Genomic DNA, 57,671 nt, shown 5'->3' with positions numbered 1-57,671 from the left:
GCTGCATGCTTGGTGGTTGAATAGCTGCTGTCGCCGATCTGGCTCAGAAGCCCTGCGGCAGAAGCCGTGATCAGGAACGCGCCCGAACCGCGTTCGATCATGCCCGGCAATACAGCGCGGCACGCCAGAACATGCGCGAACACGTTCACTTCCCAGATTTTTTGCCACTGGGCGTCCGTACAGTTGATGACAGACCATGTCGGCGCGTCTGAGAAAATGATCCCCGCATTTGAACAATATAGGTCCACAGGGCCCGCAGATGCCTCCACGTCTTCGACCATCGCCTTTACGGCTGCCCCGTCGGTTACATCTAGCCTGTAGGCCTTGGCGACCGGGCCGATCTCACCCGCGACACGTTCTGCGCCCTCGGCGTCCATGTCTGCAATGGCCACGGCTTTGGCGCCTTCGGCAGCGAACAGCTTCGCCAGCGCCTCGCCGATACCGCTTGCACCGCCGGTGACCACAACAACCTTGTCTTTCACATCCATTACTCACTCCCCTCCTGGCGTTCGTCAGGGCTTTAGAAGGATGGTCTCCAACAAGGCCCTGAAGTCCTTTGGTAATGAAGTGGGGCGGCGCGTCTCTCTGTCCACATAAACATGGACAAAATGTCCCTGTGCCGCGGGTTCTAAGGCGTCCCCGGCGAAAAGGCCGATCTCGTAGCGCACGCTTGAGGTGCCGATGTGCGAGACCGCGATGCCCGCTCGCACGGGCTCTGGGAATTCGAGCGGTTTGAGGTAGCGGCAGTTGGTCTCCACCACCAGGCCAATCACTTGGCCTTTATGAATATCCAGAACGCCACCTTCGATCAGGAAGCGGTTCACTGCTGTGTCGAAAAAGCTGTAGTAGACCACGTTATTGACATGGCCATAGACGTCATTGTCCATCCAGCGGGTCTGGATGTCAGACACATGTGGATAGGCGCTGACAGCGCGCAGGGCTTCTTTATCGCTCACCAGGCTGCCTCATAGATTTTGAGAGCATCGTCCTGTGTGATCTCCCTCGGGTTGTTCACCAGAAGACGCTGCTGTTTCATGGCGTCCTCCGCCAGCATCGGCAGGTCATTATGGCTGATGCCAACATCCCTCAGGCGCTTTTCAATCCCCACATCATCGGCGATGCGCTCGAGCCAGTTGATCAGCGCTGCCGCACTGTCCCCAGCCCCCACAAGCTCGGCCAATTCAGCATAGAGGCCGCCTGCGACAGGCTCGTTGAACCTGAGCACATGCGGCAACACAAGCGCGTTGGACAGCCCGTGCGGGATATGGAAATGCCCTCCAAGCGGATAAGCCAGCGCATGCACGCCCGCAACAGGCGAATTGGCAAACGCCTGCCCCGCGAGCGTGGCGCCAACCAGCATGCCGCGGCGTGCTTCCATATTGTCGCCTTCCTTGCAGGCGACCTCGATATTGGCACCCAGCATCAGAAGCGCTTGCCGTGCAAGGCCGTCAGAAATTGGGTTCTTCTTGATCTTGGAAGTATAGGCCTCAATGGCGTGAACCATGGCGTCAATACCTGTCGCCGCAGTGATATGCGGCGGCAGGCCTTTCGTCAGCGTCGCATCCAGAATGGCCAGGTCCGCTAGCAGTGCCTTGTCGGATACCCCCATCTTGGTGCTTTCGCCCGTGGTGACGATGGCAATCTGCGTCACTTCAGACCCTGTCCCTGCCGTTGTCGGCACCTGTACCAGCGGCAGGCGTCCGCCCGACACCTGATCAAGACCATAGATATCGCCCAGTGCCTGAGCGCCTTTGCATAGGATCGCCACCAGTTTCGCCACGTCCATCGAGCTGCCACCGCCGAAGCCAACGATCAGGTCGGAGCCATGCGCCTTGGCCGCTTTGACGGCCTCGAGCACCACTTTCTCAGAAGGGTCGGCTTCCACACCGTCATAAAGCGACGGATGCAGTTCCGCCTCCTCAAGCGCATGCATGATCGGCCCCACCATGCCAAGACGCACCAAGCCCATGTCGGTGATGACCATTGGTTTCTGGCACCCGAACCGGGCCTTAAGGGTGGCGCCCAAATTGCGGGCGGCGCCGTCCTCGACCAAAATCGATGAAACGCTGTTGAAATTATAGGCGATCATATCCGCCACTCCTGACTACTATTTGATCTGTCTTTCCACGTTTTTGCGGAGCTTATCCGTATAAGGCGGCACAATACCAAGGAGATTACCGATCGACAGCTTCGGGTGCCTCAGCACAGATTTCTGGTGGCTGAACTCCAGGAAGCCGTCATACCCATGGTAATGGCCCATGCCGCTGTTGCCCACACCGCCAAACGGCAAGTTTTCATGCGCCCCATGCCACAGCACGTCATTTACTGTGACCCCGCCTGATGTCGTCCGTGTCAGCACCTCGGTTTCCTCGGCCTTGTCCTGGCCGAAATAATAAAGCGCCAGCGGACGTTCGTGCTCATTGACATAATCAATCACTTCAGATGTCTTCTGATATGTCCGCACCGGCAGGATTGGGCCGAAGATTTCTTCCTGCATCACTTTCATGTCCTCGGTCGGGTCCAGGATCAGGGCTGACGGCAGCTTGTTTGCCTGGTTTTGGCCCTTGAAGTCCTCATCCGCCGGATTGATGATACGCACGTCCGCGCCCTTGGCCTTGGCGTCCTCGATATAACCTTCCAGCCGCTCGCGGTGCCGCGCACTGATGATGGAGGTATATTGATCGTTCGCCAGCATGGTTGGATACATGCTGGAGACTTTCTTCGTATAAGTCTCCACAAACGCGTCACGGCGGTCAGCGTCAATATTCAGATAATCTGGCGCGAGGCAAATCTGCCCCGCATTCATATGCTTGAAGGTTGCGACGCGTTCAGCCACCATGTCGAGGTCCGCACTTTTGCCCACCACTACCGGGCTTTTGCCGCCGAGCTCCAGTGTCACGGGCGTCAGGTTCTCTGATGCGGCCCGCATGATCAGCTTGCCCACAACCGGTGCGCCCGTGAACATCAGATGGTCCCATGGCTGGCTGGCGAAGGCCTGGCTGGTTTGCACAGCCCCCGTCACAACAGCGACTTCCGTTTCATCGAAATTCTGGGCGAACACTTCCTTGAAAAATGCGGACGTGCGCGGTGTGTGCTCGCTTGGCTTGATGACCACCCGGTTGCCCGCCGCCAGCATTTGCGCAAGCGGCACAAACACCATGGTCAGCGGAAAGTTCCACGGGGTAATCAGCCCCACAACGCCTTTCGGCTGGGGTACGACCTGGGCTTTCGCGCCCAAAAGTCCCAGCGGGAACTGCAGCTTGCGCTTGGAAGGCTTCATCCACTTGTCTACATGCTTGATCGCGTCCCTGAGAGCGCCGGAGCTGGCGGCCACATCGGCAAACAGCGTGGTTTCTGCGGACCGGTTGCCGAAATCTTCCGAAATCAGCCGGATATAGTCGTCCTTATACTCCATCAGGCACTTAAGTGCGCGGCGGAGCCTGTCCTTCCTGACCTCAGCAGTTACAAAGCCTTCAGCCAGATAGCTGTGGCGCTGGGCCCTAAGTGTGACCGCGATATCTTCCGCCGGCGTTTCCTGAAGTGTCATGCCGTCCATCATCTTTCCCCCTTTGAAAAGCCGCCTTTCCCCAAAGGCAATCTGTTGCATTAGAGACTAGTTCGGCTTCAGAAGACTTCAAAGGCGAAAACGAAAAAAGCCCGCAAACGCGGGCTTTCAAATTCTAGGATTAAAAATCTGCTAAGCAGATCGCAGCAGATGGATTTGAGCACCCATATTTTTCGCTGTAGTCGCCTTCGCGACAGTTGTGGTCGCCTCTTCCTCTTTTGTGTCACGTACTTCCGTCAGGAAACGCTCCACTTCACGTTTGAGGCTGTCGGCTTCCTCCATCAGGCTTTCTGCATTCGTTTTCAGGTCACTGGACATGGTGCGTGTCTCATAGGCTGCCGTATCTACAATAGAGACACTGGCCCGCACTTGTTCGGTTCCTGCCGAAACTTGCTGGACATTATGAGCAATCTCACCTGTCGCCGCCGCCTGCTGCTGAACGGCCGCAACAACAGATTGGGTCACATCATTCATCTGGCCGATAATGTCGCCAATGCGCTCAATTGCGCCGGACGCATCATTTGATACCAGTTGGATCTTTTCGACATATGCCGCAATGTCTTCGGTGGCTTTGCTTGACTGCGCCGCAAGGCTTTTCACTTCAGACGCCACCACGGCAAACCCGCGACCGGCATCACCTGCGCGCGCGGCCTCGATGGTCGCATTGAGGGCAAGCAGGTTGGTCTGTTCCGCGATATCGCGGATCATCTTCACCACATTCCCGATCTGGTGTGCGGCATCCGAAAGCCCCGCCACCGTCTCTGTCGTGCGGCTCGCTTCCTCAACAGCACTCTGCGCTACCTTGGCGTTTTCATCGAGCTCATTGCTGACAGACCGGAAAGACACAGAAAGCTCTTCCGTGGCCCCCGCCACAGCCTGCACATTCTGGGACGCCTCATCAGTGGCACGCTGGGTTGCGTTCACTTCTGACGCTGTGCGCTCAGTATTGCTCACCAGCTTGCTGGCAGCACCCGCCATATTGCGCGACGCACCGGCAACTGATTCCACGATGCGCATCACACCGGCCTCAAAAGCGTCTGCCATTTGCAGACGTTGCTGCTGGCGCGCTTCACGGCGTTCTTCCCGCGCGCGTTCTTCGGCCTTCTGATGCTCCTCAAGGCGGCGAGCATCTTCAACCTCCTGCAGGCGGCGGGCCTCGGCCTCGCGCCGCTCAACCTCATGCTTTTCCTCAGCAAGGCGCTCAAGCTCAAATGTCTTGTCTTTGAACACACCGGCAGCTTCCGCCATGCGGCCCAGCTCGTCACCCCGGTCCCGACCCGGGATTTCAACCGTCTTGTCGCCAGCCGCAAGTTTGGCAATCGCGTCCGTGATGCGGCCAAGCGGGCGCGCAACCGAAAAGCCAATATACCAGGCCATGATGGCTGCGATGACCGCACCAACGACCAACCCGATAAAGCTTTGCTCAGTTGCTTTATCGACAGCCGCGATCATATCAGTCAGGGCATGCCCTTGCTCTTCCCGGGCCGTCAACTTGGCTTTTGCGGTAATGTTGGCAATGGCGGTCGCTGCAGCTTCCAACTGGGTCATTGTGTCTTGCAGCGATGTCGCTGCCGCATGCTTTGCCCGCAGGCTCTGGCGGATCACGTCGCTGTCCCGCCGGGCATAGATCAGCACCCGCATCTCGCGGCGCGGCGTGCCCTTAAGGGCCATCTGCGCTGTCCTGATAAGGCCGTCGAGTTCCTCGCCCGCTGAAATTGCCTCTTCAAAGTCTGCCAGCCGGCCAGACGCCACATAGGCGATGCTCGCCTGATTGTAGCGCGCCACCAGTGGGCCAAACTGAGGCGCAAGCGCCGCCGCCTCACCATCCTTTGATTTCAGGAATTCCACCAGCGCTGCGGCTGAGCTTTCCAGCTTGCCAATACCGATGGCCACCACCTGAAGGGCATCTTCTTCATTGCCCAAGCGGTTTTCAACAGCTGTGAAAACAGTGTCAAAATCGTGGGAAGCTGTTTCAAGGGCCTGGGCAGTCTCCGCCGCCCCCGTTTGCGCCAGTATCTCCGCCACCTTCACACGCGTAGCATCTGCCCGCGCCTGTGCTTCGGTCAAGCGCTGCTTGTCTTCATCGCGCCCGGAAAAGGCGAATGTCCGCAAGGCACTCGTTTGCGCGGCAATGTCGGAAGCATAGTCATTCACATGACGCACAATGTCCGTCTTATCGGCAATTGCCTGAGAAGCGCCATCAAGGCCACGAAGCCCCGACGACGATATGCGGTTTGCTGCTGCAAGTGTGACAATGACAGCCGCAAAGCCCAGAAGAATCCTAAAGCGGACAGAAATGCGCATGATATAACCCCTCACTAAGCGGTGCCACCATGCGTGCAGCCCCGCAGTAAATTTCGTGCGAGGAGCAACCTAATTTTTGACTGTGACAGAGATATTTCAGGTGCGTGACAGTTCAGTCAAAAGTCTGCTCAAGCCGTCACAAAAGTGAAATATCAGGGGTAAAGCTCTGCTAGGCGCCAATCGCCTGCAGCCTCATCACGGGTGTAGGTAACACGCTCGTGCAGGCGGAATTTCCGGTCGCGCCAGAATTCGAAATAGCGCGGCTTCAGGCGAAAGCCGGACCAATGATCTGGCCGCGGCACCTCGCCAGCGCCAAACTTGGCAGTATATTTCGCGATCGCACCTTCAAATTCGAAGCGGCCTTCCATTTCGCGAGACTGCTGGGATGCCCAGGCACCAATGCGGCTGGCACGCGGGCGTGACGCGAAATAGGCGTCCGCTTCCTCAAGGGTAACAGGCTCTACAGCCCCCTCAACGCGTATCTGGCGGCGCAGTGTTTTCCAGTGAAACAAAAGTGCCGCGTTCGGATTGGCTGCCAGTTCACCGCCTTTGCGGCTTTCAAGGTTGGTATAGAAAACAAGGCCATCAGCATCACACCCCTTCAGAAGCACCATGCGCACGCTTGGTATTCCGTCTGGTGTGGCTGTCGCAAGCGCCATGGCCGTTGGATCGTTTGGCTCACTCTCTGTTGCCTCGGCAATCCAGGCGTTGACCTGGTCAAAAGGTGTTTCAAAGGCCGCGCGCTTGTCAGACACTGTCATAAATCCTTGTCATAAAATCTTTTTCGTCACTTAGGTGGCGCATTCTGCTATATCAAAACTAAGCATCTATAAACGCAAGAATATTGCACGCCGTGCCCTGCCCCTTATATGATAGCAAGACACGTGATTCAGTATCTGTTTTTTGGGTTTGATACAATCCTATGAGCGACCTTTATGATATTTTGGGCCTAAACCGCGACGCCAGCCAGGATGACGTCAAGAAGGCCTATCGTTCCTTGGCAAAAAAATACCATCCGGACGCCAACAAGGATAATCCCAAGATCGTGGACCGCTTCAAGGAAGTTTCCGCGGCCTATTCGATCCTGGGGAACGAGCAGCAGCGCGCCCGCTATGACCGTGGCGAGATTGACGAAACCGGCGCCGAGAAACGCACCTACTCCAACCCGTTTGGTTTTGGAGGCGGCGGAAAGCGCCGTGCCTCCGCAAGCTTCGACGATTTCGATCTTGATGAAGCCCAGGACATCTTCACGGAATTTTTCCGTTCTTCAAGCAGGCGCAAAGGGCCTTCACGCGGGGATAGCCCGTTTGAGCAGTCTGGCCGGAAGCGCGGGCTGGACCTCAGCTACAAGATCACCATCGGATTTGACGAGTCGATCAACGGCAGCACACGCAGGCTGACGCTCAACGACGGTCGGAACGTGGACATCAAAATCCCACCCGGCATCAAGGACGGCCAGGTGATCCGGCTCTCAGGCCAGGGCGGCCCCGGCTTCGGCAAGGGCCCAAAGGGCGACGCCATGGTGGAAATCCGCGTGGCGCCACACCCCTATTTCACCCGCAAGGACCTGGATATCCATCTGGAACTGCCAATCTCACTTGATGAGGCGGTGTTGGGCGGCGACATTGAGGTGCCCACACCAAAAGGGCGCCTGACAGTCCGCATCCCCAAAAACAGCTCCACCGGCAAGCGCCTGAGGCTGAAGGGCAAGGGTGTCAAACGCGGTGATGAGGTGGGCAACATGTATGTCAACCTGAAGCTGATGCTGCCAACAGACCGCGACGCCGAGCTTGAAAAGCTGATGAAGCAATGGTCCGGCGGCAATGGCGCGGAACTGCGCAAAAAAGCGGGGCTAAGCTGACCGGATGAACCCGATCGAACGCCATAAACGGGCCTGGAAGCGCACCTTCATCTATTTCTTCGACAATGACGGCATGGCGGCTGCGGGCAATATGGCCTTCCTGACCATGCTTTCGCTGTTTCCGTTCATCATCTTCCTTGTGGCCGTTTCCGGCTTTATGGGCCAAACGGCAAGCGGCGTCGAGGCGGTAAACTATCTCCTCAACGATGTTTTGCCGCCAGAAGTATCAAAGGTGGTCAAAGGGCCAATCGATGGCATCGTCAAAAACACCGGTGCCGAAATCCTGACCGGATCGATCCTTCTGGCCATCTGGACAGCCGGCAACGGCGTTGAAGCAGCGCGCGAGATATTGATCAAGGCTTTCGGCAAGGAATATGCCCGTGCTGTCTGGATCAGGCGGCTTGAAAGCCTTGGTGTTGTTGTGTTCGGTGCCATCGCAATCGTCACCGCCATGTCGATCATGGTGCTGGGGCCCGCGGTCCTGAAGGCGGTCACCAGCCTGTTTCCCGACATCGTATCGGAAGGCATCAACACCGCCTGGGGGTACCTGAGCCTGCTGGTGAGCCCCTCCATTCTGACCCTGGGCATCTATATGATGTACCTTGCCCTGACCCCAAGGAAGATCAAGCACACTGCCCGCCTGCCCGGTACGCTCCTGAGCGTCGTGGTGTTGATCGCCACAGCCAAGGGGCTTTCGGTCTATCTCAAGTACGCCGGAAACTATGATGTCACCTACGGCAGCCTAGCGGGCGTGGTGGTGATGCAGCTATTCTGTTTCCTTGTCAGCCTTGGGTTTGTGCTGGGGGCGGAACTCAACGCAGCATATACGTTTGGGGATGCCAGCCGGGCAAAAGCCAAGGCGCGGGTAGAACGGCGTGCAAAGGAAGAAGCTGCAGAGGCTGCATCAAAACCAGATGAAAAGAAAGAAGGCGCGGAAGCGCCGGAATCCGAAGCCTAATCAGTTTCGGCCAAAACAATTGACCATCCGGGCGCTTCGTGTAGGATGCGCCGAATTCTCGGCCTAACAGATATAAAAAGGGGGCGAATATGACCAAATTGATGGAAGGAAAACGCGGGCTGATCATGGGCGTCGCAAACGACCGCTCGATGGCCTGGGGCATTGCCAAAGCTTGCGCAGAGCAAGGCGCAGAGGTTGCCTTTTCATACCAGGGCGAAGCGCTTGAAAAGCGCGTGCGTCCGCTCGCGGAATCCATCGGTTCCGATTTCCTGGTTCAGTGTGACGTCTCCGACGCCGCCTCGATCGACGCCATGGCCGAGAAATTGGCCGAAAAGTGGGACAGCATCGACTTTTTCGTGCACGCCATTGGCTATTCGGACAAGTCTGAGCTGCGCGGTCGCTATATTGACACCACGCTCGATAACTTCCTGATGACCATGAACATCTCTGCCTACAGCTTCGTGGCCGTGGGCCAGCGTCTGGAAAAGATGATGACGAACGGCGGCAGCATGCTGACGCTCAGCTACTATGGCTCTGAAAAGGTAGTGCCCCACTATAACGTGATGGGTGTCGCGAAAGCCGCGCTTGAGTGCTCCACCCGCTATATGGCGCGCGACCTGGGCGAAAAAGGCATCCGCGTGAACACCATCTCTGCGGGCCCGATGAAAACGCTTGCGGCGTCTGGCGTTGGTGACTTCCGCATGCTGCTGAAATACAATGAGCAAAACGCACCACTGCGCCGCAACATCACGCTTGATGACGTGGCGGGCGCGGGCCTTTATCTGCTGTCTGATCTGTCATCGGGCGTCACTGGCGAAACCCACCATGTGGACAGCGGTTTCTCCACCACCTGTATGCCGACAGATGATGAGGCGATGAAAATCCTCATCAACTCGATGGATTAGAATAAACCTTAAGAAAGCCTTGTAAGCTTATGTCTTATAATACATTTGGCAGACTTTTCCGTTTCACCACCTGGGGCGAAAGCCACGGTCCGGCGCTGGGCGCCACCGTTGATGGCGTGCCGCCCCTCTTGGAGATCACGGAAGAGGAAATCCAGGTGTTTCTGGACAAACGCAAGCCGGGCCAGAGCAAATACACCACACAGCGCCGTGAACCCGACGCTGTGAAAATCCTGTCTGGCGTGTTTGAGGGCAAGACCACGGGCACCCCCGTGCAGTTGATGATCGAGAACACCGATCAGCGCAGCAAGGATTATGGCGATATTGCCGAGCGCTTCCGCCCCGGCCACGCCGATTTCACCTATATGGAAAAATACGGCATCCGCGACTATCGCGGGGGCGGACGGTCCAGTGCACGCGAAACCGCAGCACGCGTGGCCGCAGGCGCCATCGCCCGCAAAGTATTGGGTGACGGCATCACCATCCGCGCCTCGATGGTGCAGATGGGATCGCACAAGATTGACCGCAGCCGGTTCGATTGGGCTGAGGTGGACCGCAACCCCTTCTTCTGCGCAGACGCTGAAACGGCTCAGGCCTGGGCGACAGAGCTTGACGCCATAAGGAAGGCCGGCAGCAGCATTGGTGCCGTGATCGAAGTGGTTGCCGAAGGCGTTCCCGCCGGTTGGGGTGCGCCCATCTACGCCAAGCTGGACGCTGACCTGGCGACCGCCCTGATGAGCATCAATGCCGCCAAGGGCGTGGAAATTGGCGCGGGCATGGAAGCAGCAACCCTTACGGGCGAAGAGAATGCCGATGAAATGGTGCCCGGCGCAAACGGTGGGCCCCAGTTCATGTCAAACAACGCGGGCGGTATTTTGGGCGGCATCTCGACCGGCCAGCCCATCGTGGCCCGCTTTGCCGTTAAGCCAACCAGCTCTATCCTCACGCCGCGCAAAAGCGTAAACACGCGTGGTGAAGCCGTTGACGTGGTTACCAAGGGCCGTCATGACCCTTGCGTGGGCATCCGCGCCGTGCCAATCGCTGAGGCCATGATGGCCATCGTGCTGGCCGACCATATGATGATGCACCGCGCGCAGTGTGGCTAACGGGTGGTTGGTGGGCTTAGCCTCTTAATCATCCTCATCATCACTTTCCCCACCATTCCTTATTTCTGGCCCCTCTTCCACCGGTGGCGTGGCTGGCATACCGTTTTCCATTTGGGCGGCATGGAAATGATGGCTGATGCGCCAAGCGTGGTAAGAAACCCGCTGCAGCCAGCGAACCGCATCCAGCCGCATCAGAAGCCCCACCTCGCCCATCTGCTTGCGCGTGGCGGCCATAACCGTGCTTTCGCGGTATTTATGCCGCTGCAGCCGCATGAAGCTGCGAACACGGTCAAAATAGATATCGGGGCGGCCGCCTTCTTCGTGTGCCAGATAGGTATCAAGGCTGTGGGCGAGAACGGCCCTCAGGCGCTCAAGCCGCCTGTCGGACGACAGGGCGTCGACCCGCTCAATCTGCATGCAGCGGTGATGCAGGCGCCTGAGGTGGTCAAGAATATGCAGCGTGTTGCTTTCGCGCGCGCTCACCAACCCGTCCCCCTGGCTGGGCGGGATATTTTCAACGAATTCTTCAGCCGCCGTGATGCCACGTTCGATCTCCACCAGCGGCCAAGTGCGGTCCACATGGCGCCGCGCCGGGTCTAGCTGGTCCCGCAAGAGCGCGAAAAGCGCGTCTGTCAGCTGCTGTGCCACGGCAAGCCCGGCAATGCTGGCGGCCCCCGGTTCGCTGTAGAGCGCTGTGTCCAGGCCGCGCTCGAACGGGGCCTTGCGCTCCGGCATCAGGCGAACGATAGCCCGGGCGAAATAGCGAATGAAAGGCAACACAATGATCACGCCGATCACATTCATCGCCGTGTGGAAGCCAACAACGGCGACTTGGGCGTTACCTGCCGCGCCGCCACCAAGCCAGGCGTCTACAATGGCCGTATAATAGCCCAGGGTGCAGAAAGCCATGGTGCCGGCAAACAGGTTATAAGCCACATGGGCAAATGCCGTCTGCCGCATGGAGACCGAGCCCCCGATGGTGGCCAGCATCGCCGTGAAGGTGGTGCCCACGTCCATCCCTATGACCATGGCCGCCGCCTGCGGGAAATTCACCGAGCCGACCGACAGCGCCACCAATGTGGCCGCGATACCGGCGCTCGAGGACTGGGTGATGATGGTGATGCCAATGCCGATCAGGACCAGCTGGAACCGGCCCCAGAGCGTGTCGGTGGGAAAATTCTCGGGCGTTACCAAACCTTCAAACGCGCCCATGCCGTTCTGCATCGTCTCGATCCCGATGAACAGCAGGCTGAAGCCCGCCAGTGCCCAGCCAATGTCCCGAACCTTGCCTTTGCCGAAAAGGCGCATCAAGACGCCGAGAAGCACAAGCGGCATCACCATCAGCCCCAATTGGAGCTTGAAACCGATAAGGGCGACAAGCCAGCCGGTGATGGTTGTGCCGATATTGGCGCCCAGAATGATCCCCAGCGCCTGGGTAAAGGTGATGATGCCCGCGCCAACAAAGCCTACCGCGGTGACTGTTGTGGCGCTGGATGACTGGATGATGGCCGTTGTGATCGCCCCTGTGGCCACGCCCGACAAAGGCGTGGTGGTATAGCGTGCCAGCGCCTGCCTAAGCGCCTTGCCCGCCAGTGCACGCAAACCGTCCGTCAGCACGATCATGCCGAACAGAAACAGGCCAACGCCTCCAAGGGCGACAAGAATATGCAGTATCATAAGCTCTCATGCCGTCAGGTTCGCCCAAGTGTCTCTGATAATGGTCAATTTTGGCAATAGTCAATTTCCTGAACCGGCCTGTATGCGGCGAATTCGGACTCCAATCACTACTGGCGCCCGCATCCCTGTTCAGGTAAGCTCCCGGCCAAATGGGGGAGACACTGATGATGAAATCGATAAAATATCTGCTGGCCTTAGTAGTGCTTGGACTGGCGCTTGTGATCTATATCTCCTGGACACCGGATATTCCGCACGAGGAGCTGGCGGAGAAATACGCCACTGGCGCCTCTGATTTCATCGACCTCCCCTCTGGCGCCCGCGCCCACTTCCGCATGCAGGGCAACGCGGAAGGCCGCGCTATCCTTTTGCTGCATGGCTCAAATTCGTCGCTTCACACCTGGGAAGGCTGGGTGGATGCGCTTGAGACAGACTATTTTGTCGTCACTGTTGACCTGCCCGGCCACGGCCTGACGGGTGCCACTCCGGCGGATGATTACACCTATGGCGGGATGGTAGCTTTTGTGGATGAGTTCGCCACAGCCTTGAACCTCAAGAGTTTTGTCCTTGGCGGCAATTCAATGGGCGGCGGCGTAACGCTCGCGTACGCGATCGAACATGGCGATAAACTCAGCGGCATCGTTTTGGTGGATACCGCCGGCGTCAACCCGCCGGAAAACACCAGAATCCCAGTGAAACGCCCCAAGGCCTTCGAATTGGCTGGCCATTGGTACAGCGACTGGATTTTGGAGAATATCACCCCACGCAGCATCGTTGAGGAAGGCCTGAAGACCTCGATTGTTGATCACTCCCTGATCAACGACACGATGGTGGACCGCTATTGGGAGCTGGCGCGGCACCCGGGCAACCGCCGCGCGACGGGCCTTCGCTTCGCCTGGTACCGCGACGCGGGCCGGCAAGACCTTGACGTGGCGCAGATCAAGGTGCCGACACTCATCTTGTGGGGCGAAGAGGACAGCCTTATCCCGCTGGAGGTTGGGCAGATACTGGCTGAACGGATCGGCGGCGCCCGGCTTGTCACCTTCCCAAACATCGGCCATATCCCGATGGAGGAAATCCCGGCAATCTCCGCCACGGCAGTCAGAAACTTTGTCGCGTCGCTCGACCGCCGCTAACTGTCCAGAAGCTCTTTGCCTTCGCCGCCAAAGCGGGTGGCGAAATAGCCGCAAACAAGGCCGACACCAACCCCTTCCAGCACCATCCACCATGGCGATGGCGCGGATGGACCGAAATAGTCTGTCATCATGGCCGCGAAACGGTCGTAAGTGAACAGTAGCAGCACAAAATTCATCCAGCCCACCATGACGCCCGAGCGAAACCACCATGGCATAGGCATTTTCAGCACGGGGTGATAGGTCATCACGCCAAACATGCCGACAATGGCCCCCAGCGTCCCGTACCATAACAGGATTCCGAGACGGACCATCATGCCCTCATTTGGGCTCATTTGGGCTCATGATCGGAATGATGAAAAAGCCGATAAGGCCGAACACAAACCCAACGGTTTTGGCGATGGCAACACGGCGTATCAGAGATGGTTTTTCAAACATGGCATCCCCCTTTCGTTAGGAAGATACTATCAGTTTCCGTTGCGGACGTACATTGACCGAGGTCAACCCACGCCCAGAGGCGGCCACTCGCTCTCTGGCTAACCTTCGTTGCGGAAGAAAGTTTCTTCGGCCTTACAGCTATTCACAGGCGCGGGGCGCGTATTGATATTGTCCACGGTCCAGCACTCCCGGTACAGAGAGCAATAGCAAAGCGAGATGGTAACCCGCGATGTCAATTGATCCCTCAGAAGCGTGGCGATGTCCGGCTTGGTCTCCAGCTTCAACGCTTCCACCCTTGCATCCGCAGGCATAAGGACGCCAGGATCCAGGTTGGTGACCGAAACCGTGTCCACATTGCGCTCAGAACCGTCAATATGTACCAAATCGTCTGTGCCCAGCGCCACGACTTGCGCCCAGGTCAACTGTGGCTTCCCATCCACCTTCACAGTCAACCCCTCGATGGAGGCTGGCCCAATCCCCTGGTTCACCGCCCCGATGCGGAAGCTGCCCTCCGTGTCACCCACATGACTACCGGTGTAAACCAGCACACTGGGCAATACCGACAGGCGCGCGTGCTCGCGCTCCATCATTGCTTCGTCATGCATCACCTGGGTCTGCACTATGGCCACAACAACAGCCGCCACAGCCGTGATCATGGCTGTGATGGACATCAAAAGCTCAAACTTTATTTTCATATATAAAACAATACTTTATATTATTTTCTTGAGAACACGCCCACAAGCTCCATATGGGGTGACCATAGGAACTGGTCCACAGGCTGGACGCTCTCGAGCTCATAGCCGCCATCGGCCAGCATACGGGCATCGCGGCTAAAGGTGTTGGGGTTGCAGGACACCGCCACAATGCGCGACACAGCCGACTGCGCCAATTGTTCCACCTGATCCTTGGCGCCTGCCCGCGGTGGATCGAAAACAACCGCTTCAAACATCTCAAGTTCCTTGGTTGAGAGCGGCCTTCTGAACAGGTCCCGGTGTTTGACCACAATCTGCTTGAAGCCGGTCGCCACGTTGGCGGCTGCCTGCATGGCATCCAGTGCGTTCTTTGCGCCTTCGGCGGCCAGCACCTGATGGTCTTTCGCCAGAGGGAAGGTGAAGGTGCCGATGCCTGAGAACAGGTCCGCCACCCGGCCATAGCCTGCACAGGCATCTACCACAGCCTTCACCAGTGCAGCTTCGCCCTCGTCCGACGCCTGGATAAAGGCAGCCGGCGGCAGCGGCACACGCGCGCCCGCAAAGTCCATCACTGCTTCACGGCGGATCGCAACTGGGTCCAGAAAGCCCTGGTCCTGCCAGTGAACGGCGGCGATATCATGGGTGTTGGCGAAATCGACCAGGGCCTCACGGTCGGCCAGATCAAGGGGCTTTGCCGCATCGATAAGCATATCAACGCCAGAGGCCGCGACCGTCATATGCACCGTTGCTGCCATGCGTTGCGGCAGAATTGAGACAAGGAGGTCTCGCAGCGGACCAAACAGACGCGTCAGCTCAGGCCTGGCGATGGGGCATTTCTTCACGTCCACAATCTGGTGGCTCTGGCGTTCGTTAAAGCCCAGCACCACGCCGGACGCCACCCTGAGCGCCTTCAGGGCCACTCGGCGGCGGCTTTCAGCCGGTGTGATGATCGGGTCTTTCACAAGGCCTGCGTCAAAACCGTGATGCGCCAGCGCCATTGCCGTGCGGTCCTTGACCCAGGCGGCATAAGCATCCTGCTTCAGGAATTGCAGCTGGCAGCCCCCGCAGGTGCCAAAATGCTGGCATAAGGGCGCTGTGCGATCAGCACTCTCTTTTGTGATCTCGACAAGGTCAGCGTAGATGCCGTTCCGGCGCACGTCCTTTGCCGCCACCCGCGCCACATCGCCCGGCACCGTGCCCGGCACAAACACAGGCATGCCGTCACGCTCGCCTACCCCGTCGCCTTGCGCACCCAGCGCGGTAATCTCTACGTCAAACATTTCAGCTTTTGCCATCAGGCCTTCTCGCCATACAGGAGGAACTCAATATTGCCTTCGGGGCCTTTGATCGGGCTTTCCGTCAGGCCACAGGCTGTCCAGCCGTCCATATCGTCATTCAGCCACGCCCGCATTTCTTCGCATACGGCCTTATGGAGCTCAGGATCGCGCACCACACCGCCCTTGCCGACATTCTCGCGCCCCACTTCGAACTGCGGCTTTATGAGCGCAATAAGCCGTCCGCCGGGCTTCACCAGCGCCATGGCGGCCGGCAGTACGGTCTTGAGCGAGATAAAGCTGGCGTCGCACACCACGATATCGATGGGATCGGGGATAGCCTCATTGTCCAGATAACGGGCATTGGTCTTTTCCATAACCACAACCCTGTCGTCGTTCCTGAGCTTCCAGGCAAGTTGGCCATGGCCAACATCAACGGCGTAAACCTTTTTGGCGCCACCCTGCAACAAAACATCGGTGAAGCCACCGGTGGATGCGCCAACATCAATGGCAATCATCCCTGTCGGGTTCACGCTGAACTCCTTGAGGCCCTTCTCAAGCTTCAGGCCGCCACGGCTGACCCAGTCGTGTTCCTTGCCGCGCACTTCAATAGGCTGATCTTCCTTGATCTGCTGGCCAGCTTTGAGGATCTTGGTTTCACCTGAGAAAACGACGCCCGCCATAATCAGCGCCTGGGCCTTGGCCCGGCTTTCCACAAGACCACGGTCCACCAGTGCCACGTCTGCCCTGATTTTTCCCGCCACTGGTAGCCTCCTCCAGCCCTAAGGCTTCTGCGCGACTGCGCTGTCCCCGAGGGCCTGGCCGTAATCATTGTGGCCCAGTGCTTTCAGGATGGTCGCCACGATACCGGACGCGTTGAGGCCTGCGTCCTCATACATTTTTTCCGGCTTGTCGTGATCCTGGAAGGTGTCCGGCAGCTTCATCGCACGTACTTTAAGGTTCCCACCGTCAAGGATGCCCTCTTCCGCCAGAAAATCCATCACATGGGCGCCAAAACCGCCAATGGCGTTTTCTTCCAAAGTGATCAGCACGTCATGGGTTGCCGCCAGATCACGGATCAGATGATCATCCACAGGCTTCGCAAAGCGGGCATCGGCCACCGTTGTGGAAAGCCCACGGCTTTCAAGGTCCTCCGCTGCCTTCAGGGCTTCGCCAAGGCGGGCCCCCAGCGACAGGATCGCAACCTTGCTGCCCTTCTTCACAATCCGGCCCTTGCCAACCTCCAGCACCTTGCCCTCGCTCGGCAGCTCAACGCCCAGGCCTTCACCGCGCGGATAGCGCACGGCAGATGGCCGGTCATCAATCGAGGCGGCTGTCGCCACCATATGCATCAGTTCAGCCTCATCGGCCGCGGCCATCACCACCATGTTCGGCAGGCTGGCAAGGTATGTCACATCAAAGCTGCCCGCGTGGGTCGGCCCGTCAGCCCCCACAAGGCCCGCCCGGTCAATGGCGAAACGAACCGGCAGCTTTTGCACCGCCACGTCATGAACAATCTGGTCATAGGCGCGCTGCAGGAAGGTGGAATATATGGCCACGAATGGCTTGTAGCCCTCAGTCGCAAGACCTGCTGCGAAGGTCACAGCATGCTGTTCGGCAATCCCCACATCGAACGTGCGGTCCGGGAAACGGTCACCATATTTATTCAGGCCGGTGCCGGAAGGCATTGCCGCCGTGATGGCGCAGATCTTGTCGTCTTTTTCAGATTCCTTGATCAGCGCATCGGCAAAAACATTGGTGTATGTCGGTGCCTTGGACGTGGACTTCATGCGTTCGCCGGTCACCACGTCAAACTGTGGCACCGCGTGATATTTTTCCTGGTTCGGCTCTTCGAATGGGTGGCCACGGCCTTTTTCGGTCACAACATGCACCAGGATCGGGCCGTCGATCGCGTCACGCACATTCTCAAGAACCGGCAGCAAATGTTCCATATTATGGCCGTCGATCGGGCCAACATAATAGAAGCCAAGCTCGTCAAACAGCGTGCCACCACCCGCGGCCATGCCGCGCGCATATTCTTCCGCCTGACGCGCCCTGTCGGCGAGCGGTTTTGGCAGCATCTCGATAATCTTCTTGCCAAAGCCCCTTAGGCTCAGGAACGTGTGCGAGCTGACGATTTTGGCGAGATAGGCGGAAAGGCCGCCCACAGCAGGCGCGATCGACATATCATTGTCGTTCAGGATCACCACCAACCGGTTGCCCGCTTGCTCGGCGTTATTCATGGCTTCATAGGCCATGCCAGCGCTCATGGCGCCGTCACCGATAACGGCAATAGCCTTGCCCGGCTTGTCCGCCATCTTGTTGGCGACAGCCATGCCAAGCGCCGCACTGATAGAGGTGGACGAGTGCCCCGCGCCAAACGGATCATAATCGCTTTCGCCACGCTTTGTGAAAGGCGAAAGCCCCCCGCCCTGGCGGATCGTGCGGATACGGTCACGCCGACCGGTCAGAATTTTATGCGGGTAGGCCTGGTGCCCAACGTCCCAGATCAGACGGTCGTCAGGCGTGTTGAACACATAGTGTAGCGCCACTGTAAGCTCAACAACACCGAGCCCCGCGCCGAAGTGGCCACCAGTGACCGAAACTGCGCTGATCATCTCGTCGCGTAGTTCGTCTGCGAGTTGTTGCAGCTTGTCTTTGGGCAGCTTGCGCAAATCCACCGGGGTCTGCACTTGATCCAGCAAAGGCGTGTCAGGGCGTACGCTCAACTTCTTATCCTTCTCAGCCTCCTGGGCAATATGCCCATGTGGCACAGGCCTGTCTGCGCAGGCTTGGTTCGCATCAGCCAAAAGGCCTCAAACGTTGCGATTTATAACAAAATGCGCGGCGGCGCGCAAAAGCGATGCTTTATCGTCGAATTGCGCCAAATGTTCAATAGCCTGGTCGGCCAAAATCTGGGCCTGCTTACGGGCGCGGTCAACCCCCATCAGGCCAACGAGTGTGGCTTTACCTGCGTCTTCATCCTTGCCTGTGGCTTTTCCGACCTCTTCAGCTGTACCTTCTACATCGAGAAGATCATCAGCAATCTGGAAGGCCAGCCCCAGATCGCGGGCATAGCCATGCAGCGAGGCGCGGGCCTGCTTGCCTGCGTGCCCCATGATGGCGCCAGCTTCCGCAGAAAAGCATATCAAAGCGCCGGTTTTCATTTGCTGAAGACGCTGAACATCCATTTCATCAAGGTCTAGGTCCGGTGCTTGCAGGTCGATCATCTGGCCACCAACCATCCCGCGATGCCCCGAGGCATGGGCCAGATGCTTGACCAGCTCCAGCCTGACATATGGATCCGAATGAGTTTCTTCGCTCGACAGAATCTCAAACGCCACACTCATGAGGGCATCGCCCGCCAGAATGGCCGTTGCTTCATCGAATTGCTTGTGAACCGTTGGCTTGCCACGTCGCAGGTCGTCATCATCCATGGCAGGCAGATCGTCATGAATCAGGGAATAGCAGTGCACACATTCAATGGCTGCAGCAACCCGGAGCGCCTGTGGCTTATCGACACCGAAAAGCTCTGCTCCTGCAAGAACGAGAAACGGCCGAAGTCGCTTACCCCCTGAAAATACGGAATAGCGCATGGCTTCCACCACCCGGTCTTCAGGCCCGCCATTGAGGACCAAGATAGGGTCCAAAACTCGCTCAATCGCCGTGGACGTGGCGGCAAGCGCTTCATTAAGAGGTCCGTTATCTTCCACGTGCGCTCGCCTATTCGACTTCGAAAGTCTGGGTGCCGGCTGCAGCGCCGCTATCATCCAGCGTGATCTTTTCGATCTTTGCCTGAGCATCTTTCAGCTTGGCCTCGCAGTGCGCCTTCAGCTGCGTCCCACGTGTATAGAGGTCGATGGACTGTTCGAGAGATGCGTTTCCGGATTCAAGCTTGGCTACAATCTGCTCCAGGGACGCCATGGCCTCCTCGAAGGAGAGAGCGCTTAAATCTTTGGTATCTTTGCCTGTTTCGTTCATTTTACGGAACCTTCAGCCCTTAGGTTTGCCTGTGTGTCTGAAATCTGAGGCAGTTATAGGATGCTGTATCCGGAGACGCAAAGGTTATTGATGCGAACCACTCTTATTTTTGGGTCAGAAATGGCGGAACTCTGTCAGTAGATGTCGCCAAGATCCCTAAGCGCCACACCCGGCAAAGTCTTTGTCTGCGCCACGACCTCAACCGCATCGAAAGCCCCACAGGCCATGAAGCGGTTTACATCACCGTCGAAGGAGCGGGTTACAAGCGACATGGCCTCCAACAAATGCAGATGGGCCAGCGCTTCCCCAAGCGCCATATAGAAATCCATGCCCGAAAGCTTCCGACGGAACAGTGAGGGAAAGGTCTCCACTGGCGTCCGCTCTTCACTACACCAATCATGCAGGGATTTCAGCTTGTTCACATGGCTGTTCACCAGCGCCGAAAGGCGGGTATCCAGCCCCTTGAAAACACGGCCGTGACTTGGTAACACCAAGGGATCACCCGGAATTTCCTTCATGCGTTCAAGCGAAGCAATCCAGTGCGCGAGCGGATTGGAATGCGGCTCACGCGCATGAACGGACACATTGGAGGTGATGTTGGGCAGCACCTGATCGCCTGAGATGAAAAGCGGCTCGTCAAGGCAGGAAAGACAGGCATGCTCGGGCGAATGGCCGCGACCGATCACCACTCGCCAACGCCTGCCACCCAGTAATATTTCACTACCGTCCTCAATGCGGACAAATTGGGAAGGCAACTGGTGCACGCCCCTGCGGTAGTTATCAAAGCGCGCGCCCCGCATCATCGGTTCAAACTGTTTGTCCACACCGGATTTGAGCATGAACTCTATTTCATGTTCCGGCACTTCCTTCGTGCCGCCCATCCAGAGGTGAGCGGCAGTCATATATTCAAGGGCGGTCATGGTAAGCGTGGCGCCATACCGTTCCGCGAGCCAGCCCGCCAGGCCGATATGGTCCGGGTGCAAATGCGTGCCGATCACGCGCGCAACAGGCTTGCCGCCAAGGAAATCCTCTTCAAGCGCCTCCCAGGCCGCGATGCCGCGCTTACCCATAGAGCCCGTGTCGACGACAGACCAACTGTCGCCTTCGTCAAACAGATAGACGTTGATATGATCCAGCGACCAAGGAAGCGGCATACGCGCCCAGTAGATACCTTCGGCCACAGGAATCACGTTGCCGCCTTCAGGCACCAGGTCAGCATGGGGGTACAGCAGGCCGTCGTCCTCGACAACTCCGCCCCGATGATCTGCCACCGAAGCTTGCGACAGCGCCTTCGCCTCGCTTTTACCTGCGTCTGCTTTTGTCTTGCTCATGTGTCCTTTGCCCCGCCTTGATACTCAATACATTCGGCCAAAGGCCGGTTAGTGACGCAGGAAGTCATCTTCCGCCAAATCGGTGATATGACGCGCGCCTGCCTTGATTGAAGGTAGTAGCGCCACGGCAGAAGGCAAGATTTGTTCTCGGTAAAAGGCTGCTGTCGAGACCTTCGCCTTCAGGAACGCTGGGTTCCCCTCACCTGCTGCCAGGCGCCTTTCTGCCTCTGTGGCCTGACGGCTGAGCATATAGGCACCGAGCACCGTGCCAAACAACCGAAGGTACGGCGTGGCGGCGGCGGCGGTATCGACAATACGCTCGAAACCGTTTTCGAACAGCGTGTTTGCGGCGTCGTCAAGGGCGTCAACCGCAGGCGTCAGGTCTGCTGCATAATCACCACCCTCGCCCGCTGCAAAGCCGCGCATTTCTGCGATCAATGCACGCCAGTGCGCACCACCATCCGCATTCAGCTTGCGGCCAACAAGGTCAAGCGCCTGAATGCCGTTCGTGCCTTCGTAAATCGGGGCGATGCGAGCATCGCGGTAATATTGCGCTACGCCGGTTTCTTCAACGAAGCCCATGCCGCCATAGACCTGGATGCCCAGCGAAGCCGCCTCAACACCGATATCGGTCGAATAGGCCTTGGAGATCGGCGTCAGAAGGTCTGCCTCCCCTTGCGCCGCAGCGCGGGCTTCCGTGTCATCCAGCGCATGCGCCCGATCAAGTGCCCAGACGTTCCGGTAAATGATCGCACGGGCCGCTTCGGCCGTGGCCCGCATGGTCAACAGCATCCGACGCACGTCCGGATGGTTGATGATGGTCACGCTTTCACGCGTTTTGGCGCCGATGGCTGCCGATTGCACACGCTCAAGCGCATATGATGCCGCATGTTGGTAGGCGCGTTCGGCAATCGCCACGCCTTCAAGGCCCACGCTGATGCGGGCATGGTTCATCATGGTGAACATATTGGCCATGCCGCGGTTCTCTTCGCCAACGATATAGCCAACGCATTTGCCACTGTCGCCGAAGCTCATCACACAGGTTGGGCTGGCATGGATACCGAGTTTGTGCTCGATGCTGACGCACTTGACATCGTTCTGTTCGCCCAGGCTACCGTCTGCATTGACATGCACCTTCGGCACCAGGAACATGGAGATGCCTTTTGTTCCGGCTGGAGCATCCGGCAGGCGCGCCAGCACCAGATGGATCACATTTTCCGCAAGGTCATGATCACCCCAGGTAATGAAAATCTTCTGGCCTGAAATCAGATAGGTGCCGTCGGCCTGCTTTTCAGCCTTTGCCCGCAGGGCACCAACATCAGAGCCCGCAGAAGGTTCCGTGAGGTTCATGGCCCCCGACCACTCGCCAGTGATCATCTTCGGCAGATACATATGGCGTTGCTCATCTGTGCCATGGGCATCAATGGCTTCAATTGCGCCAGATGTCAGCATCGGCAGCAGGCTGTAGGCCATGTTGGCTGAGGTCACCATTTCATCCACTGCCGTGGAAAGTGTGCTTGGCAGCCCCTGCCCGCCCAGTTCCTCCTTGGCAGACAGCGTCGACCACCCGCCTTCAACATAGGCCTGATGCATCGGCTTGAAGGCATCCGGGCTGACGACACCCTTATCTGTCAGCTTTGCGCCGACCTGATCACCTACAACATTGGTTGGGGCGATCACTTCGCCTGCAAGCTTTCCGGCTTCCTCAAGGATCGCAGAAACAAGGTCTTCCCCAGCCTCTTCAAATGCTGGGATGGATGTCCATTCAGACAAGCCACCAGCGGTTTCCAGAGCAAAGCGTATTTCTTCAAGCGGCGCGCGATAGTCAGTCATTATCCGAAAATCCTGTTAAATTCCGTTGTCAGATGATGCCACCTGGCCTATCAGCATAGGTGGCTGGGCCGCCGGGCGGCCCCATTTGCTTTGTCCCGTGATTGCGAAATTGTGCATGGCAACATTTAAAACACAAGTGGTTTCTGAAACAGAAAATGGGGCAGTTTCCCTTGCTGTCCAACATCTGGCTGCGGGAAACTTGGTCGCGATTCCGACAGAGACTGTCTATGGCCTAGCGGCTGACGCTACGGAATATTCCGCAGTGCAGCAAATTTATGAAGCCAAGGGACGCCCCTCCTTCAATCCGCTGATCTGCCATGTGGCCGATATTGAGATGGCAAAAAAAATTGTCACTGTCTCGCCGCTTGCAGCCAAACTGATGGAAATCTACTGGCCCGGGCCGCTTACGCTGGTGCTGCCGGCCAGACCAGATTCGCCTATTGCCGCCCCAGTGTCCGCAGGGCTAGACACACTGGCCGTGCGCTGCCCCAAAAAGGCGGTTACCCGCGAGATTATCAAAGAACTTGGAAGGCCAATCGCGGCGCCAAGTGCCAATCCGTCCGGCAAGCTGTCGCCCACATGTGCGGCTGACGTGTTGGCCGGGCTGGACGGTAAATTACCGCTCATTATCGATGCGGGCGACGCCCCTGAAGGCATTGAAAGCACTATCATCGGAGTGAAGGATGAGAAGCTCTATCTCCTGCGCCCCGGCACCATCACCGCTGACGAGATCGCCGAACAGACGGGACAGCCCGTACTGGACCGCAATGAGGATGAAATCTCTGCCCCTGGCCAGCTTCTGAGCCACTATGCCCCGGAAGCCAGCGTGCGCCTGAACGCCACAGAAAAACAGGACGCTGAGCTCTTGATCGGCTTCGGTGACATTGCGGGCGACATCAGCCTAAGCGCTTCAGGTAATTTATCAGAAGCCGCCCATAATCTATTTAAAACATTACGAAATGCTGATAAATCATCAACACACATCGCGGTCGCGCCCATCCCCAATCATGGGATCGGTATCGCGATCAATGACCGCTTGAAGCGTGCTGCAGCGCCCAGGAAAGAAGCATGATCGACCAAGCCCATATCGACGCGCTGATCGTACTGGCCGGCCCCAAGGGCGCCACAACAGACGCGAACGAGGTTGCCCCCCACCTCAGGGAATGGCGCGACAAGTTCAATGGCAAAACCCCGCTGATGCTGATGCCCTCTGATGCGGAGACTGTCTCAAAGCTGGTGCGCTACTGCAACGACCATCAGATCGCCATAGTGCCACAGGGCGGCAATACAGGCTTGGTGGGCGGCGGGATCCCCGGGCTCGAAGGCCGAAATGAGGTACTATTCAGTACCAAGCGCCTACGCGGCAGCATCGCCGTTGATCCTGATGACATGACCATCACAGCGGACGCAGGCTATACGGTTGCGGAACTGCAGGCAGCCGCGGCGGAGCATGACCTTCTGTTTCCGCTTTCCCTGGCGTCGGAAGGCAGCTGCACAGCAGGCGGCGTGGTATCCACCAACGCTGGCGGCGTGCATGTGGTGCGCTACGGCACGACCCGGGCGCTGACGCTGGGAATTGAGGCCGTGTTGCCTGACGGCAGCATCATGAATGACCTGTCTGCGCTTAGGAAAGACAACACAGGCTATGACCTGACACAGCTTCTGGTGGGGGCTGAGGGCACACTTGGCATCATCACCCGCGTCAGCTTCAAGCTCGCACCAGCGGAAAAGCAACTGCACAGCTGCTGGTTGGCTGTGGATAGCCCTACAGATGCCCTAAAGCTATTGCGAAGCGCCCGCCAAGCCACCGGTGACCGCGTATCGGCATTTGAGCTGATGCCGAGGTACGGGGTGGAGCTGGTGCTGAACCATATCCCTGGCACTTCTGACCCGCTGGCCGCACCCTATGACTGGTATGTGCTGACGGACATTGCCTCCAGCAGCATAGACCCCGCTCTCGAGACCCAAGTGTCCGACTGGCTTGAGCATGAGATAGCCGCTGGCACCATCAAGGACGGCGTAGTGGCCAGCACCCTGGCGCAGCGCGAAGCGCTCTGGCGCCTGCGTGAAACCATGTCAGAGGCACAAAAGCATGAGGGTGGCAGTATCAAGCATGATATTTCCGTGCCTGTATCAAAAGTCCCGGACTTCCTGACAGTAGCAGGCAAAGCCGTAATGAATGGGTGGCCCGGTGCACGACTGACACCCTTCGGCCATCTGGGTGACGGCAACATCCACTTCAATGTGATGCAGCCCGCGGATGCCGACAAAGAAGCGTTCCTGGGCAGCTGGGAAGCCATGAACGCCCTTGTGCATGATATTGTCACCAAATTTGGCGGGTCGATTTCTGCCGAACACGGCATCGGCACGCTCAAGCGCGCGGAGATGAAACGTCTTAAGGACCCGGCGCAGCTTCAGGCCATGCGTGCCATCAAGAAGGCGCTCGACCCCCACAACATCATGAACCCCGGCGCACTGCTTGACTGATGCTTACTGGTTCTTGGGGTTAATACCCTGCTTGCCGGCGTAAAAAGCCTGCAACGCCTTCAGGTCAGCTTCCATGTCCCCTGTTGGATAGAACAGGTCACCGAACCCGATTTCCTTGATGGATGCATCCAGATAGGCCCGCAGGATCGGCACACCCGCCTGAACGGCAATGCGGTAAAAGCCGGTCTTCCACTTGGTAACCTTCGACCGTGTTCCCTCTGGCGCCAGCCCTAGTATGAGACGATCCCGCTTTTCAAACTCTTCCACCGCCCGGTCAACCACATCGGCAGCCGATTTGCCCTCGCGAACCACGGGAATACCACCCAGCCAGTAAAAGAACCAACCAAGCGGCCCTTTGAACAGCGTGTGCTTGCCCAGGAAACTGATATGCAGCCTCAGATAGCCAACAGCAGCCATGAACACTGGGAAATCCCAGTTGCTGGTATGCGGTGCTGCAATAGCAACGAACTTGGCGTCTTTCGGGAAGTCCCCAATGACCTTCCAGCCAAAAGCCTTCAGGAAAAGGCGGCCAGTTTGATAAAGCAGGGCTGAAAAGAAACGGTTTTCGTAGATTACGCTGGTGGACACACGGGGCCTCTCGAACACAAATGGTGGCGCAGCATAGTCGGGCCATGCCCACACGCCAAGCTTTTCTATTAACCCCATTGAATGCCCAAACAAAAAACGGGCGGATAGGAGTGATCCCATCCGCCTCGTAGTTCGTGCGTCATCCACCCTCAGGCAAAAGGCGAACGCGCCATACTCATTCGAGTAACCTTAGCAGATCTCAGGCAAAAATCTTTAAGGTGCTCTACTAATCGCAAGGGGTGTGCCAGAAAATAAACCCTATATATTTCAATTGGATAAGAAATATTGTCTCAAAATGGGACGACACACTGCATCAAAATACTGTACCAAATCGAAACATGTCTCATTTTGACACTATAGCCCGGCAATGACCTGCGTGAACCGCCCCTCGTCCTGTTCATCGACCCACAAGTGCGGCGACAAGCGCAGCAGATCGCCTCGAAGACTGACCGACACACCAGCATTTTTAAGCTCTTCCAAAAGTGCAGCACCCTGCTTTCCGACCCTTACCCCAAGAATATGCCCTGCCCTGCGGTCGGCCGCGATAGGCTCCATCCCTTTGCTCTCAAGCGCAACGGCCATACGCCCAGTGATCGCACTCAGGCTTTCATAAATATTGGGAACACCCCAGGAAAGTAGCTGCTGTAGCCCGGCCAGGAATATTGGTGCCAGGACATGGTTGGCACGCTCGCCCATATCAAAGCGGCGGGCGCCTGGTTCGAATTCATCCCTATATTGAACCAGCCTTGAAAAATCCCGGCTACCTTCCCGGGTTATCCAGCCTGCCTCAATTGGAAAGCCGCCCTGGTGGCGCGGCGCTACATACATCAGGCTGATGCTATAGGGCGCCATTAGCCACTTGTAGCCGGCAGCAACCATAAAATCCGGATCGATGGCCTTAACGTCGAACGGCATTGCACCCAGCGACTGGCTGAGATCCAGCACCAGCGCCGCCCCAACGCGCTTGCAGGCACCCGACACCGCCGCAAGGTCGATCAACGCGCCAGATGACCAATGCACATTGGCAACAGATACAATATCGATGCTTTCGCCTTCGCGCGAAATCATTTCAAGAATTGCGGCCGTCCAGTCGTCATCTGACGGCTGCGGCACAGCTATCACCTCGCCGCCTGCCGCTTCTGCCCGTTCCTGCCAGGGATAGACGTTCGACGGAAACTCCTCCGACATCACAAGCACCTTGCCACCGGGCGACAGAGGCAGGTTCTTTGCCGCGGTGGAAATGCCATAGCTCGCCGAAGGCACGATGGCTACGTCCGCAGCCTCAGCATTCATCAGGGCCGCCCCTGCTGCACAGACATCAGCCGCCGTATCAAAGAAATCGCCTTCGCCGATACGCCAAGGCTGGGCAGACCGAGCTAGCGCCTCCTGACCGGACGCCACTTGCGCTTTGCTGAGCGGTGTCATGTAGGAAGCATTCACGTAACAAAGGTCACGCGGAATATCGAACAACTCTCGCTGCGGGGGAATTATCATTTTTTGGCTCCTGTTTCTGGGCAGCCTAAGGGCTAGGCGAACAGAGGCCAAAATAAAATTTCGATTGGGACTGGTCAGCCTGTCTAATGACCGCGGATCAGCCGATCATAGGCAATCAACAGCACACCAATAACAGACTTGGAAAAGCCTGCGGCCTCCAGTAGCCGGGCCATCACTTTCTTGTCGCCCTTATTCAGCCTTGCTTCCACAGCTTCATAGGGGCGATCCAGGAGGACTGCTATCGCCATGGTGAACAGTTTTACGTTCGAATTTTGCAGATAGCTGAGAAGAACGTCCGATGTCAGGCTGTTCACCTGATTGAGCTGCTGCAGATAATTTTCGATCTCGCTCAGCGGCGCCATCTCAAGCGTCCGCGAAAACACCTGCCTGTTGGCCATAGACGCCAGGTAAGACGCATAATCGGTGGCGAGGCCAAACTTTTCGGAAAGGTATTCGCCGTACCGCTTGGAAATCTTGAAAATGATCCGTTCCACAACGGAGGCGGGCAGGTCTGCGCGCTGGGCCAGCTTTTCCATCAGGGACCGCTCCTCGGGGAAACGGTCAACCACCCGGTTGCAGCTCCGCTCTGACAGTTCGATCGTATCGTTGCCCACCAGCGACTCAACGGCGCTTTTGCAGCCTACGTCGCTGATGGCATAACTAACGGCCTCAGGAAGGCCGATGCGCTGGGCAATGGCCTCCTGCGCGCCTTCACTGCAACTGCGAACGATATCTTCCAGGAGCGCGTCATCCATTGCCTGGGACGCCATCAGGAACGGCATGGACACCTGGTCGATGTCCTGCGCGAGCTTGGAAACCAGGTCCTTGGGCAGGAAACTGCATACCTGCAGCTCACGCGACAAGGCCTCGCGAACCGACACTGCAACGTCTTCCATCAGAATTTGGGCGAGCTCAAGCGCATCCGCTTTGTCAGCAGAACCATTTTGTTTGGCCAGAATCTTGCCAACCTTGCGCGCGATTTCGACGCGGGCGGCCAGATCAATGTGCCTTAATTCTTCGACATGTTTGATGTTAACGCTCATTCGTCCTTACCCAATACAACTAACGGCCCCATGCTCGCAGAAGCCCGCCTCAATGGAATGGCTGGCGCCCCAATAGCCTTTTTGGTGCAAAATTCCTAGTCAATTTTGACTTCCTTCAGGCCATTGGCAAATCTGGCTGCGTTGTCCGTGTATATTCGTTCAGACATCTTAATCATTTCTTGCTCTTCGGGCTTAAGCTGCCGAACAACCCGGGCGGGTGCGCCTACAATCAGGACGCCTTCCGGGAACTCCTTACCTTCGGTGACCAAGCTGTTCGCACCCACAATACTCCCGGCACCAATCTTGGCACCGTTCAGGATGGTGCTGCCCATGCCAATCAATGTATGGTCGCCGATCGTGCAGCCATGCAGCATGACCTTGTGGCCAACAGTTACGCCTTTGCCAATGGTGCAGGGAACCCCGAGATCAGAGTGGATGACAGAATTATCCTGAATATTGCTGCCCTCCCCGACTGTTATCGGGTCATTGTCGCCGCGAATGGTCACGCCAAACCAAACGCTGGCCTGCTTCTCAAGAATTACCTTACCGATCACGGCTGCATTCGGGGCAACCCAGACGCTGTCGTCGGCGCATTCAGGCTTCACACCATCAAGTTCATAAAACATGCACAAAATCTCTATTGGGGTTTCAAATCACTAGCATTCCAAGTATCACGCTACTTTAAAGGAAACTGACCGAAAGCCCAACCTTGGATTAATGCTACCGGTCGCAAGCGAGCCGAAAATGTCAGATAACGAGAATACGGGAAACAAGGACACCGAATTGGGCTGGCGGGGCAACGCGCCGGTCTCGAAGGCGTTCGACGATGTCTATTATTCGGCTGAAAACGGCCTTGAAGAGACAGACTTCGTTTTCCTTTCCGGCATAGGAGCCCCCGATATATGGAAAGGCCGCGACCATTTTGTCATTGCGGAGACGGGCTTCGGCACCGGCCTGAATTTTCTCGCAACCTGGAAAAAGTGGCAAGAAAGTGGGGCGGACGGGCGCCTGACATTTATCTCGGTTGAAGGCTATCCGCTCTCAGAAAAAGCGCTTAAAGAAGCGCACAGCACCTTCCCGGAAATTGAGCCATACGCCGAACAATTGCGCGCCGCATGGCCACCGGCGGCAACGGGCTTTCACCCGCGCGAATTTGCGAATGGGCAGGTAAGGCTGATATTGATCTTTGGCCAGGCCGCAGAGGCTTTTGCCAGCCTAAGCGGCAGTGTAGACGCGTGGTATCTGGATGGTTTTGCCCCTGCAAAGAACCCGGACATGTGGTCTGACACCCTGATGGACCAGATCGCCCGCCTGTCGCACGTTGGTACGCGCTTCGCCACCTTCACCGCGGCGGGTTTTGTCAAACGGGCGCTCAGGGACCGCGGCTTTATTGTTGAGAAAACGCCTGGCTATGGGCGCAAGCGCGAACGCCTGGTAGGAGAAGCGCAAAACCCTGCCCCAATTGAGGCCCCAGCGCCACTAAGGCCAGAATGGGCAGCAACCCCCGCAAGTCCAGAAGGCACAATCGCCGTTATCGGGGGCGGGATCGCGGGCGCCAGCGTCGCCGCCGCCCTTCAGGCCCGCGGCCGCCGCGTGACGCTTGTCAATTCACCAGAATACAAAAGCGCCAGTCAGGTGCCTGCCGCCATCCTTTCGCCCCGCTTCATGCGCGAGCACACCCCTGCGGCAGAGTTTTTCACCAGTGCCTATGCCTATAGTTGCGCTTTTCCTGCCTTTGGCGAGGCCTGGGCTGAAGCGCACGGCGTGCACCAATTACCCAAAAATGCCGCTGATGCAGACCGGCTTGAAGAGATCAGGAGCGACCTGCACTGGACGGCTGATTGGCTTAAACCCCAAGATAATGGCTTCCTGCTGCCGCGCGGCGGATCTGTAGACACAGCCAAGGCGCTCGAAGCCATTACCAGCAGCATCCCTAAGGCCGAGATGGTCATCACCCGGCTTGAACAGGCTGGCCCCGTCTGGCGCCTGCACAGCAAAGACGGCCAGGTACTGACCGCCGATATTGTTGTCCTGGCGGCGGGCATCGACACAGCAAAGCTCATCAGCAAGGCTGACTGTCCGGAGCTCAGGCCTAACCGCGGACAGGTGGAGGTCATTGGAGCAGATACGGCCACTGGCCTGCCCCCGGAAAGCATCGCATTTGGTGGTTATGTGACAGCAGAGGCCGACGGCATGCGCACCATCGGCTCCACGTTCGACCGCAAGACAAGTGTCACCCCTGCCGATTATGAGCCACGCGATGAAGACCGTATACGTATTCTTTCGGTGCTAAAGGGAGCTACGGGCACCGAAATCCCAGACGAAGCAATCGAATACTCCTGGGCCGGAGTTCGCGCCACCACCGCCGACCATCTGCCGTTCGCAGGGCCGGTTCCTGTTGGGAATACCACAGCAGTGCAATATGCCCCGCTTGCAAAAGACGCCAAGACCAAAGGCCTGGGCGAACCGACCCTCCACGACGGGCTCTATATGCTCGCGGGGTTAGGCTCCAAAGGATACCAGTATGGGCCACTTCTGGGGGATTATCTGGCCGCCATGATCTGTGGCGATCCCCAACCCCTGCCGGACAAGCTGGTCGCGCCCCTTCACCCGCTCCGTGACCTTATCCGGTCCATCAAGCGGAAACAGGGCTAGGCACGCTCCTCTTCATCACCGTCACCCTCCGTAAGCTGACAGGCAAGCTTCTCAAGGCGCGCCAATTGGTCCCGCTTGCGTTTGAGGAACGGAATGGTGGCGAAAGGAAACAGCAGGAAAAAGAGCATGGTTCCGGTGACCCAGTAGTTCACTGTGTCCAGTTCCGGCGCATCGATTGAGCCATATCGCTCAATAAGCGACCAGTAGATAAAGCCGAAAGCCAGGATGCCAACCCCGCAACCCCAGTTGTTGACAATGATATAGCGGATCGACGACCGCGCACGCTTGATCTGCAGGTCAATGAGCGACTGTGCGGTGCCATCAGCCTGCCCCCAGGCCCCGGACCGGACATAAAAAGCGGCCCAAAGCCCCAAGGCGCAGACCAGGAAAAGGACTATGGCCAATGGGATGCCACCAACCTGCTTTGCCGCAGAGCCTGACAAAAGGTCCCAGCCAAACAGCCCCATGCCGGACAGGCATACAATCACCTCGAACGCGAAGTTGACCCGCATACGCCACCAGACAAAACGGGCATGGCGGGCCATTTTGTCCATATCGATTTCCGGGCTTTGCTGCCAGATGTCCGTCAGGTCGTCCCAATCGGGCATGTTCTTTTCCGTACTCATCGCCCTGCTTTCCCATGTGCTGCCTGCATGCTGTCCTTCAGCGCGGCTTTTGCCCTGCTGAAGCGCACCATGGCGTTGTTTTCACTGATCCCAAGTGCTTCCGCGATCTCCCGGTGGGAAAAGCCCTCGAGCGCAAGCGTCGTTACTTGCTTGAGCGGCAGCGGCAGTCCCCGCACGGCAGACAGCAGCGCTTGACGCTGCTGCGCCTTCGCCACGTCTTCCTCGGGCCCTGCCCGTTCGCTCGGCACCGTGTCATCCAGAACGGTCTGGCGCGGTGCCTTGACCGCCCTTGCCACGTGACTGATACATCGGTTCTGGGCGATCCTTGCGGCATAGGCTTTCAAGCTGCCATCACCGCGGTATTTCTTCAGGGCCTGCCAGAGCGCCAGCGAGACTTCCTGCATCAACTCTTCCTGCTGCGACGGATCAGCCTCATATGACGCCACGATCCGCCCCAACATGTTGCCGTGCTCCTGCAAGATAGCCTTAATATTCACGCGGTGACCGCCCCCGATTGATCGCCCTATGCCTCAGACAGTATCTGTTCGCTGGAAAGCCGGCGGCTTGTCAACCACAAGCAGATGGCCGTGCCCACAATCGCGGACAGGAAGGCCGCACCTGTAACGGCCAGATCGGGGCTACCGTCAAAGAATATCCGCCCCAAACTTTCAACATCCGCAAAAATCGGCAGATATTTGGTTACGGCAGGTAGCTTGTTTTCGCCATACATCTTTGCGTAACCCACAATCACCGGCGCCATCATCATCATCGACATATAGGTCTGCCCTTCCTTGAAGCTTTTAGCATGAATGCTGACAGCAAGAAGGACGGACGCCACAAACATGCTAAGTGCCGCAAGCTCAAGCACTGCCAATATGAAGCCACCAACCGTAAGCTGCAGCTTGAAGGGCAGAACATCCGCGGGCACGAACTGCAACAGGATCAGGTCAATGGTCACGGCAAGCATCGTGCCGCCGAACGCAAAGGTGGCTACCATTGCCCACTTGCCTGCAACCAGGTTCCCGGTAGAAACCGGCTGCGCCATCAGCGACTGCAGGCTCTGGCGTTCGCGCTCACCCGCCAGCGCATCAAGCGCCACGCTCATGCCCATCACAAAAGGCGCGAGCATGAACACAAGCATCAGGCTGTTGCCCAGCATCTTGTTGATAAAGCTTGAAGGCGCCAGGTCTGACCTGTTGACCACAATTGGGGCCATTAGGCCAAGCGGTACACCGCGGGTGACAAGCCGCACACCCGCGACATGCTGGCCGTAAGCATCAAGTGCTTCCCGCACGTCATCGCCCCTGTCCGCCTGTTGGCGGGACGTTTCATCCACATAAAGCTGAACCGGCACGCTTTCACCGCGGCCAAGTTTCACACCAAAGTCATCCGGCAGCACGACCATGGCATCTGCCCCGTCAGGCAAGCTTTCAGGCGTATCCAGGGACACCACTGGCACCACCTCAAGTCCCTGCTTTTCAAGAAAAGCTACCATGCCTGGCGCCTGGTCACTGCCAGACAGTGCAACTGTCGAGCGCGCGGTTTCAGCCCGGTCATCGGCCATCAGGAAGAAAATGAAGGCCATCAAAAGTGGCACACCAAACGCATAGGATGCGATGGCCAGCACCGCGCGCTTGTCGCGCAGCATGTCTTTCATTTCCTTGCGGTATACGGTTCTGATCAGGCGGTTCATGCTGCTGTCCTCCCGTGTGCCGCGGTCAGCGCCACAAATGCTTCTTCAAGGTTTGGTTGGCCGGCTTCCCGGACAAGATCAGCCGGCGTACCGTCGGCGCACACAACGCCGTCCGCAATCATCACAACATGGTCAGAAAGAATTTCCACCTCTGCCATCACATGCGACGACAGGAGCACACAGTGCCCTGCGGCCTTCAGCTCCAGAAGGATTTGCCTGAGCATACGGATGCTCATGACATCAAGCCCGCGCGTGGGCTCATCCAGCACGATATTCTTCGGTTTGTGAAGGATCGCCCGGGCCAGAGCCACCTTCATGCGCTGCCCCTGGCTAAAGCCTTCCGTTCGACGTTCCAGGATATCTTCCATGTGAAGTAGGCTGACAACCTCCCCCACCGCATTTTCCAGCGCTGCGCCGCTCATGCCGTGGAGTTCAGCATAATATTCCAGATGCTCGCGCGCAGTCAGGCGCGTGTAAAGACCGAACTGGTCCGGAAAAATGCCGAGAAGCTTCTGGGCGCCGAGTGGGTCTTGCTGCACACAGATACCGTCCACTGTTACCTGCCCATGATCGGGCCTCAAAAGCGCAGCCACTGTCCGAAGTGTGGTTGATTTGCCCGACCCATTCGCCCCCAAAAGCGTTGTGATAGAGCCGTCCTTTGCAGTGAAGCTGACATCCTTTACAGCCTGCACTTCGCCAAAGTTTTTTCCTATTTTATCAACGATAATCATGACTTACCCCCTAATTCACCGTGCCGTTCAGGCCGGTGACCACCGGCAGTCGCTTCAAATATCCCAGGCACTCGGTATCGAGCGCGTCGGCATCAAGCGTTGTGACAAACTTCTTCAAAAGATGCGGCATGCAGGCAGTTGCGCTGGTGATATGGCCATTGCCGGCAACAACGATATGGCGCCCGTTCGGGAAACCCTGCAGCCAATGCTCGCCCATGCCGGGCGGGGTCACGGGGTCCAGGTCGCCGCTCAAAATCAGGGCCGGCACGTCGCTTGAGATAGGCTCATGGGCATCCGGCGCACCAGGCAGGGCGTCCCAAGCCTTACAGCCTGCCTGCCAGTAGCGGAAATAGCTGTCTTTCGCGAAACTGTCGGCTGCTGCTTCTTGAAGCACACTCTGCCGCGTGCGCGGTACTTCCTCACCACACAGGATAGAAAGCGTGGCGCCCAGATACATGCTCTCAGACGCCGAAGCGCCGCCAGTGTAAAGGGCGATGAGCGGCTCAAGGTTGCCACCATCGGCCGCATCAATCACATAAGGCAGCATCACGGTGGCATCAGCGGAATACATGACGGAGCGAATGCTTTCCACCGCCATCACGAAGCTTATATCAAGCTCAAGCGGCTCACCCGAAAGCGGGTCATTGCCTGAATATCGCAGTTCTCCCGCGGCCGCCTTGGCCAGGAATGCTTCCACCTGCGCTTCAAAGTCGGGATAGCGTGCGGTGCAAGCCTCATTCTGGCGGCAGTCTTCTGCCAGCATACGCTTGGCGCGCTCGGCGCTTTCTGGTGCACTTTCAAACAGGGAAACGTCAGGCGGCGCGACACCGTCTACGATAATGCTTCGCACATGGTCTGGATGGCGTTTGAGATAAAGCCCTACCGTGCGTGTTCCCCAGGAACCGCCCCAAAGGTTCAATTGTTCATACCCCAGGGCCTGTCGCACCGCTTCCATGTCGCGCACGACATTTTCCATGGTGAAATGGCGTACATCAATGTCATGCGCAGCGCGGCATTCCCTGATAAAGCCGGTCCAGTCATCCAGGCTGGATAACATCTCGCCTGGCTCGACCTCACAGTTCAGCGGGTGGGACTTGCCCGTTCCGCGCTGATCCACGAGTACAATGTCTCGCGTTTGGCGAATTTGGCGAAAGGCGGTTGAAGCCAGAATGCCGTACTCGCCCGCGGCCTGCCCTGGCCCACCAGCAAAAACCCAGATGGGATCTGGCTCCGACCGGCTGCTTTTCGCCGGGATAACCGCCGCGTGAATTGGTATCCGGGTGTCTTCAGGGTTGTCGTAATCAAGCGGCACCTCAATGGTAAGGCACTGCACACGCCCCTTAAGGCCCTTGATAAAGCACGGCTCTGTCACCGCCTCGCTACTGTTCTGCTGGGCGCCTGCGGGCAATATCGCCGCAAGCGCCAGCAGTCCTGCTGTCGTGATCTTGGATAAAGGATTCACCTTTTTCTTCCCCCATTGGTAGGTTGACCTTGCACGTTTCTAACGCGCTTGATCTTTCAGTCCAACGGGGTTGAGAAAACTTACAGTTTTTTTGGGCTCCCCCTTTATCCTGTCCTGCGGGCAACCTTGTGGTTTTTCAGCACCTGGTCTTTCTGCCGCCCCGCCAATTCTGCCAAATGATCGAACCTGTGCTCGAACGTACCAACGCCCTGTGTCAGGGACCTGAGTTCAATAATCAGGTCCTGCATTTCTGACGCTGGCATTTGCGCCTCAATCTGGTCCCAACCGGGCCAGCCATCGCGGCCATCAAAGCCCATGATCTGCCCACGCCGAGAGCTGATCATGCCATTGATCCTGGCCATATAATTGGTAGGCGCCATAACGCGCACATGCTCAATGGGTTCCAACAGCACAGGATCGCAGTCTGGCAACGCATCAGCCATCGCCATCCGGCCGGCAGTCTTGAATGCCATGTCAGAGCTGTCCACACTGTGATGCTGGCCATCCTGAAGGGTGACCTCCACATCCACGACAGGGAAGCCAAGCGGTCCTTGCCGCAAATATTCCTTCACGCCGGCCTCGACGCTCGGGATATATTGCTTTGGCACCGCCCCTCCGGTGACTTTCTCCTGAAACTCAAAACCTGCGCCAAGACCACGAGGTTTGACCTCTATCACCACATCGCCAAACTGGCCGTGGCCGCCCGACTGTTTCTTGTACCGGGTATGCTGAACCTTGTTTCGCCGAATAGTTTCCTTATAGGCCACATGTGGATCAGCAAACCGTACGTCCACGCCATATTTGTCATTCAGGCGCGTCATCGCCGCGCGCATGTGTATTTCACCCTGCCCCCACAACAGAAGCTCGCCTGTATCTTCACAGTGCTCCACGTCGAAGGATGGATCTTCTTCCATAAGTTTCGTGAGCGCCTCAGAAAGCTTCGCCTCATTCTTGCGGTCGCTGATCGCAATTGCGCGCGCATAAACGGGCTGCAACAGGCCGGGCTTTGGGGCACCCGTGCCTCCCAGCGTCTCGCCGGTTTTGACATCCTCCAAGCGGGGAATGGCCACAAGGTCGCCCACATCGGCCATTGTCGCTTTCTTCAGATCGGTTCCTGCTATTCTAAAAAGCCCACCAACCTTGTTGCCGCCCACATGCAGCCCCTCTGTTACCGCGCCCTTGAGGACCCGCACAAAAGATAGCTTGCCCATATGGGGCAAGTGACGTGTCTTGAGCACATAGGCTGCTATTTCCTTGGTTTTTTTGGGCATCATGCGCTTGGAGGCCATTTCAAACCCCGGCATTTCATGCCTTAAGGCCTTCATCAGCCGCTTCAGGCCATAACCCTGGCTGGCACAGCCCATAAGCACAGGCATTATGCGGCCTGCACGAAGATCGTCAGCCAGATCCGTGAACACTTCATCACTTGGTGGGTCCACTTCTTCCAATAGCTCTTCCATCAGGTCGTCGTGGAAGTCTGCGAGCGTTTCCAGCATATGGAAGCGGTCTTCCGCTATCTGCTCCAGAATGCTCTCGGCGCCGTCCTTGATCTCTCGGCTGCCGTCCATGCCATAGCTGTATGCGCGCTTTGACGCCAAATCAACAAAGCCCGTAATCGCGTTTCCGTCGCGGATTGGCACATGCCTCAGAACGGCAGGCAGTGCGCTTACCTCATCCAGAGCTGCCGCTATTTCGCGGATATGCACATCCGAATGGTCAATCTTGTTGATGAAAAGAAGATGTGGGATGCCTTCTGCCTCCAGCTCATGCAACAAGGGGCTCAAGGCAAAGATTTTTGCGGGCTCGGGTTCCGCCACCACAACGGCCACATCTGCTGCATGAAGGGTATTGCGCGTTTCCTGCAGGAATTCGATCGAGCCGGGACAATCCAGGAAAATATAGCGATCATCAAGGTAATGGACCGAGGCAATGTTGGTATCGACCCCCATGGCAAGCGCTTTCGCCTCCACACTGTCGTCACCAAAAACCCGCTCGCCATTTGCCCGGCGGCGGGTCGTTTCAGTCAAAAAAAGAATATTTTCAAGAAGTGTGGTTTTACCGCTTGAATAGGGGCCCACGAGCGCAACCACCCGCGGGCCGTGTAGAGTGCCATTGGCCATCTGTTCCTCCGTCCCAAATATTGAAGGCGCCGGGCGAAACCCAATGTTTCACCAGCGACCGAGGCACAGGCATGTTTGTTCTTTGTAAGCGGATGACCAGCCTATCAGAGCACAGGCGCCACATCAAAAAAACCGAAGCAGTCCATCTTCGGCGTCGCAACCCCTTGTCCAGCCTTCATAATTTATTAGGTCAGACGCTCTGCCCTTTGGAGCGATCGGTATGAAACGGAAGCCCGAGTCGGCCTGCCTCGCCTGAAACAGCTTGACCCAAAGGCCCTGACTATTCATGTAGAGGAAGTCTTTTTTGCACGATGAATGTTCAGGAGTGAGGCCGGATCATGACAGACCAAATGGTTGAAATTGTTGAAGTTGGCGCGCGCGACGGGCTGCAAAACGAAAAAGTCATGTTCTCCACTGAACAAAAAGTAGAACTGATCACCCGCGCCATGGATGCCGGGCTGAAAAGGCTTGAAGTTGCAAGCTTCGTGCACCCCAAACTGGTGCCCCAAATGGCCGATGCTGAAGCCGTTATCGCCGACCTGCCGGACATCAAGAATGTCGAATATGTAGGCCTTGTGCTGAATAAACGCGGGCTCCTGCGGGCACTACAAACCCGCGAGGGCAACAAGCACGGCGTTGATGAAGTCGGCTGTGTGGCGACGGCTTCGAACACATTCGGCGAAAAGAACCAGGGCCAGACGCGAGACGAGTCTGTTGCGGTTAGCAAAGAGATCATCCGGCTCGCAACCCAGGAGGGGCTGAAAGCACAGGTGACGATTTCGACAGCCTGGGGCTGCCCGTTTGAAGGTGAGGTTTCCCCGCAGGTTGTCGTTGATATGGCAAAGGAGCTGGCGGATGCCGGCCCACGGGAGATTGCCATTGCGGACACCATCGGCGTAGCCGCGCCCGTTCGCGTGCGTGAAATTTTCGAAGCCGTCAGAGACGCCCTGCCGGGCATGCCGCTCCGGGCCCATTTCCACAACACGCGCAACACCGGAATTGCCAACGCCTGGGCGGCTTATGAAGCAGGTGTGCGCATATTGGACAGCTCGGTCGCCGGCCTTGGCGGCTGCCCGTTCGCGCCGCGCGCCACCGGCAATATCGGCACAGATGACCTTCTCTATATGCTGGACCGCTCCGGCATCACGTCAGGCGTCGAGCTCGACAAGATCATTGCGCTCGCTGCCTGGGTAGAAGACGTGCTGGGCCGCCCGGTGCCTTCCATGGTTGCGCACGCGGGCGGATTTCCAACACCCCAGGCTTAAGCTCTATGAGGCCTAAGTCCTAAAAGGCGATATAAGCCCACAAAGCCATAAGCGGCAGGTTGCTAAGGAAAAAGATCTTGAAGCGCGTGCGCACGTCATTGCCTGTGACATGCACCAGCGTATGCACAAACCGTATCACCACATAGGCCCACGCAAGGCTCAGGGTGACTGTGTCTACTTTTCCCAGCATCCCGGCAGCTATACAGGCCGGGTAAAAGAGCATTGGCATTTCAAACAGATTGGTCAGGTTGCGCTGAGCCGTCTGCACGCCTTCCGGTTCCGGGCTTTCCCCTCGGAAGGTTTTGAAAAAAGCCAGGTTTGTTGTCTCGCCTTTGCCAATAGCGGCAAAACGACGTTTTGCAAGAAGCACGACGACGCCGAAAGTCAGCGTCGCCATGCCCAGCATTGGATAGAAAATTGCTTTATCCACCTATGGTCTCCCCCGTTCTGGTGTGCCGCTTTACTTTGCAGCGGCAAACAGTTTCGATTGCTCTTCCTGAAGCCGTGCGAGCGCCCGTTGGGCCAGCGCGCTATCGGGCTTGAGGCGAACCGCCTTCAAATAGTCCTGCTGCGCGTCTGTATAGTCGCCTTTTGCCTTCAGGACATTGCCCCGGTTCACATAAGCGCGCCAGAAATGGCGATCTTCAGCGATGGCACGCGTACAGGCCTCTTCAGCACTATCCAGCTTGCCAAGGGCATAGTCAACGGCACACAGGTTGTTGAGAAGCGGCACAAGGCGTTCCTTGCTCAGGTTGGCCTTCGCGGCCCGATGGAAATATTTGGAAGCGGTCTCAAGATCGCCTTCCATCATGGCGTCGGTCCCGCGTGTGATGTTGCGGTCAGGGCCAGCATAATAGGTTTGTGCGTTCGCTGCTGCGGAAAAACTTGCCACTGCCAGCACTGCACCGGCTACCAGAGTTTTACGTGTCGTCCACATTTCATGTCTCCTCGTCTAAAGTCGTGACGCAGGCCAATGGGGTTCAGGGAGGTTGGGCCCGGGTCATAAGGCCTATATGTGAAATTCATTTATGGATGTAATTGACAAATTATGCAGATTAGCTATTCATAATTGAATTGCAAAACTCGAACGCGGAGCCTTCCCCATGCTTGATTGGGATGATCTGAAATATTTCCTGGCCATGGCCGAGCAGGGTAGCCTGTCTGCGGCAGCACGTAAGCTGAACGTCAGCCAACCCACACTTTCCCGCCGCTTGACCGCCCTTGAAGAAAATGTCGGGGCCGAGATTTTCTCGCGCACCCGCACCGGGCTTGAAATGACAGCCCTTGGTGAGCAGATGATGAACCATGCCCGCCATATGCAGGACGATGTGCACGCCATTGAACGGTTGATTACGGGGCACGACAGCAGCCTGCAGGGTTCCGTTATTATATCCTGCACTGAGGCCATCGGCTCCTTGTGGTTGGTGGAAAAGCTCCTTGGGTTCCGCAAACAGTATCCTGGCATCACTGTCGATGTGAAAGTGGACAATGCGGTCTCTGACCTGTTGCGGCGTGAAGCTGATATCGCCCTCAGGATGTTCCGCCCCGTACAGAACGACCTGATCTGCAAACGTACGGTTTCCATGGCCTACGGCTATTATGCCCACAAGGATTATCTGGCAGAGCACGGCACACCCAAATCCATGGCGGACATGAAGAAGTTCGATTTCATTCTGCCGCATGACGAGATTTTGGCCTACACATCAACCGAGCACCGCAAGAGCATCGGCGCCCCCAAGGGTGCCGCGTTCCGGTCAAACAATCTGATTGCCCTCGCCGCTGCTGTAAAGGCCGGCTACGGCATTGGGGCATATTCCTGCCTTGCCGCGGCAAACGACCCAGACCTTGTGCGCCTGTTCGACGACTATGTCGTCTTCAGTTCCGATATCTGGCTCGTAAGCCACACGGAACTTCGGCGAAGCGCGCGCATCCGCGCCATGTACGATTATCTGGGCGACATTCTGCAGGACAATGCCGCTGCCTTTGCCGGGGCCACCTGACAGCCAAAACCGGGTCCTGAAAGCCCAAGCCTGTTGAACGCAATGACAACATGACCTAAAGATCATTCCAGACAAGTATTATGTTCGCCACTTCAGCTTACCTCAGGGGGGAACCAACATGATGTTGAACAAGCTTTATGCCCGCCGCGACCGTGTGGCCAAAATGCGCCGCACAGTGGACGTGGGATGGATCATGAAAGCCCCCAAGGCCGGTGTGGTGTGGTATGAGCCGGAGCCCTTCCGTCAAAACTTGCCAGAAGCACCTGATGCAAAGTCTGTTCAGAAATGCCCCGGGGCTATCGACTTCGACAGCCGTCATTTCGTTGTCAAATGCCCTTATGACCTGCATCTGCGCCTCACGCGGTCACCGGACGGCAAGCCACAGCTCCTGAATGTACAGGGTGCTAATTCGGCCGTGCGTTCGAGCGTCATGAGCCAAATCATGCTGATGCACCCGCAAAGTGAATGGCGCCATCCCGAAAGACCGCTTCTGCAGTTTGTGACACCCTATGTCTTCATCTCGGACGAACCGGTGTGGATCAACCAGCTGCCGCCCTATCTTGACTATCTCAAGACGCGCCGTCCCGGCCTGATGATCGCCGGGCGTTTCCCCATTCATATCTGGCCCCGCCCGTTTATGTGGGCATTTGAGTGGCACGATGCCTCACAGGACCTGATTCTGAGGCGTGGCGAGCCATGGTTCTATGTGCGTTTCGAAACACAGGACCCAACCCAGAATGTTCGCATTTTCGAGGCAGAGCGCACGCAGGAGCTTGACGACTATATGCAGTCGGTTCTGGATGTCTCCAATTACACCAACCGTACATACAGCTTGTTCAGGCAGGCGGAAAACCGTCGCCCTGAACACCTTCTGGTGAAAAAGAAGTAATAGCCGTTCTACTTGATGCGGTAACGGGCAAGCACTTCATTGCCCTTGCCAATATAGCTGACTTCGCTAAAGCAACCACCGGCCATTGTGATGCCGCGACCATGCTTTTTCGTGTGGCCGTCTTCTGCCGAAGTGAAAGCCTGATGGTCAAATCCCTCACCCGGGTCGACAATACGGAACAGTATCTCTGTTTCTGATCGGCGGAACTCCACCGTCACATAATTTTCGGCATAGCCCGGAAGGGAACGCCGGTATTTGATTTCGTCTGTAAGGCGGCCCTTTTCAATCAATAGCCCCTTTTCCTCATGCCCGATGGCGAGACAGCCATGCTCCACAGCATTGACGAACAATTCCGTCAACCCCAGTGCGACCGGCACAGGCTCAGCGCATGCTCCCGCCAGGAGGGCTGCCAGGTTTTTGGCTTCTTCGCGGGTACGGAAGCGATATGTAGCAACATCAACATCACCAACATCAGAAACCTTTTTGCTAACAGCATCGGCAACCGACAGACGCAACATATAGTCATCGATTTCTGCACGGACGGCGCCCCACAAGGCATCCGGCCCCTTCTCCAGGCTGATAATGCGACTGACATTGAGATCGAACCTTAACTGCTTGAGGTCCGGCTCCGCGTCAATGTCTGCAAGAAGAACGATCGGCCCGCCTGCTGCTAGAAAATCGGCACCAAGTGCCCGGCCAACCGCTTCGGCCCCCTCCCTGCGGGCTGTCTGGGCATCAGTAATGAAACCCAATGTCGGTGCTGCGCCCGCCATTGTGGCGGCCAATTCCTGGCTATCTGAAACGCACACACAGTCAAATTCAGGAGGACGTGCCGAAGCAACCATTTGCCCCAACGCGCTGCTTTCGGCCGCCATCACCAACACACGCCCCTTAACAACACCGTGCGCTGACGTCTTTGCGCGCTTCTTTTCCGGCGCCCGGTGCATCGCCACAGCCGTCAGATCGTCCGGCAACTCCCCCGGCAACTTGGCATAAAAGGAACCAATCAGGCGCTCTACAAGCTTATATCGGTCCCCGGCCTTCGCTTCCTGTTCCACTTCTTTGACAAAACCATCTTCGCCAAGGAAAGAACCGTCCGGTCCCGCAGCCTCAAGCAGCACGTCCGAGTAACAAAACAGGGTCTCGCCAGGTTCCAGCCGGTCAGTTTTGTTCTCATACCCTGGCCTGCTGATGATACCGACAGGTGTCCCTGCGCTATCAAGAAGTCTGACTTTGCCCTTCACATTCACGATCATGGGGCGTGGCGCGCCGGCACCTGCATAGACGATCTCACCAGTACGGTGGTTAATTACCGCATAGAACATCGTTACAAAATGCCCAAGCGGGAACGTAGGTTTCAACGCACCATTTAGACTGGTCAGAAAAATAGCTGGATCATCGCGGTACATCTCGAAACGAGACATCGTGGCATGAAGGCGGAATGTATTAAGCGCTGCCCCTACCCCATGACCTGACACATCAAGCACAAATACGCCGAACTCGTCATCAGAAAGCCTCCAGCCGCCCCACAGGTCGCCCCCCAGTTCAAACGATGCCCGATAGTGGGCCTCAAATGACACATCGGAGGATTCCTCAAGCTCCTGCAGCGTATCCTCGTCGGGCAACAGCGAATGCTGCATGTCCCTTGCCATGGACAATTCAGTGTGCATTCGGCTGTGGAAATCACTTAGGTTCTTGATCAGGAACTTGTTTTCAAGGTGCATGCACACTCGAGCAAGCAGTTCCGGCTGATTGATGGGCTTGGAGACAAAATCGGTAGCGCCGCTACTGAAGACCTTTACCCGCTCCTCCGGCGTTTCAGACGCTGACTGGACAAGAATTGGCAGCCCACTGGTTTTCGGGTCAGCCCGCAGTATCCGACATACTTCATAGCCGGTCACTCTGGGCATATTGAGGTCCAGGATCAGCAGATCGGGCGGTGTATTCTCGATAAATTCAAGTGCTTCCTGACCATCTTCCGCATAGAAAAGGTGTGTGAAACCAGCTTGCTCCAGGCAGCGTCCGATAATCTGGCGCATGATTGACATGTCGTCCACGATCAGGATGGTCGCGCCTCGAATTTCGGCTGCAACTTCCTCAACCCTGCCGGGGATACCTGTATTATTGGCGCTGTTCAAACTGACTGCCCAGAAATTGCGGCACGGGGCCGCATCAGGACTGCAATAGATCAGAAAGCTTGGTCAGTTTCAGCATGCTAGCGACATGACCTTGAGCACCGGTAACAGACAGTTTCCAGCCGGAAGTGTCAGCTTGCTCTTTCGCGATGAGAAACATCCCAAGGCCCGCCGAATCGACCATATCCACTGCCGAAAGGTCAAATACACAAGACTTGATGTCGCGATCCGCCAGATCCTTCAATAACTGTCGGAACGCAACATTTTCAGAAAAGGTGATGTCGCCCGTGAAGGTCGCCGTGATAGCGCCATTATCAGAGTCTTTGATGCGGTATTCCATAAAATCCCCCTTCGGTCCACAAACCGAGAATTAAAGTAGCAGACAACAAAGGCAAGACCCGAGCCGTCAACTCATTGGAAAACACCCAACCCAATGTCAGTATTATGGCGCTAAACTTTAATAATTCAATAAGATAGACGACTAAATGCACCGAACATGCAAAACGCCTCCCCGGCATATCCGGGCCGGCAACAGGCTAGACGCGGCGGCGTTTGAAGTCACTGATGATCTCGGCGGCAGCGTTGTGCCCAGGCACGCCCGTTACACCGCCGCCAGGATGCGCACCCGAACCGCAAAGATAAAGCCCCTTCACCGGCATACGGTGATCTGCATGCCCAAGAACCGGACGCGATGCGAACAGTTGGTTCGGCGTCAGTTGACCGTGGAAAATATCCCCGTCAATCAGCCCAAACTTCCGCTCCAGGTCGAGCGGGGAATGGATTTGTCGCCCTATCACTGCCTTCTTGAAGTTCGGCGCATATTTGCTAACTGTATCGATGATCAAATCGGCCACGTCTTCCCGATGATCGTCCCAGCTTTTGCCGTCAGGCAAATGCGGAGCAAACTGTTGGCAGAACAGGCTGGCCACATGCTGCCCCTCTGGGGCCAGCGTGTCATCCAGCGTGCTAGGGATCAGCATTTCCACAATCGGTTCCTTGGACCAGCCCTGAAGCTGGGCATCCAGGAAGGCCTTGTCCAGATAGTCCATGCCCGGCCCGATCACGATACCTGCAGAATGATGCGGTGCCTGCCCTTCCGAAGGCAAACAGGTGAATTGCGGCAGTTCTGAAAGGGCAACATTCATCCGGAATGTGCCCGACCCGCTCTTAAGATGTTTGATACGCGTCCCAAAATCGGTTGGCACCAAGGCAGGGTCTACCAGTTTCCCGAACAGTAGCTTGGGCGCCACGTTGGCTGCAACCGCACGGGCCTTGATGACAGTACCATCTTCAAGGGCAACACCACGGGCCTTGCCTTTATCCGTGATCACTTCCGCAACCGGGCTGTCCACACGGATTTCTGCACCGGCTTCCCGGGCGGCATTCGCGATGGATTCACTGATGGCGCCCATGCCGCCAATCGCATGCCCCCAAACGCCTTTCTTACCATTCACTTCACCGAAACAGTGGTGCAGCAGTACATAAGCTGTCCCAAGCGCATTCGGGCTGGTGTAGGCGCCGACAATGCCATCAAAAGCAAAGGCAGATTTGATCATGTCGTTTTCGAAATAGCGATCCAGCATGTCGGCGCAGCTTTGCGTCGCCATATCCAACAGCAGGCGCTGGGCCTCGATCGGCTGGCGGATAGCGCTCAACCCAAGCGCCGCAGCCTTGATCATATCTCGAAGACCACCACCGGCGTTTGGCGGCGCCTGCAAAAGCAGCCGACGCAGCTCATCCGCCACCATGGAAATATCGGCGCTGTAGCGATCCAGGGCTTCGGCATCATGCTGGGAAAAGCGTGCGAATTCCTTCTTCAGTTCGTCGTGATCGTAAGAGAACGCCAGGTGGTCTCCGTTCTTCATCGGGAATATGTTCGCCAGTTTGCGCTCAACAATCTTCAGGCCATGCCTGTGCAGCTCAAGATCTGCGATTACCTTGGGGTTCAAAAGGCTGACAGTGTATGACGCGGAACTGTTGCGGAACCCCGGATGGAACTCCTCCGTCACGGCAGCGCCGCCCAGCATTTCCCTGCGCTCAAGCACAACCACCTTGAGGCCTTTTTTCGCCAGATAGGCTGCACAGGTCAGGCCGTTGTGACCGCCGCCAACAATCGCTACATCATACATACTTACTCTCCCTCAAAAATATCCCCCGCAAGCTGGGTACGACACTCCATGCACTCGGGCAATGGCAATTTTTCCGCAGCTGGTTTCCGGTTGCCAAATCTATCCTTCACAGCCGCACGGCTTTTCGCTACAAGCTGTTTAAGTTTCTTTGTCAATTAAGGTTTCAGCCAATGAAGACCGTCTTTGTTATGATCAAATGTGAACTGGGCCGCACCTATGATGTCGCCGCCCATCTGGCGGACGAAATCCCGGAAGTTCGCAGCGTCTACTCCACATCCGGCAACTATGACCTCCTGGCCCAGTTCCAGCTGGGTGCAGATCAGGAAATCGGCCGTTTCATTACGCAGGAAGTGCAGACAACTCCCGGCGTCAAGGACACCTACACGATCATCGGCCTGAATGCCTTCACTGAAGATTCCGTCGGCACAGGGCCTGACCCGATCTGATTGCAGGCTGACCTTCAGACAGGTTTAAAGGGGCGCCCTACGGTGCCCCTTTTGTTTGCTTCCCAGGCCTAGTCGCAACCGTGCACGCAGGCACCGCCGATATAGGTGGTCGTTACCTTGATATCGCTGATCGCCTCTGGCTGCACTTTGTAAGGGTCAGCATCCAGAATGATGAAATCAGCTTCCTTGCCCACTTCGAGCGACCCACGAATGTCGTCCTGCCCCATCAGGTAGGCACCATTCACGGTCAACGCCCGGATCATGTCGTCCACAGATACGGCTTCCTCAGGAATCCATCGCTGATCATCTGCGTTTTCCGGGTCTTTCCGAAGCACGGCCACTTCAATGGAATGGAATGGGTTGCTGGTGGAAACGGGCCAGTCACTGCCCCAGACGATACGGGCATCTGCCTCGATGAAGCTTTTGGCCGGATATAACCAGCGGTGCAACTCTTCCTGGAGGAAAGGTTCAGTCAGGTCAGAGATATAGGCGTCGCGGAAGTGCCAAAGCGTTTGCATGTCTGCGGTTACGCCAAGCGGGCCGAAGCGCGCAATATCTTCAGGCTGCACGATCTCCAGATGGGCCAGTTGATGGCGGCTGTCGCGCTCACCGTTGGCCTTTTTCGCCGCCTCTAGCGCATTCAGGCCAACGCGCACGGCGCGGTCGCCGATCGCATGCATATGCACCTGGAAATCTTTTGCTTCAAGCTTTGTCGCATAGTCGCTCAGGGCCTGTTCACTCAGGTTGATCTCACCCGCATGATCAGGGCCAAGGGGCGCATTCACGTAAGGCTCCAACAGCGCTGCGGTATGGTTTTCCGGCACACCGTCAACGAAAATCTTGACGGCTTCAGCGTCCAGGCGGCCAGCAGACCGCGCCCGGAACTGGGCCCGGCGCGAAACCAGCTTATCCACTGTGGCCGCCGCATTCTCCTCTGTCACCACAGACGTCACCATCTCTTCCGCCGCCAGAAGCGACAGACGAACGCGCTGTGGCAGGTCGGCCCTTTCCGCAACTGCCAGATATGCCTGCTCGTTCACGTCCGCCATGATGGCTGCGTCGATCGTGGCTGTGATGCCGTGCCCGGCCTGATAGGCCATGCCTGCCTCAAGGTTCTTGATCACATCATCAACGTCGGGCGTTGGGAAAATATGCATCACAAGCCCCTGGGCACTTTCCCTGAGCGTCCCTGTGGCGTTACCGTCGGCGTCGCGCTCAATGCGGCCGTTCAGCGGGTCTTCCGTATCTTTTGTAATGCCGGCAAGTTCCAGCGCCTTGCTGTTGACCCAGCCATTGTGGCCGTCAGCGGCCCCAAGAAAGACCGGCCTGTCCGGCACGACTGCATCCAGAAGTTCCTTCGACGGATTTGCATCCGGGAACAGATTGAGCTCCCACCCTGAGCCCATGATGGCAGGCATATCGGGATGCGCGTCGGCATAGGCCTTGACCGCAGCGACAATCTCTTCGGCTGAGGTCATACCCTGAAAGCCAAGCCCCAAAAGGGTTCCGCCACCGTCCGGCAGGTGGGCGTGACTATCGGTAAAACCCGGGAAAACGGGTTGGCCGTCGAGGTCAATCCGCCGGGTATTCTCTCCCGCATATGGGGCTGCACCAGCACTGCTACCGACATAAACGATCTTGCCATCCCGCACAGCCAGGGCCTCAGCCACACTGCTTTCGCCGTCCACGGTATAGATCGTACCGCCGGCGATAATCAGGTCAGCCGGCTGCATGCCTTCTTCAGCCTGCTCCCCGCAAGCCGCAACCATCAACAGCGCACCAATCGGCAGTAGCTTTTTCATCCTCATTCCCCTTGATAATGTGATCACATTTAAAGGAAACGATATCGAAAAACTTGCATTAATGCAAAAGATTATCTGAGTAATTCAGGAGATATATTGAAAAATCCGGCGCCCACAGCCTGACCAACTCGTCAAGATTGTGATCACTTACAAGCCGCCAATGAACAGCTATGTTTTCACGATGCCAACCCGGTCGATCTGCCGGTGCAGGGACACCACCCACAGAAGCACCAACACCATAATCAACCCACCAGCCAGAAGCGGCAAGCCATTCAGTTCCTGATTGAGAAGCCCCGCAGCCAGCGGTCCGGTGGAACGCCCGAGCGACTGCATGGACTGGAACACCCCCATCACTGCACCGCGCTCAGTCGGCTTCGCCCGGTGCGATGCCAGCGCCGACATGGACGTATTGAAAAGCGCGGTACCCACGCTTGTGGCGGCAATGCCGATGAACACAAGGCCGGCAGTGGGCACGATCAAGATCAGGAACAGGCCCAGCCCCATGAAAAACACCCCTGCCCGCGCCAGCGAAATTTCACCGAACCGGTTGTTCAGCCGCCCAATCAGCCCGCCCTGTACCACCATCAGCACCAGGCCAATCACCAGAAAGAGCTTGCCCATATCCGGCGGCCCCCAGGCGTAACGCGTTTCCATGAAGTAGCTGAGCACCGATTCCATCATCGAAAGCGGCACAGTGAACATCAGCATCATCAGGCAGATCTGCATCAGGATCGGGCGTGTACGGATGCGGCCGAAGGCCTCAAGGCGGCTGATCTGCCCCCGGTCTTCTTCATGCTCCGCGTGGCTTTCCCGGAACAGCACCGCAACCACCAGCGCCCCTGTGAGCAACAGCCCCGCTGCAATCGCGGCGGATACGGATATGGTGGCCGTGGCTGCATCGCTTCCACCAACCACACCACCCAGCGGCGGACCAAGAGTGAAGGCCAGGCCAATACCGGCCCCCATCAGCCCCATGCCCTTTGCGCGGTTCTCCGCGCTCGTCAGGTCGCTCACCGCCGCCATCACTACGGACGTGTTTCCCGAAAATATCCCCACCAGTGTCAGTCCCAGCAGCACAAGTGCGGGCGTGTCTGCCATGGTCGCCAGGAACAGGTAACAGGCAGATGCGCCAAGAAGCGTGATAATCAGGATCGGCCGACGCCCGAACCAGTCAGACAGTCGCCCCCACACCGGGCCGATGATAAACTGGGAAAGGCTGTAGCTCGCAAGGATCGGCGTTGCCTCCGCCTGACTGGCACCAAGGTTTTCCAGAACATACATGATGGACGGCAGCAGCATGGCAAAGCCTGCCATCACAAGAAACACGACCAGAAACAAAATAGGCATAGTCTATCCGATTGTTGCGCCGCGCCGGGCCTGAAAAGGATTTCGACCGGTTTTAAGCCGTGAGCACCAATAACTCAACAGCGGTATCTGTTCTATGCGGCAAATAAGAAAGGCCGGAAAACTCCGGCCCGATTCCCTAACGACGGCCACTTTCGACCCTCAAATTCAAGAATTCTTATTCAGCAGTGCCTGCAGAATACATATATAAGCACCAGACGAAGCGATCTACAATGTCCGCTTCTGGCCGAATGTTGCCCCTGAACTCCCCACCCAGGCTTGCCCCTTGCCCCAACAAAAAAAGGCCGGAACGATCCGGCCTTTTTCTTATCCAATATTGGCGAACTTTGCGCGTCAGCGCAGCAACACGTTGGTGAAGCGCCAGGGGTCGCTTTCATCGATCTCTTCCGGGAAAATCCAGTTGGTGCGACCGTCCAGCGGCGTCCAGTCTGTGTATTCCCCCACAACCGGCCCCAGGTATGGGCCTGCGATATCAAGGATTCGCTTGAAATCGATCTCGTCAGCTTCCACAAGGCCGCGCTTGGGGTTTTCGATCGCCCACACCATGCCGGCAAGCACGGTCGCTGTTACCTGAAGCCCTGTCGCATTCTGGTGCGGGATCAACTCCCGCGTTTCATGGATCGACAGCTGCGAGCCGTACCAGTAGGCGTTCTTCTCATGGCCGTATACCAGCACGCCCAGCTCATCAACGCCGTCGGTGATCTCGTCGCAGATCAGGCGGTGCTTGGTCTGGGCTTCAAAGGCGTTGCCCTCAAGTTCATGCAAGGACAGCACGGCATCATCACAGGGGTGATAGACATAGTGGCAGGTGGGCCGGTAGGTCACGCGCTCGTCAGCATCGAACAGGCTGAAATAGTCGGCGATCGAGATGGCCTCATTGTGGGTGATCAGGAACCCGGTCATGGAGCCTGCCATCGGCGTCCAGCTGCGCACGCGCGTGGAAGCGCCCGGCTTCTTCAGGTAAATGGCCGCGCGGCAGCCGAAGACATGTTCGGCCGCGTTCGCCGGCAGATAGCCTTCGTGCGTGCCCCAGCCAAGCTCGGCTGGCTGCAGACCTTCGGCCAGGAAGCCGTCGATGGACCATGTGTTGACGAACTCGCCCTTCTGCTTCTTCTCATCCGCCACCTGCGTGTCACGCTCGGCGATATGGATGCCCTTGACGCCCAGCTTACGCGCAAGCTCGCCCCAGCCCTGCCGGGTTTCAGGAACACTCACCTCAAGGCCGCAGTCCGCCGCGATATTGAGGAGCGCCTGTTTGACAAAATGGCTCACCAGCCCTGGGTTCGCACCGTGCGCAAGAATGGCCGTGGGGCCGCCCTTGAGGCTGTCACGCATCGCCAGCGCGTCTTCGCGGATCGAATAGTTGGTCCGAAGGCCCATCGGGCTGTCCGGGTCCTCATAGCGGCCCGGCCAGGGTTCAATACAGGTATCGATATAAAGGGCGTCCACCTTGTGGCAGAAGCGCACCAGCGACATGCTCTCAACCTCAACCGACAGGTTCACCAGGAAACCGCCCGCGCGGTCAAACAGCGGCGCAAGCACTGCCTCAAGGTTCGAAGGCGTCAGCGGTTCCCTGATGAAACGGATGCCGTGCTCGCTCGCCACATCCTGGCCGCGTTCGTCGGCGGACACGATGACGATATTGTCGCGTTGCACCTCGAAGTGCCTGAGAATGAGGGGCAAAAGCCCCTGCCCGATCGAACCAAACCCAACGATCACCAGCGGGCCGTCAATCCGCGCATAACAAGGCCACCCATCAACCATTCAGACACTCCTACATCAAGAATCGGCTTAGTTTTCGGGCGCACCATAGTCAGCTTGCCCCCGACCATCAAGCGCGAAGGGTAACAATAGGCCCTGTGCGCGCTGGCGAAGGCCTCTAGGTCAATGCCCCAGAGAACAAAAAAGGCCGGAGCGATCCGGCCTTTTTCTTATTCGATTTTAAGGGCGTGCCTTACTTCACTTCCGCCATGATCTGGCGGCGGGCTTCGTCCATCATTTCTTCAAGGTGTTTTTCGATACGGTGACGGGAAATATCCAGGCCTTTGCCTTCAATATCCGCCATTACCTTGCGAATCACGTCCTCGTCGCCATCTTCTTCCAGGTCGGATTTCACGACCTCTTTGGCATAAGTCGCAACATCGTCACCCGAAAGGCCCATCTCAGACGCCAGCCACTCGCCAAGCAGGCGGTTACGGCGGGCACGAGCCTTGAACATCATGCTCTCGTCATGGGCAAATTTATCTTCAAAAGCCTTCTCGCGGCCGTCGAACGTGGTCATTGGTACTTTCCTCTTATCCGAGTCTCTAACTGAGACCCCAGTAAAATAGCATAGCGCATCCGTCAATAAAGGAAATTTCTGCGCCCTTTTCCAATGCTTACACGAAACTTATTGTTATTTGTTACAGAAAGATTGTCGCAGGGAACCTTTTCCCTTATGTTCGCGCCCGCGCAACCCACTGACATCCCTCAAACTGAGGAAAAGAGGCAATATATGTCCCGCCGCAACAAGATTTACGAAGGCAAGGCCAAAGTTCTGTTCGAAGGCCCTGAGCCCGGCACCATTATCCAATATTTCAAAGATGACGCCACTGCGTTCAATGCCGAGAAAAAAGGCACGCTCGCAGGCAAAGGCGTGGTGAACAACCATATCTCTGAATATATCTTCACCGCCCTCGCCGACATCGGCGTCCCAACGCACTTTATCGAGCGCACGTCCATGCGTGAGCAGCTTGTGAAGGCTGTTGAGATCATTCCGGTTGAAGTGATTGTTCGCAATATCGCAGCAGGCGGCATCTCCAAGCGCCTCGGCATCGACGAAGGCACGCCGCTGCCACGCCCGATTGTTGAGTTCTGCTACAAGTCGGACGAGCTGGGCGACCCGCTGATCTCCGAAGAGCATGTTCTGGCATTCGGCTGGGCCGATGAGATCGAGCTTGAGGAAATGACCCACTATGCGCTCCGCATCAACGATTTCCTCTCCGGCCTTTTCGCGGGCATCGGCATCAAGCTTGTGGATTTCAAGCTGGAATTCGGCCGCCTGTATGAAGGCGAAGACTGCATCACCATTCTCGCGGATGAGATCAGCCCGGACGGCTGTCGCCTGTGGGACATGAAAACCGGTGAGAAGCTGGATAAAGACCGCTTCCGCCGCGACCTTGGGGGCGAAATGGAAGCCTATCAGGAAGTCGCGCGCCGTCTTGGCATTCTGCCGAACGCGGACATCACCGAAATTGCAGACCATCAGAACAAGGGCCAGAAGCAGTAGCTTCTGGTCCAACCTTTTGTAAGCCCAAAGCCTAACGGCACAATTACCTGACTGAAAGAAAGTGAGCCCAATGAAAGCCCGCATTCACGTAACCCTTAAAAACGGCGTTCTGGACCCTCAAGGCAAAGCCATCGAGCATGCGCTCGGCAACATGGGATTTGACGGTGTCGAAGCCGCCCGCCAAGGCAAATATATCGAGCTGGACCTCAAGTCCACGGATCGCGCGTCGGCGGAAAAGGAAGTGGACGAAATGTGCCGCAAGCTTCTGGCCAATACCGTGATTGAAAACTATTCCATCGATCTGGAGTAGAACACATGAAATCCGCGGTTATCGTTTTCCCGGGATCGAACTGCGACCGGGATATGGCTGTCGCCCTAGAGAAGATCACAGGGCAAAAGCCACTCATGGTCTGGCACCAGGAGTATGACTTCGACAAGGTCGATTTCATTGCCCTGCCAGGCGGTTTCTCCTATGGCGACTATCTTCGCTGCGGCGCCATGAGCGCGCGCTCGCACATCATGAAAGAGGTCATCAAGCGCGCGGAAGCGGGCGTGCCCACTTTCGGCGTGTGTAACGGCTTCCAGATCCTGACGGAAACCGGCCTGCTGCCGGGCGCCCTGATGCGTAATGCGGGCCTGCATTTCGTGTGCAAGGACGTGAAGATGACGGTGGAAAACGCCGACACCATGTTCACCAACGCATACGCGGCGGGCGAAGAAATCACCATTCCTGTGGCGCACCATGACGGCAACTATTTCGCCGACAAGGAGACGCTCGACCGCATGGAAGGCGAAGGCCAGGTGGCATTCAAGTACGCCGAGGACATCAACGGCGCGCAGCGCCGCATCGCCGGCATCACCAACGCCAAAGGCAACGTCCTTGGCATGATGCCTCACCCTGAGCGCATGATCGAACCAGCATTGGGCGGCTCTGACGGCCGCAAGCTGTTCGAATCCGTCATGAACCGACTGGGCTAAGGGGAAGAGACATGAAAACCGGTAACGAAATTCAAATCACCCCTGAGCTCGTGAAAGAGCACGGCCTGACGGAAGAAGAGTATCAGCGCATCGTCGGCGCCATGGGGCGTGAGCCAAACTATACAGAGCTTGGCATCTATAGTGTGATGTGGTCTGAGCACTGCTCCTACAAATCATCCCGCTTCCACCTGAAGAAGCTGCCGACCAAGGCGCCTTGGGTTATCCAGGGGCCGGGCGAGAACGCTGGCGTGATCGACATTGGCGACGGCCAGGCCGCGATCTTCAAGATGGAAAGCCATAACCACCCATCCTACATCGAGCCTTACCAGGGCGCGGCAACGGGCGTGGGCGGCATTCTGCGCGACGTATTCACTATGGGCGCACGCCCGGTGGCCAACATGAACGCGCTCCGCTTCGGCGAGCCTGACCACCCGAAAACCCGCCACCTGCTGGCGGGCGTGGTTGAAGGCATCGGCGGTTACGGCAACTGCGTGGGTGTACCCACCGTGGGCGGCGAAACCAACTTCGACGAAAGCTACAATGGCAACATCCTGGTGAACGCCATGACTGTTGGCCTCGCAGATGCGGACAAGATCTTCTACTGCGCGGCTGCGGGCGTTGGTAACCCTGTCGTTTACGTGGGTTCCAAAACCGGCCGCGACGGCATCCACGGCGCCACCATGGCATCCGCCGAATTCACCGAAGACAGTGAAGAAAAGCGCCCTACTGTACAAGTGGGTGACCCCTTCACCGAAAAGCTGCTGATTGAAGCCTGCCTTGAGCTGATGGCCACAGACGCCATCATCGCAATCCAGGACATGGGCGCGGCTGGCCTGACGTCGTCATCGGTTGAGATGGCGTCCAAAGGCGGCGTGGGCTTCGAGCTGGACCTTGATCAAGTGCCGCAGCGCGAAGCAAACATGCTCCCATACGAGATGATGCTGTCCGAGAGCCAGGAGCGCATGCTCATGGTCCTCAAGCCAGGTCGCGAAGACATGGCCAAAGCCATCTTTGAGAAGTGGGAACTGGACTTCGCCGTGATCGGCCATATCACCGACACCGGCAACCTGACGCTGAAGTTCGGCGGCGAAGTGGTGGGCGACATGCCGATCAACAGCCTCGTTGAGGACGCGCCAGAGTATGAGCGCCCCTATATCCCGACGCCGAAGCGCGACGTGGTAGACGTGGAAGCGCCAGCTGACCTGAATAAGGCCGTCATGGACCTGATCGGCGGCCCGAACCTGTGTTCCCGCCGCTGGATCTGGGAACAGTATGACCATATGGTGATGGGCGACACGATCCAGCGCCCGGGTGGCGACGCGGCTGTTGTGCGTGTGCACGGCACGGAAAAAGCGCTGGCAATCAGCACAGACGTAACCCCGCGCTACTGCTATGCCGACCCTGTTGAAGGCGGCCGTCAGGCTGTGGCTGAGACATGGCGGAACATCACGGCTGTGGGCGCGACCCCGCTTGCGATCACCAACTGCCTCAATTTCGGCAACCCGGAGCGCAAGGACATCATGGGCCAGTTCGTTGGCTGCCTTGAAGGCATGGGCGAAGCCTGCCGCGCGCTGGATTACCCGATCGTATCCGGTAACGTGTCGCTTTATAACGAAACCAACGGCTCCGGCATCCTGCCAACGCCCGCTATCGGCGGCGTGGGTGTGATGGCTGACAGCAACATGATGGCCACCATCGCGTTCGAGGGCCCGGGCCAAACTGTGGTGCTGATCGGCGAAACCAAGAACGAGCTGGGAGCAAGCCTCTACCAGAAGCAGATTCTGGGCAAGAACGAAGGCTGCCCGCCGCACGTTGACCTGGATATCGAACGCCGGAACGGCGATTTCGTCCGGGCGCTCATTGAAAATGGCCAGGTTTCCACTTGTCATGACCTGTCTGACGGCGGCCTGATTGCGGCCCTTGCCGACATGGCAATCGCAGGCAAGGTTGGCGTGAACGTGACCGTTGAGGGCGACCTGCCGCTGCATGTGGCGCTTCTGTCTGAAACCCAGGCGCGCTATCTGGTGGCAACCGATGCCGCCACGGCAGAGACGATCCGCCAGGAAGCCAAGGACGCCGGCATTCCGGTCGCGGTTCTGGGCGAAACCGGCGGTGACCGTGTATCTGTGAACGGCGGCGCGCTTGACCTGGCGCTCAGCGACCTAACGGCAGCCCACGAAGGCTGGATGCCGAATTTCATGGCGAAAGAGCCGCTGTCGGCTTAAGCAGGCCTGACAATCAAATCATCAGAAAGGCGCCCTACCCGGCGCCTTATACATTGAGAGGCACGAAGATTTGTTATGATCTTCGTGCCTCTTTGATTTTGAACAGGGGGTGGCCACCCCCTGTTCAAGGTGCGGAATGTGGTTGAGCCCACTCGGGGCAAGACCTTTTACGGTCGTAAAAAAGCATAACCCTTCCGCACCACAGAGGCTTCGTCGAACCGCTGAGTGAGCTTTTACGCTCGTGTATAAGAAAGACAAAGCCAATGACTTATACCACGCGATCCATTGGGATCGACATATCAAAATCATCCTTTGACGTTTGCCTGCTGCCAGAAGGCGAAGCAGACACATTTACCAATAATACATCCGGCATTGCCAAATTCCTTTCGTGGGTTGCTGACAGGGAAGACATTGAACGGCTGATCCTGGAGCCTACAGGTGGCTATGAACGCATGGTCACAGATGCCTTGCTTGCAGCCGGGTTGCCGGTTGCCAAAGTTAATGCCCGATATATCCGTCAGTTTGCCCGGGCCAGTGGGCAATTGGCCAAAACCGACAAGGTGGATGCCTTTGTGCTAGCCGACTATGGCAGGCGCATGGAAACACGCCTTCTTGAACAACCTTCTGAACAGCAGCAGGAACTCTCAGACCTCGTAGTCCGATACAAACAGCTGTCCCACATGATTGTCCAGGAAAAGAACCGCCGGGAAAAGCTGCTGAACAAGGCAAGAGACTGGATCGAAGAGGCTCTGAATTTCCTGCTGGAACAGCGTCAAGCCGTTGTGGAAGCGATGGAGGAATGCCTGGAACAGGATGCAGCACTCAAGGCCAGGGCCAAAGTGTTGACTTCAATAAAGGGCATTGGATTGCGGACCGCCTGCTTCCTGCTGGCAGGCCTGCCGGAACTGGGTCATCTCGACAAAGGACAAATCGCCAAGCTCGTTGGTCTAGCCCCAATCAACCGGGATAGTGGTCTAATGCGCGGCAGGCGGACAATTACAGGAGGACGGAAACATGTGCGCGATGCTTTATATGTGGCGACACTCCCCGCCATTCGCTTCGATCCGGAAATGAAAGCTTTCTATCAACGCCTCAGGGAAAACGGGAAGCCCGGTAAAGTCGCTCTCATTGCAGTCACTAGAAAAATCCTCATTCGCGCAAACGCAAAAATGAGGGATCACTATGCAGCCGCGCTTGACACATAACACCGCTGCTTTT

52 protein-coding genes (1 of these 52 running past the window's edge) are annotated in these 57,671 nt (G+C 57.2%); 17 read left to right on the top strand and 35 right to left on the bottom strand.

The window, feature by feature from the left end; genetic code table 11:
- The 6 genes from KORM41_RS04845 to pdxH form a co-directional block, all read right to left on the bottom strand.
- A protein-coding gene (locus KORM41_RS04845) for an SDR family oxidoreductase (RefSeq protein ID WP_068145384.1) crosses the window boundary here: on the bottom strand, nt 1–488 show its 5' portion. 316 nt of this gene lie to the left of the window's left edge; 488 of the gene's 804 nt are visible here — the first part of the coding sequence; its start codon is at nt 486–488; the stop codon falls past the left edge of the window.
- Nucleotides 489–512: 24 nt separating this feature from the next.
- Nucleotides 513–956 carry an acyl-CoA thioesterase gene (locus KORM41_RS04840; RefSeq protein ID WP_068145381.1) on the bottom strand — a complete coding sequence of 148 codons (444 nt, stop codon included), beginning with the start codon at nt 954–956 and terminating at the stop codon, nt 513–515.
- A complete protein-coding gene (locus tag KORM41_RS04835) occupies nt 953–2,089 on the bottom strand; it encodes an iron-containing alcohol dehydrogenase (protein WP_068145379.1) in 1,137 nt (378 codons plus the stop codon). Before KORM41_RS04835 ends, KORM41_RS04840 begins: the two co-directional genes overlap by 4 nt.
- Nucleotides 2,090–2,107: 18 nt before the next feature.
- Nucleotides 2,108–3,559 (bottom strand): coniferyl aldehyde dehydrogenase, encoded by a 1,452-nt coding sequence (locus tag KORM41_RS04830; protein ID WP_231727146.1) that lies wholly within the window; start codon nt 3,557–3,559, stop codon nt 2,108–2,110.
- 138 nt (nt 3,560–3,697) lie between these two features.
- Nucleotides 3,698–5,869, bottom strand: a complete 2,172-nt coding sequence (locus tag KORM41_RS04825) for a methyl-accepting chemotaxis protein (RefSeq protein ID WP_068145376.1) — start codon at nt 5,867–5,869, stop codon at nt 3,698–3,700.
- Nucleotides 5,870–6,021: 152 nt separating this feature from the next.
- Entirely contained in the window at nt 6,022–6,630 is a 609-nt protein-coding gene (pdxH, locus tag KORM41_RS04820; protein WP_068145374.1) for a pyridoxamine 5'-phosphate oxidase, read from the bottom strand.
- A gap of 161 nt (nt 6,631–6,791) precedes the next feature.
- On the opposite strand from pdxH, the gene KORM41_RS04815 reads away from it, so the two are divergent.
- The 4 genes from KORM41_RS04815 (at nt 6,792) to aroC (ending at nt 10,696) form a co-directional block, all read left to right on the top strand.
- Nucleotides 6,792–7,730: a DnaJ C-terminal domain-containing protein gene (locus KORM41_RS04815; RefSeq protein ID WP_068145370.1), complete on the top strand. Its 939-nt coding sequence runs from the start codon at nt 6,792–6,794 to the stop codon at nt 7,728–7,730.
- Nucleotides 7,731–7,734: 4 nt separating this feature from the next.
- Nucleotides 7,735–8,688 (top strand): YihY/virulence factor BrkB family protein, encoded by a 954-nt coding sequence (locus tag KORM41_RS04810; RefSeq protein ID WP_068145367.1) that lies wholly within the window; start codon nt 7,735–7,737, stop codon nt 8,686–8,688.
- Between the two features lie 89 nt (nt 8,689–8,777).
- On the top strand, nt 8,778–9,593 hold the full coding sequence (locus KORM41_RS04805) for an enoyl-ACP reductase FabI (protein ID WP_068145364.1): 816 nt from the start codon (nt 8,778–8,780) through the stop codon (nt 9,591–9,593).
- Nucleotides 9,594–9,622: 29 nt separating this feature from the next.
- Nucleotides 9,623–10,696, top strand: coding sequence for a chorismate synthase (gene aroC, locus KORM41_RS04800; RefSeq protein WP_068145360.1), 1,074 nt, complete (start codon nt 9,623–9,625; stop codon nt 10,694–10,696).
- 24 nt (nt 10,697–10,720) lie between these two features.
- On the opposite strand, the gene KORM41_RS04795 is transcribed toward aroC, so the two are convergent.
- The gene (locus tag KORM41_RS04795; protein ID WP_068145357.1) at nt 10,721–12,373 is read right to left on the bottom strand and encodes a Na/Pi cotransporter family protein; all 1,653 of its coding nucleotides are present in this window, start codon (nt 12,371–12,373) and stop codon (nt 10,721–10,723) included.
- 164 nt (nt 12,374–12,537) lie between these two features.
- On the opposite strand from KORM41_RS04795, the gene KORM41_RS04790 reads away from it, so the two are divergent.
- A complete protein-coding gene (locus tag KORM41_RS04790; RefSeq protein WP_197420968.1) occupies nt 12,538–13,506 on the top strand; it encodes an alpha/beta fold hydrolase in 969 nt (322 codons plus the stop codon).
- On the opposite strand, the gene KORM41_RS04785 is transcribed toward KORM41_RS04790, so the two are convergent.
- The 9 genes from KORM41_RS04785 to KORM41_RS04745 all read right to left on the bottom strand — a co-directional run bounded on the left by KORM41_RS04785 (nt 13,503) and on the right by KORM41_RS04745 (nt 23,052).
- Nucleotides 13,503–13,817 (bottom strand): hypothetical protein, encoded by a 315-nt coding sequence (locus KORM41_RS04785; RefSeq protein ID WP_231727145.1) that lies wholly within the window; start codon nt 13,815–13,817, stop codon nt 13,503–13,505. The two genes, KORM41_RS04790 and KORM41_RS04785, sit on opposite strands and share 4 nt — an antisense overlap.
- 222 nt (nt 13,818–14,039) lie before the next feature.
- Complete coding sequence (locus tag KORM41_RS04780) at nt 14,040–14,636, bottom strand: hypothetical protein (protein WP_068145348.1); 597 nt, start codon at nt 14,634–14,636, stop codon at nt 14,040–14,042.
- A gap of 20 nt (nt 14,637–14,656) precedes the next feature.
- On the bottom strand, nt 14,657–15,928 hold the full coding sequence (gene rlmD / locus KORM41_RS04775; protein ID WP_068145345.1) for a 23S rRNA (uracil(1939)-C(5))-methyltransferase RlmD: 1,272 nt from the start codon (nt 15,926–15,928) through the stop codon (nt 14,657–14,659).
- Nucleotides 15,928–16,671: a TlyA family RNA methyltransferase gene (locus KORM41_RS04770; RefSeq protein ID WP_068145341.1), complete on the bottom strand. Its 744-nt coding sequence runs from the start codon at nt 16,669–16,671 to the stop codon at nt 15,928–15,930. The genes rlmD and KORM41_RS04770 overlap by 1 nt, the downstream gene beginning before the upstream one ends.
- A gap of 18 nt (nt 16,672–16,689) precedes the next feature.
- Nucleotides 16,690–18,636 carry a 1-deoxy-D-xylulose-5-phosphate synthase gene (gene dxs / locus KORM41_RS04765; RefSeq protein ID WP_068146106.1) on the bottom strand — a complete coding sequence of 649 codons (1,947 nt, stop codon included), beginning with the start codon at nt 18,634–18,636 and terminating at the stop codon, nt 16,690–16,692.
- Between the two features lie 87 nt (nt 18,637–18,723).
- Nucleotides 18,724–19,620 carry a polyprenyl synthetase family protein gene (locus KORM41_RS04760; RefSeq protein WP_068145340.1) on the bottom strand — a complete coding sequence of 299 codons (897 nt, stop codon included), beginning with the start codon at nt 19,618–19,620 and terminating at the stop codon, nt 18,724–18,726.
- A gap of 10 nt (nt 19,621–19,630) precedes the next feature.
- Nucleotides 19,631–19,888, bottom strand: coding sequence for an exodeoxyribonuclease VII small subunit (locus KORM41_RS04755; protein ID WP_068145337.1), 258 nt, complete (start codon nt 19,886–19,888; stop codon nt 19,631–19,633).
- A gap of 134 nt (nt 19,889–20,022) precedes the next feature.
- The gene (locus tag KORM41_RS04750) at nt 20,023–21,219 is read right to left on the bottom strand and encodes an MBL fold metallo-hydrolase (protein ID WP_068145334.1); all 1,197 of its coding nucleotides are present in this window, start codon (nt 21,217–21,219) and stop codon (nt 20,023–20,025) included.
- A gap of 48 nt (nt 21,220–21,267) precedes the next feature.
- The gene (locus KORM41_RS04745) at nt 21,268–23,052 is read right to left on the bottom strand and encodes an acyl-CoA dehydrogenase C-terminal domain-containing protein (RefSeq protein ID WP_068145325.1); all 1,785 of its coding nucleotides are present in this window, start codon (nt 23,050–23,052) and stop codon (nt 21,268–21,270) included.
- 115 nt (nt 23,053–23,167) lie between these two features.
- Between KORM41_RS04745 and KORM41_RS04740 the strand changes: the two genes are divergently transcribed.
- Complete coding sequence (locus KORM41_RS04740) at nt 23,168–24,124, top strand: L-threonylcarbamoyladenylate synthase (RefSeq protein WP_068145323.1); 957 nt, start codon at nt 23,168–23,170, stop codon at nt 24,122–24,124.
- Entirely contained in the window at nt 24,121–25,539 is a 1,419-nt protein-coding gene (locus KORM41_RS04735) for an FAD-binding oxidoreductase (protein ID WP_068145320.1), read from the top strand. The genes KORM41_RS04740 and KORM41_RS04735 overlap by 4 nt, the downstream gene beginning before the upstream one ends.
- Before the next feature lie 3 nt (nt 25,540–25,542).
- Here the strand turns inward: KORM41_RS04735 and KORM41_RS04730 are convergent, their stop codons facing one another.
- The 4 genes from KORM41_RS04730 to KORM41_RS04715 form a co-directional block, all read right to left on the bottom strand.
- Complete coding sequence (locus KORM41_RS04730) at nt 25,543–26,205, bottom strand: lysophospholipid acyltransferase family protein (protein WP_197420967.1); 663 nt, start codon at nt 26,203–26,205, stop codon at nt 25,543–25,545.
- A gap of 276 nt (nt 26,206–26,481) precedes the next feature.
- Entirely contained in the window at nt 26,482–27,621 is a 1,140-nt protein-coding gene (locus KORM41_RS04725; protein ID WP_082719758.1) for an aminotransferase class V-fold PLP-dependent enzyme, read from the bottom strand.
- A gap of 83 nt (nt 27,622–27,704) precedes the next feature.
- Entirely contained in the window at nt 27,705–28,664 is a 960-nt protein-coding gene (locus KORM41_RS04720; RefSeq protein ID WP_068145313.1) for a DUF2336 domain-containing protein, read from the bottom strand.
- 95 nt (nt 28,665–28,759) lie between these two features.
- A complete protein-coding gene (locus tag KORM41_RS04715) occupies nt 28,760–29,290 on the bottom strand; it encodes a gamma carbonic anhydrase family protein (protein WP_068145310.1) in 531 nt (176 codons plus the stop codon).
- Between the two features lie 118 nt (nt 29,291–29,408).
- On the opposite strand from KORM41_RS04715, the gene mnmC reads away from it, so the two are divergent.
- Nucleotides 29,409–31,319 (top strand): bifunctional tRNA (5-methylaminomethyl-2-thiouridine)(34)-methyltransferase MnmD/FAD-dependent 5-carboxymethylaminomethyl-2-thiouridine(34) oxidoreductase MnmC, encoded by a 1,911-nt coding sequence (gene mnmC, locus KORM41_RS04710; protein WP_197420966.1) that lies wholly within the window; start codon nt 29,409–29,411, stop codon nt 31,317–31,319.
- Here the strand turns inward: mnmC and KORM41_RS04705 are convergent.
- The 6 genes from KORM41_RS04705 to KORM41_RS04680 all read right to left on the bottom strand — a co-directional run bounded on the left by KORM41_RS04705 (nt 31,316) and on the right by KORM41_RS04680 (nt 37,951).
- Nucleotides 31,316–31,945 (bottom strand): hypothetical protein, encoded by a 630-nt coding sequence (locus KORM41_RS04705; protein WP_068145302.1) that lies wholly within the window; start codon nt 31,943–31,945, stop codon nt 31,316–31,318. The genes mnmC and KORM41_RS04705 overlap by 4 nt on opposite strands.
- The gene (locus tag KORM41_RS04700) at nt 31,942–32,442 is read right to left on the bottom strand and encodes an RNA polymerase sigma factor (RefSeq protein WP_156431900.1); all 501 of its coding nucleotides are present in this window, start codon (nt 32,440–32,442) and stop codon (nt 31,942–31,944) included. The genes KORM41_RS04705 and KORM41_RS04700 overlap by 4 nt, the downstream gene beginning before the upstream one ends.
- A 26-nt stretch (nt 32,443–32,468) precedes the next feature.
- Complete coding sequence (locus KORM41_RS04695; protein ID WP_068145295.1) at nt 32,469–33,638, bottom strand: ABC transporter permease; 1,170 nt, start codon at nt 33,636–33,638, stop codon at nt 32,469–32,471.
- Nucleotides 33,635–34,369 (bottom strand): ABC transporter ATP-binding protein, encoded by a 735-nt coding sequence (locus tag KORM41_RS04690; RefSeq protein ID WP_068145293.1) that lies wholly within the window; start codon nt 34,367–34,369, stop codon nt 33,635–33,637. The genes KORM41_RS04695 and KORM41_RS04690 overlap by 4 nt, the downstream gene beginning before the upstream one ends.
- 10 nt (nt 34,370–34,379) lie before the next feature.
- Entirely contained in the window at nt 34,380–35,831 is a 1,452-nt protein-coding gene (locus KORM41_RS04685) for an alpha/beta fold hydrolase (protein ID WP_068145289.1), read from the bottom strand.
- Nucleotides 35,832–35,935: 104 nt separating this feature from the next.
- Nucleotides 35,936–37,951: an elongation factor G gene (locus KORM41_RS04680; RefSeq protein WP_068145287.1), complete on the bottom strand. Its 2,016-nt coding sequence runs from the start codon at nt 37,949–37,951 to the stop codon at nt 35,936–35,938.
- A 338-nt stretch (nt 37,952–38,289) separates the two neighbouring features.
- Between KORM41_RS04680 and KORM41_RS04675 the strand changes: the two genes are divergently transcribed.
- Nucleotides 38,290–39,216 carry a hydroxymethylglutaryl-CoA lyase gene (locus KORM41_RS04675; protein ID WP_068145284.1) on the top strand — a complete coding sequence of 309 codons (927 nt, stop codon included), beginning with the start codon at nt 38,290–38,292 and terminating at the stop codon, nt 39,214–39,216.
- Nucleotides 39,217–39,235: 19 nt separating this feature from the next.
- On the opposite strand, the gene KORM41_RS04670 is transcribed toward KORM41_RS04675, so the two are convergent.
- Together KORM41_RS04670 and KORM41_RS04665 are read right to left on the bottom strand one after the other, a co-directional pair.
- Complete coding sequence (locus KORM41_RS04670) at nt 39,236–39,646, bottom strand: MAPEG family protein (RefSeq protein WP_068145281.1); 411 nt, start codon at nt 39,644–39,646, stop codon at nt 39,236–39,238.
- A 30-nt stretch (nt 39,647–39,676) separates the two neighbouring features.
- The gene (locus KORM41_RS04665; protein ID WP_068145277.1) at nt 39,677–40,153 is read right to left on the bottom strand and encodes a tetratricopeptide repeat protein; all 477 of its coding nucleotides are present in this window, start codon (nt 40,151–40,153) and stop codon (nt 39,677–39,679) included.
- 166 nt (nt 40,154–40,319) lie between these two features.
- Between KORM41_RS04665 and KORM41_RS04660 the strand changes: the two genes are divergently transcribed.
- Nucleotides 40,320–41,216, top strand: a complete 897-nt coding sequence (locus KORM41_RS04660) for a LysR family transcriptional regulator (protein ID WP_068145274.1) — start codon at nt 40,320–40,322, stop codon at nt 41,214–41,216.
- A 118-nt stretch (nt 41,217–41,334) separates the two neighbouring features.
- A complete protein-coding gene (locus KORM41_RS04655; protein WP_068145271.1) occupies nt 41,335–42,105 on the top strand; it encodes a hypothetical protein in 771 nt (256 codons plus the stop codon).
- Between the two features lie 8 nt (nt 42,106–42,113).
- Here the strand turns inward: KORM41_RS04655 and KORM41_RS04650 are convergent, their stop codons facing one another.
- The 3 genes from KORM41_RS04650 to KORM41_RS04640 all read right to left on the bottom strand — a co-directional run bounded on the left by KORM41_RS04650 (nt 42,114) and on the right by KORM41_RS04640 (nt 46,369).
- A complete protein-coding gene (locus KORM41_RS04650; protein WP_068145267.1) occupies nt 42,114–44,243 on the bottom strand; it encodes an ATP-binding SpoIIE family protein phosphatase in 2,130 nt (709 codons plus the stop codon).
- Between the two features lie 34 nt (nt 44,244–44,277).
- On the bottom strand, nt 44,278–44,580 hold the full coding sequence (locus KORM41_RS04645) for an STAS domain-containing protein (RefSeq protein WP_068145263.1): 303 nt from the start codon (nt 44,578–44,580) through the stop codon (nt 44,278–44,280).
- A 196-nt stretch (nt 44,581–44,776) separates the two neighbouring features.
- A complete protein-coding gene (locus KORM41_RS04640) occupies nt 44,777–46,369 on the bottom strand; it encodes a phytoene desaturase family protein (protein WP_068145260.1) in 1,593 nt (530 codons plus the stop codon).
- Nucleotides 46,370–46,557: 188 nt separating this feature from the next.
- Between KORM41_RS04640 and KORM41_RS04635 the strand changes: the two genes are divergently transcribed.
- Nucleotides 46,558–46,815: an Lrp/AsnC ligand binding domain-containing protein gene (locus KORM41_RS04635; RefSeq protein ID WP_231727143.1), complete on the top strand. Its 258-nt coding sequence runs from the start codon at nt 46,558–46,560 to the stop codon at nt 46,813–46,815.
- A 68-nt stretch (nt 46,816–46,883) separates the two neighbouring features.
- Here the strand turns inward: KORM41_RS04635 and KORM41_RS04630 are convergent, their stop codons facing one another.
- From KORM41_RS04630 to KORM41_RS04615, 4 genes are all read right to left on the bottom strand, one after another.
- Nucleotides 46,884–48,617 (bottom strand): amidohydrolase, encoded by a 1,734-nt coding sequence (locus KORM41_RS04630; protein WP_197420965.1) that lies wholly within the window; start codon nt 48,615–48,617, stop codon nt 46,884–46,886.
- A gap of 168 nt (nt 48,618–48,785) precedes the next feature.
- Nucleotides 48,786–49,964 (bottom strand): MFS transporter, encoded by a 1,179-nt coding sequence (locus KORM41_RS04625; protein WP_068145254.1) that lies wholly within the window; start codon nt 49,962–49,964, stop codon nt 48,786–48,788.
- 351 nt (nt 49,965–50,315) lie between these two features.
- Nucleotides 50,316–51,746 carry a homospermidine synthase gene (locus KORM41_RS04620; protein WP_068145251.1) on the bottom strand — a complete coding sequence of 477 codons (1,431 nt, stop codon included), beginning with the start codon at nt 51,744–51,746 and terminating at the stop codon, nt 50,316–50,318.
- Between the two features lie 190 nt (nt 51,747–51,936).
- Complete coding sequence (locus tag KORM41_RS04615; RefSeq protein WP_068145246.1) at nt 51,937–52,263, bottom strand: DUF1476 domain-containing protein; 327 nt, start codon at nt 52,261–52,263, stop codon at nt 51,937–51,939.
- Between the two features lie 213 nt (nt 52,264–52,476).
- On the opposite strand from KORM41_RS04615, the gene purC reads away from it, so the two are divergent.
- The 5 genes from purC to KORM41_RS04590 all read left to right on the top strand — a co-directional run bounded on the left by purC (nt 52,477) and on the right by KORM41_RS04590 (nt 57,658).
- On the top strand, nt 52,477–53,250 hold the full coding sequence (purC, locus tag KORM41_RS04610; RefSeq protein ID WP_068146097.1) for a phosphoribosylaminoimidazolesuccinocarboxamide synthase: 774 nt from the start codon (nt 52,477–52,479) through the stop codon (nt 53,248–53,250).
- A gap of 70 nt (nt 53,251–53,320) precedes the next feature.
- The gene (purS, locus tag KORM41_RS04605) at nt 53,321–53,560 is read left to right on the top strand and encodes a phosphoribosylformylglycinamidine synthase subunit PurS (protein ID WP_068145243.1); all 240 of its coding nucleotides are present in this window, start codon (nt 53,321–53,323) and stop codon (nt 53,558–53,560) included.
- Between the two features lie 5 nt (nt 53,561–53,565).
- On the top strand, nt 53,566–54,228 hold the full coding sequence (gene purQ, locus KORM41_RS04600; RefSeq protein ID WP_068145240.1) for a phosphoribosylformylglycinamidine synthase subunit PurQ: 663 nt from the start codon (nt 53,566–53,568) through the stop codon (nt 54,226–54,228).
- A gap of 11 nt (nt 54,229–54,239) precedes the next feature.
- Nucleotides 54,240–56,453, top strand: a complete 2,214-nt coding sequence (gene purL, locus KORM41_RS04595) for a phosphoribosylformylglycinamidine synthase subunit PurL (RefSeq protein ID WP_068145237.1) — start codon at nt 54,240–54,242, stop codon at nt 56,451–56,453.
- Nucleotides 56,454–56,716: 263 nt separating this feature from the next.
- Nucleotides 56,717–57,658, top strand: coding sequence for an IS110 family RNA-guided transposase (locus KORM41_RS04590; RefSeq protein ID WP_082719706.1), 942 nt, complete (start codon nt 56,717–56,719; stop codon nt 57,656–57,658).
- Nucleotides 57,659–57,671 lie beyond the last annotated feature (13 nt).

This window comes from Kordiimonas lipolytica, assembly GCF_001550065.1.
This window is presented reverse-complemented; position numbering and strand designations above follow the sequence as displayed.

Coding starts and splice junctions, on each gene's coding strand:
- KORM41_RS04680 (WP_068145287.1), bottom strand. CDS start 37,951: ATGGCCAATGGCACTCTACACGGCCCGCGGGTGGTTGCGCTCGTGGGC.
- KORM41_RS04810 (WP_068145367.1), top strand. CDS start 7,735: ATGAACCCGATCGAACGCCATAAACGGGCCTGGAAGCGCACCTTCATC.
- KORM41_RS04805 (WP_068145364.1), top strand. CDS start 8,778: ATGACCAAATTGATGGAAGGAAAACGCGGGCTGATCATGGGCGTCGCA.
- KORM41_RS04590 (WP_082719706.1), top strand. CDS start 56,717: ATGACTTATACCACGCGATCCATTGGGATCGACATATCAAAATCATCC.
- KORM41_RS04785 (WP_231727145.1), bottom strand. CDS start 13,817: ATGGTCCGTCTCGGAATCCTGTTATGGTACGGGACGCTGGGGGCCATT.
- KORM41_RS04735 (WP_068145320.1), top strand. CDS start 24,121: ATGATCGACCAAGCCCATATCGACGCGCTGATCGTACTGGCCGGCCCC.
- KORM41_RS04830 (WP_231727146.1), bottom strand. CDS start 3,559: ATGATGGACGGCATGACACTTCAGGAAACGCCGGCGGAAGATATCGCG.
- KORM41_RS04815 (WP_068145370.1), top strand. CDS start 6,792: ATGAGCGACCTTTATGATATTTTGGGCCTAAACCGCGACGCCAGCCAG.
- KORM41_RS04730 (WP_197420967.1), bottom strand. CDS start 26,205: ATGGGGTTAATAGAAAAGCTTGGCGTGTGGGCATGGCCCGACTATGCT.
- KORM41_RS04630 (WP_197420965.1), bottom strand. CDS start 48,617: ATGAAAAAGCTACTGCCGATTGGTGCGCTGTTGATGGTTGCGGCTTGC.
- KORM41_RS04665 (WP_068145277.1), bottom strand. CDS start 40,153: ATGTGGACGACACGTAAAACTCTGGTAGCCGGTGCAGTGCTGGCAGTG.
- KORM41_RS04715 (WP_068145310.1), bottom strand. CDS start 29,290: ATGTTTTATGAACTTGATGGTGTGAAGCCTGAATGCGCCGACGACAGC.
- KORM41_RS04625 (WP_068145254.1), bottom strand. CDS start 49,964: ATGCCTATTTTGTTTCTGGTCGTGTTTCTTGTGATGGCAGGCTTTGCC.
- KORM41_RS04755 (WP_068145337.1), bottom strand. CDS start 19,888: ATGAACGAAACAGGCAAAGATACCAAAGATTTAAGCGCTCTCTCCTTC.
- purQ (WP_068145240.1), top strand. CDS start 53,566: ATGAAATCCGCGGTTATCGTTTTCCCGGGATCGAACTGCGACCGGGAT.
- KORM41_RS04720 (WP_068145313.1), bottom strand. CDS start 28,664: ATGAGCGTTAACATCAAACATGTCGAAGAATTAAGGCACATTGATCTG.
- KORM41_RS04745 (WP_068145325.1), bottom strand. CDS start 23,052: ATGACTGACTATCGCGCGCCGCTTGAAGAAATACGCTTTGCTCTGGAA.
- mnmC (WP_197420966.1), top strand. CDS start 29,409: ATGTCAGATAACGAGAATACGGGAAACAAGGACACCGAATTGGGCTGG.
- KORM41_RS04690 (WP_068145293.1), bottom strand. CDS start 34,369: ATGATTATCGTTGATAAAATAGGAAAAAACTTTGGCGAAGTGCAGGCT.
- KORM41_RS04615 (WP_068145246.1), bottom strand. CDS start 52,263: ATGACCACGTTCGACGGCCGCGAGAAGGCTTTTGAAGATAAATTTGCC.
- KORM41_RS04645 (WP_068145263.1), bottom strand. CDS start 44,580: ATGGAATACCGCATCAAAGACTCTGATAATGGCGCTATCACGGCGACC.
- KORM41_RS04695 (WP_068145295.1), bottom strand. CDS start 33,638: ATGAACCGCCTGATCAGAACCGTATACCGCAAGGAAATGAAAGACATG.
- KORM41_RS04725 (WP_082719758.1), bottom strand. CDS start 27,621: ATGATAATTCCCCCGCAGCGAGAGTTGTTCGATATTCCGCGTGACCTT.
- KORM41_RS04675 (WP_068145284.1), top strand. CDS start 38,290: ATGACAGACCAAATGGTTGAAATTGTTGAAGTTGGCGCGCGCGACGGG.
- rlmD (WP_068145345.1), bottom strand. CDS start 15,928: ATGGCAAAAGCTGAAATGTTTGACGTAGAGATTACCGCGCTGGGTGCG.
- KORM41_RS04825 (WP_068145376.1), bottom strand. CDS start 5,869: ATGCGCATTTCTGTCCGCTTTAGGATTCTTCTGGGCTTTGCGGCTGTC.
- purC (WP_068146097.1), top strand. CDS start 52,477: ATGTCCCGCCGCAACAAGATTTACGAAGGCAAGGCCAAAGTTCTGTTC.
- KORM41_RS04635 (WP_231727143.1), top strand. CDS start 46,558: ATGATCAAATGTGAACTGGGCCGCACCTATGATGTCGCCGCCCATCTG.
- KORM41_RS04705 (WP_068145302.1), bottom strand. CDS start 31,945: ATGAGTACGGAAAAGAACATGCCCGATTGGGACGACCTGACGGACATC.
- KORM41_RS04640 (WP_068145260.1), bottom strand. CDS start 46,369: ATGTATGATGTAGCGATTGTTGGCGGCGGTCACAACGGCCTGACCTGT.
- KORM41_RS04750 (WP_068145334.1), bottom strand. CDS start 21,219: ATGAGCAAGACAAAAGCAGACGCAGGTAAAAGCGAGGCGAAGGCGCTG.
- purL (WP_068145237.1), top strand. CDS start 54,240: ATGAAAACCGGTAACGAAATTCAAATCACCCCTGAGCTCGTGAAAGAG.
- KORM41_RS04790 (WP_197420968.1), top strand. CDS start 12,538: ATGATGAAATCGATAAAATATCTGCTGGCCTTAGTAGTGCTTGGACTG.
- KORM41_RS04740 (WP_068145323.1), top strand. CDS start 23,168: ATGGCAACATTTAAAACACAAGTGGTTTCTGAAACAGAAAATGGGGCA.
- pdxH (WP_068145374.1), bottom strand. CDS start 6,630: ATGACAGTGTCTGACAAGCGCGCGGCCTTTGAAACACCTTTTGACCAG.
- purS (WP_068145243.1), top strand. CDS start 53,321: ATGAAAGCCCGCATTCACGTAACCCTTAAAAACGGCGTTCTGGACCCT.
- KORM41_RS04795 (WP_068145357.1), bottom strand. CDS start 12,373: ATGATACTGCATATTCTTGTCGCCCTTGGAGGCGTTGGCCTGTTTCTG.
- aroC (WP_068145360.1), top strand. CDS start 9,623: ATGTCTTATAATACATTTGGCAGACTTTTCCGTTTCACCACCTGGGGC.
- KORM41_RS04655 (WP_068145271.1), top strand. CDS start 41,335: ATGATGTTGAACAAGCTTTATGCCCGCCGCGACCGTGTGGCCAAAATG.
- KORM41_RS04835 (WP_068145379.1), bottom strand. CDS start 2,089: ATGATCGCCTATAATTTCAACAGCGTTTCATCGATTTTGGTCGAGGAC.
- KORM41_RS04780 (WP_068145348.1), bottom strand. CDS start 14,636: ATGAAAATAAAGTTTGAGCTTTTGATGTCCATCACAGCCATGATCACG.
- KORM41_RS04620 (WP_068145251.1), bottom strand. CDS start 51,746: ATGGTTGATGGGTGGCCTTGTTATGCGCGGATTGACGGCCCGCTGGTG.
- KORM41_RS04660 (WP_068145274.1), top strand. CDS start 40,320: ATGCTTGATTGGGATGATCTGAAATATTTCCTGGCCATGGCCGAGCAG.